Annotated in this window: 57 protein-coding genes and 1 tRNA gene (2 of these 58 only partly in view); 18 read left to right on the top strand and 40 right to left on the bottom strand. The window is 71.2% G+C overall.

Going from position 1 to position 56,364, the window contains the following annotated elements; all coding sequences use genetic code 11:
• From CRP55_RS28530 to CRP55_RS28550, 5 genes are all read left to right on the top strand, one after another.
• On the top strand, positions 1-100 hold the end of the coding sequence (locus CRP55_RS28530; protein ID WP_097323228.1) for a bifunctional DNA primase/polymerase. Its footprint begins 782 nt before the window's first position; only the last 100 of its 882 coding nucleotides appear in the window; its start codon lies beyond the left edge, outside the window; the stop codon is at positions 98-100.
• Positions 97-1,311 carry a DUF3631 domain-containing protein gene (locus CRP55_RS28535; RefSeq protein ID WP_097323229.1) on the top strand — a complete coding sequence of 405 codons (1,215 nt, stop codon included), beginning with the start codon at positions 97-99 and terminating at the stop codon, positions 1,309-1,311. Before CRP55_RS28530 ends, CRP55_RS28535 begins: the two co-directional genes overlap by 4 nt.
• A 344-nt stretch (positions 1,312-1,655) precedes the next feature.
• Positions 1,656-1,895 carry a helix-turn-helix transcriptional regulator gene (locus CRP55_RS28540; protein ID WP_097323230.1) on the top strand — a complete coding sequence of 80 codons (240 nt, stop codon included), beginning with the start codon at positions 1,656-1,658 and terminating at the stop codon, positions 1,893-1,895.
• The gene (locus CRP55_RS28545) at positions 1,856-3,085 is read left to right on the top strand and encodes a tyrosine-type recombinase/integrase (RefSeq protein WP_097323231.1); all 1,230 of its coding nucleotides are present in this window, start codon (positions 1,856-1,858) and stop codon (positions 3,083-3,085) included. The genes CRP55_RS28540 and CRP55_RS28545 overlap by 40 nt, the downstream gene beginning before the upstream one ends.
• 25 nt (positions 3,086-3,110) lie before the next feature.
• Positions 3,111-3,761 carry an AlbA family DNA-binding domain-containing protein gene (locus CRP55_RS28550; RefSeq protein WP_097323232.1) on the top strand — a complete coding sequence of 217 codons (651 nt, stop codon included), beginning with the start codon at positions 3,111-3,113 and terminating at the stop codon, positions 3,759-3,761.
• 123 nt (positions 3,762-3,884) lie between these two features.
• On the opposite strand, the gene CRP55_RS28555 is transcribed toward CRP55_RS28550, so the two are convergent.
• From CRP55_RS28555 to cmk, 3 genes are all read right to left on the bottom strand, one after another.
• A tRNA-Pro gene (locus tag CRP55_RS28555) sits at positions 3,885-3,958 on the bottom strand.
• 50 nt (positions 3,959-4,008) lie between these two features.
• The gene (der, locus tag CRP55_RS28560; protein WP_245923420.1) at positions 4,009-5,394 is read right to left on the bottom strand and encodes a ribosome biogenesis GTPase Der; all 1,386 of its coding nucleotides are present in this window, start codon (positions 5,392-5,394) and stop codon (positions 4,009-4,011) included.
• Complete coding sequence (gene cmk / locus CRP55_RS28565) at positions 5,391-6,074, bottom strand: (d)CMP kinase (RefSeq protein WP_097323234.1); 684 nt, start codon at positions 6,072-6,074, stop codon at positions 5,391-5,393. Before cmk ends, der begins: the two co-directional genes overlap by 4 nt.
• 249 nt (positions 6,075-6,323) lie before the next feature.
• Between cmk and CRP55_RS28570 the strand changes: the two genes are divergently transcribed.
• Positions 6,324-6,995, top strand: a complete 672-nt coding sequence (locus tag CRP55_RS28570; protein ID WP_097323235.1) for an enoyl-CoA hydratase-related protein — start codon at positions 6,324-6,326, stop codon at positions 6,993-6,995.
• On the opposite strand, the gene CRP55_RS53275 is transcribed toward CRP55_RS28570, so the two are convergent.
• Together CRP55_RS53275 and CRP55_RS28580 are read right to left on the bottom strand one after the other, a co-directional pair.
• Positions 6,992-7,498 (bottom strand): DUF6245 family protein, encoded by a 507-nt coding sequence (locus CRP55_RS53275; RefSeq protein ID WP_097323236.1) that lies wholly within the window; start codon positions 7,496-7,498, stop codon positions 6,992-6,994. The genes CRP55_RS28570 and CRP55_RS53275 overlap by 4 nt on opposite strands.
• Before the next feature lie 45 nt (positions 7,499-7,543).
• The gene (locus tag CRP55_RS28580) at positions 7,544-8,479 is read right to left on the bottom strand and encodes an NADP-dependent oxidoreductase (RefSeq protein ID WP_097323237.1); all 936 of its coding nucleotides are present in this window, start codon (positions 8,477-8,479) and stop codon (positions 7,544-7,546) included.
• Between the two features lie 85 nt (positions 8,480-8,564).
• On the opposite strand from CRP55_RS28580, the gene CRP55_RS28585 reads away from it, so the two are divergent.
• Together CRP55_RS28585 and CRP55_RS28595 are read left to right on the top strand one after the other, a co-directional pair.
• A complete protein-coding gene (locus CRP55_RS28585; protein WP_245923421.1) occupies positions 8,565-9,155 on the top strand; it encodes a TetR/AcrR family transcriptional regulator in 591 nt (196 codons plus the stop codon).
• A 388-nt stretch (positions 9,156-9,543) separates the two neighbouring features.
• The gene (locus CRP55_RS28595) at positions 9,544-9,783 is read left to right on the top strand and encodes a hypothetical protein (protein ID WP_097323239.1); all 240 of its coding nucleotides are present in this window, start codon (positions 9,544-9,546) and stop codon (positions 9,781-9,783) included.
• 51 nt (positions 9,784-9,834) lie between these two features.
• On the opposite strand, the gene CRP55_RS28600 is transcribed toward CRP55_RS28595, so the two are convergent.
• The 8 genes from CRP55_RS28600 to CRP55_RS28640 form a co-directional block, all read right to left on the bottom strand.
• Complete coding sequence (locus CRP55_RS28600; RefSeq protein WP_097323240.1) at positions 9,835-10,572, bottom strand: pseudouridine synthase; 738 nt, start codon at positions 10,570-10,572, stop codon at positions 9,835-9,837.
• On the bottom strand, positions 10,559-11,347 hold the full coding sequence (gene scpB / locus CRP55_RS56530; protein ID WP_438865824.1) for an SMC-Scp complex subunit ScpB: 789 nt from the start codon (positions 11,345-11,347) through the stop codon (positions 10,559-10,561). Before scpB ends, CRP55_RS28600 begins: the two co-directional genes overlap by 14 nt.
• A gap of 875 nt (positions 11,348-12,222) precedes the next feature.
• Positions 12,223-13,857, bottom strand: a complete 1,635-nt coding sequence (locus CRP55_RS56535) for a segregation and condensation protein A (protein WP_438865823.1) — start codon at positions 13,855-13,857, stop codon at positions 12,223-12,225.
• A gap of 113 nt (positions 13,858-13,970) precedes the next feature.
• Positions 13,971-14,639, bottom strand: a complete 669-nt coding sequence (locus tag CRP55_RS28615; protein WP_097323241.1) for a zinc metalloprotease — start codon at positions 14,637-14,639, stop codon at positions 13,971-13,973.
• A gap of 3 nt (positions 14,640-14,642) precedes the next feature.
• Positions 14,643-15,575 carry a ParA family protein gene (locus tag CRP55_RS28620; protein WP_097323242.1) on the bottom strand — a complete coding sequence of 311 codons (933 nt, stop codon included), beginning with the start codon at positions 15,573-15,575 and terminating at the stop codon, positions 14,643-14,645.
• A 122-nt stretch (positions 15,576-15,697) separates the two neighbouring features.
• On the bottom strand, positions 15,698-16,594 hold the full coding sequence (gene xerD, locus CRP55_RS28625; RefSeq protein ID WP_245923435.1) for a site-specific tyrosine recombinase XerD: 897 nt from the start codon (positions 16,592-16,594) through the stop codon (positions 15,698-15,700).
• A 14-nt stretch (positions 16,595-16,608) separates the two neighbouring features.
• Positions 16,609-17,724: an alanine dehydrogenase gene (ald, locus tag CRP55_RS28630; RefSeq protein WP_097323243.1), complete on the bottom strand. Its 1,116-nt coding sequence runs from the start codon at positions 17,722-17,724 to the stop codon at positions 16,609-16,611.
• A 458-nt stretch (positions 17,725-18,182) separates the two neighbouring features.
• The gene (locus tag CRP55_RS28640) at positions 18,183-18,563 is read right to left on the bottom strand and encodes a PPOX class F420-dependent oxidoreductase (protein ID WP_097323245.1); all 381 of its coding nucleotides are present in this window, start codon (positions 18,561-18,563) and stop codon (positions 18,183-18,185) included.
• 60 nt (positions 18,564-18,623) lie between these two features.
• Between CRP55_RS28640 and CRP55_RS28645 the strand changes: the two genes are divergently transcribed.
• Entirely contained in the window at positions 18,624-18,833 is a 210-nt protein-coding gene (locus CRP55_RS28645) for a hypothetical protein (protein WP_097323246.1), read from the top strand.
• On the opposite strand, the gene CRP55_RS55750 is transcribed toward CRP55_RS28645, so the two are convergent.
• From CRP55_RS55750 to CRP55_RS28660, 3 genes are read right to left on the bottom strand one after another with little or no spacing between them, the layout of a single operon-like run.
• Positions 18,803-23,263 carry an SbcC/MukB-like Walker B domain-containing protein gene (locus CRP55_RS55750; protein ID WP_097323247.1) on the bottom strand — a complete coding sequence of 1,487 codons (4,461 nt, stop codon included), beginning with the start codon at positions 23,261-23,263 and terminating at the stop codon, positions 18,803-18,805. The two genes, CRP55_RS28645 and CRP55_RS55750, sit on opposite strands and share 31 nt — an antisense overlap.
• Positions 23,260-24,387 (bottom strand): TIGR02678 family protein, encoded by a 1,128-nt coding sequence (locus tag CRP55_RS28655; protein ID WP_097323248.1) that lies wholly within the window; start codon positions 24,385-24,387, stop codon positions 23,260-23,262. The genes CRP55_RS55750 and CRP55_RS28655 overlap by 4 nt, the downstream gene beginning before the upstream one ends.
• A complete protein-coding gene (locus CRP55_RS28660; protein ID WP_245923423.1) occupies positions 24,384-25,898 on the bottom strand; it encodes a DUF2397 domain-containing protein in 1,515 nt (504 codons plus the stop codon). Before CRP55_RS28660 ends, CRP55_RS28655 begins: the two co-directional genes overlap by 4 nt.
• A gap of 114 nt (positions 25,899-26,012) precedes the next feature.
• Between CRP55_RS28660 and CRP55_RS28665 the strand changes: the two genes are divergently transcribed.
• Positions 26,013-26,294: a ribosomal protein L7/L12 gene (locus tag CRP55_RS28665; protein WP_097323250.1), complete on the top strand. Its 282-nt coding sequence runs from the start codon at positions 26,013-26,015 to the stop codon at positions 26,292-26,294.
• 179 nt (positions 26,295-26,473) lie between these two features.
• Positions 26,474-26,839 (top strand): YciI family protein, encoded by a 366-nt coding sequence (locus tag CRP55_RS28670; RefSeq protein WP_097323251.1) that lies wholly within the window; start codon positions 26,474-26,476, stop codon positions 26,837-26,839.
• Here the strand turns inward: CRP55_RS28670 and CRP55_RS28675 are convergent.
• From CRP55_RS28675 to CRP55_RS28685, 3 genes are read right to left on the bottom strand one after another with little or no spacing between them, the layout of a single operon-like run.
• Positions 26,824-27,252, bottom strand: a complete 429-nt coding sequence (locus CRP55_RS28675; RefSeq protein WP_097323252.1) for a hypothetical protein — start codon at positions 27,250-27,252, stop codon at positions 26,824-26,826. The two genes, CRP55_RS28670 and CRP55_RS28675, sit on opposite strands and share 16 nt — an antisense overlap.
• Before the next feature lie 50 nt (positions 27,253-27,302).
• Complete coding sequence (locus CRP55_RS54025; protein WP_218854723.1) at positions 27,303-27,548, bottom strand: VOC family protein; 246 nt, start codon at positions 27,546-27,548, stop codon at positions 27,303-27,305.
• Complete coding sequence (locus tag CRP55_RS28685) at positions 27,437-28,027, bottom strand: HAD-IA family hydrolase (protein WP_179855370.1); 591 nt, start codon at positions 28,025-28,027, stop codon at positions 27,437-27,439. Before CRP55_RS28685 ends, CRP55_RS54025 begins: the two co-directional genes overlap by 112 nt.
• Before the next feature lie 120 nt (positions 28,028-28,147).
• On the opposite strand from CRP55_RS28685, the gene CRP55_RS28690 reads away from it, so the two are divergent.
• On the top strand, positions 28,148-28,627 hold the full coding sequence (locus CRP55_RS28690) for a hypothetical protein (RefSeq protein WP_097323254.1): 480 nt from the start codon (positions 28,148-28,150) through the stop codon (positions 28,625-28,627).
• Here CRP55_RS28690 and CRP55_RS28695 read toward each other — a convergent pair.
• On the bottom strand, positions 28,611-29,354 hold the full coding sequence (locus CRP55_RS28695; protein WP_097323255.1) for a DeoR/GlpR family DNA-binding transcription regulator: 744 nt from the start codon (positions 29,352-29,354) through the stop codon (positions 28,611-28,613). The two genes, CRP55_RS28690 and CRP55_RS28695, sit on opposite strands and share 17 nt — an antisense overlap.
• 52 nt (positions 29,355-29,406) lie before the next feature.
• Here CRP55_RS28695 and CRP55_RS28700 point away from each other — a divergent pair, with 52 nt between their 5' ends.
• The gene (locus tag CRP55_RS28700; protein WP_097323256.1) at positions 29,407-30,060 is read left to right on the top strand and encodes an NUDIX domain-containing protein; all 654 of its coding nucleotides are present in this window, start codon (positions 29,407-29,409) and stop codon (positions 30,058-30,060) included.
• 43 nt (positions 30,061-30,103) lie between these two features.
• Positions 30,104-31,585 (top strand): M28 family peptidase, encoded by a 1,482-nt coding sequence (locus CRP55_RS28705; protein WP_097323257.1) that lies wholly within the window; start codon positions 30,104-30,106, stop codon positions 31,583-31,585.
• Here the strand turns inward: CRP55_RS28705 and CRP55_RS52330 are convergent.
• Positions 31,572-31,934, bottom strand: coding sequence for a hypothetical protein (locus CRP55_RS52330; RefSeq protein ID WP_143234958.1), 363 nt, complete (start codon positions 31,932-31,934; stop codon positions 31,572-31,574). The two genes, CRP55_RS28705 and CRP55_RS52330, sit on opposite strands and share 14 nt — an antisense overlap.
• 64 nt (positions 31,935-31,998) lie before the next feature.
• Here CRP55_RS52330 and CRP55_RS28710 point away from each other — a divergent pair, with 64 nt between their 5' ends.
• The gene (locus CRP55_RS28710) at positions 31,999-32,493 is read left to right on the top strand and encodes a DUF1990 domain-containing protein (protein ID WP_218854724.1); all 495 of its coding nucleotides are present in this window, start codon (positions 31,999-32,001) and stop codon (positions 32,491-32,493) included.
• On the opposite strand, the gene CRP55_RS28715 is transcribed toward CRP55_RS28710, so the two are convergent.
• Both CRP55_RS28715 and CRP55_RS28720 read right to left on the bottom strand, forming a co-directional pair.
• Entirely contained in the window at positions 32,468-33,019 is a 552-nt protein-coding gene (locus CRP55_RS28715; protein ID WP_097323258.1) for a hypothetical protein, read from the bottom strand. The two genes, CRP55_RS28710 and CRP55_RS28715, sit on opposite strands and share 26 nt — an antisense overlap.
• Before the next feature lie 4 nt (positions 33,020-33,023).
• Positions 33,024-34,223 carry an MFS transporter gene (locus CRP55_RS28720; protein ID WP_097323259.1) on the bottom strand — a complete coding sequence of 400 codons (1,200 nt, stop codon included), beginning with the start codon at positions 34,221-34,223 and terminating at the stop codon, positions 33,024-33,026.
• Positions 34,224-34,559: 336 nt separating this feature from the next.
• Between CRP55_RS28720 and CRP55_RS28725 the strand changes: the two genes are divergently transcribed.
• Entirely contained in the window at positions 34,560-36,218 is a 1,659-nt protein-coding gene (locus CRP55_RS28725; protein ID WP_342751585.1) for an aminotransferase class V-fold PLP-dependent enzyme, read from the top strand.
• Here the strand turns inward: CRP55_RS28725 and CRP55_RS28730 are convergent.
• Complete coding sequence (locus CRP55_RS28730; protein ID WP_097323260.1) at positions 36,192-36,899, bottom strand: TetR/AcrR family transcriptional regulator; 708 nt, start codon at positions 36,897-36,899, stop codon at positions 36,192-36,194. The genes CRP55_RS28725 and CRP55_RS28730 overlap by 27 nt on opposite strands.
• 39 nt (positions 36,900-36,938) lie before the next feature.
• Between CRP55_RS28730 and CRP55_RS28735 the strand changes: the two genes are divergently transcribed.
• The gene (locus CRP55_RS28735; protein ID WP_097323261.1) at positions 36,939-37,757 is read left to right on the top strand and encodes an alpha/beta fold hydrolase; all 819 of its coding nucleotides are present in this window, start codon (positions 36,939-36,941) and stop codon (positions 37,755-37,757) included.
• 178 nt (positions 37,758-37,935) lie between these two features.
• Positions 37,936-38,709: a hypothetical protein gene (locus CRP55_RS53280; protein ID WP_245923425.1), complete on the top strand. Its 774-nt coding sequence runs from the start codon at positions 37,936-37,938 to the stop codon at positions 38,707-38,709.
• A gap of 51 nt (positions 38,710-38,760) precedes the next feature.
• Here CRP55_RS53280 and CRP55_RS28745 read toward each other — a convergent pair whose 3' ends face one another.
• From CRP55_RS28745 to CRP55_RS54990, 16 genes are all read right to left on the bottom strand, one after another.
• Entirely contained in the window at positions 38,761-39,909 is a 1,149-nt protein-coding gene (locus CRP55_RS28745) for a PrsW family intramembrane metalloprotease (RefSeq protein WP_097323263.1), read from the bottom strand.
• A complete protein-coding gene (locus CRP55_RS28750; RefSeq protein ID WP_097323264.1) occupies positions 39,906-40,550 on the bottom strand; it encodes a hypothetical protein in 645 nt (214 codons plus the stop codon). The genes CRP55_RS28745 and CRP55_RS28750 overlap by 4 nt, the downstream gene beginning before the upstream one ends.
• A 260-nt stretch (positions 40,551-40,810) precedes the next feature.
• Positions 40,811-41,794 carry an LPXTG cell wall anchor domain-containing protein gene (locus tag CRP55_RS28755; protein ID WP_097323265.1) on the bottom strand — a complete coding sequence of 328 codons (984 nt, stop codon included), beginning with the start codon at positions 41,792-41,794 and terminating at the stop codon, positions 40,811-40,813.
• 117 nt (positions 41,795-41,911) lie between these two features.
• Positions 41,912-42,493, bottom strand: coding sequence for an NUDIX domain-containing protein (locus CRP55_RS28760; protein WP_245923426.1), 582 nt, complete (start codon positions 42,491-42,493; stop codon positions 41,912-41,914).
• A complete protein-coding gene (gene pyrG / locus CRP55_RS28765) occupies positions 42,490-44,166 on the bottom strand; it encodes a CTP synthase (protein WP_097323266.1) in 1,677 nt (558 codons plus the stop codon). Before pyrG ends, CRP55_RS28760 begins: the two co-directional genes overlap by 4 nt.
• 127 nt (positions 44,167-44,293) lie before the next feature.
• Complete coding sequence (locus CRP55_RS28770; protein WP_245923427.1) at positions 44,294-46,522, bottom strand: hypothetical protein; 2,229 nt, start codon at positions 46,520-46,522, stop codon at positions 44,294-44,296.
• On the bottom strand, positions 46,519-47,601 hold the full coding sequence (locus tag CRP55_RS28775) for a glycosyltransferase family 4 protein (RefSeq protein ID WP_245923428.1): 1,083 nt from the start codon (positions 47,599-47,601) through the stop codon (positions 46,519-46,521). The genes CRP55_RS28770 and CRP55_RS28775 overlap by 4 nt, the downstream gene beginning before the upstream one ends.
• Positions 47,602-47,696: 95 nt before the next feature.
• Positions 47,697-49,280 carry a murein biosynthesis integral membrane protein MurJ gene (gene murJ / locus CRP55_RS28780; RefSeq protein WP_097323268.1) on the bottom strand — a complete coding sequence of 528 codons (1,584 nt, stop codon included), beginning with the start codon at positions 49,278-49,280 and terminating at the stop codon, positions 47,697-47,699.
• A 7-nt stretch (positions 49,281-49,287) separates the two neighbouring features.
• A complete protein-coding gene (locus CRP55_RS28785) occupies positions 49,288-50,127 on the bottom strand; it encodes a hypothetical protein (RefSeq protein WP_097323269.1) in 840 nt (279 codons plus the stop codon).
• A gap of 25 nt (positions 50,128-50,152) precedes the next feature.
• Positions 50,153-51,094: a copper transporter gene (locus tag CRP55_RS28790; protein ID WP_097323270.1), complete on the bottom strand. Its 942-nt coding sequence runs from the start codon at positions 51,092-51,094 to the stop codon at positions 50,153-50,155.
• Between the two features lie 9 nt (positions 51,095-51,103).
• The gene (gene steA / locus CRP55_RS28795; RefSeq protein WP_097323299.1) at positions 51,104-52,282 is read right to left on the bottom strand and encodes a putative cytokinetic ring protein SteA; all 1,179 of its coding nucleotides are present in this window, start codon (positions 52,280-52,282) and stop codon (positions 51,104-51,106) included.
• Positions 52,283-52,370: 88 nt separating this feature from the next.
• Positions 52,371-54,119, bottom strand: coding sequence for a DNA repair protein RecN (recN, locus tag CRP55_RS28800; RefSeq protein WP_097323271.1), 1,749 nt, complete (start codon positions 54,117-54,119; stop codon positions 52,371-52,373).
• A gap of 43 nt (positions 54,120-54,162) precedes the next feature.
• Positions 54,163-55,050, bottom strand: coding sequence for an NAD kinase (locus tag CRP55_RS28805; protein ID WP_097323272.1), 888 nt, complete (start codon positions 55,048-55,050; stop codon positions 54,163-54,165).
• Complete coding sequence (locus CRP55_RS28810) at positions 55,047-55,922, bottom strand: TlyA family RNA methyltransferase (protein ID WP_097323273.1); 876 nt, start codon at positions 55,920-55,922, stop codon at positions 55,047-55,049. The genes CRP55_RS28805 and CRP55_RS28810 overlap by 4 nt, the downstream gene beginning before the upstream one ends.
• A 7-nt stretch (positions 55,923-55,929) precedes the next feature.
• Complete coding sequence (locus tag CRP55_RS54985) at positions 55,930-56,310, bottom strand: hypothetical protein (protein WP_245923429.1); 381 nt, start codon at positions 56,308-56,310, stop codon at positions 55,930-55,932.
• A gap of 4 nt (positions 56,311-56,314) precedes the next feature.
• Positions 56,315-56,364 carry the 3' end of a phasin family protein gene (locus CRP55_RS54990; RefSeq protein ID WP_179855371.1) on the bottom strand. 913 nt of this gene lie beyond the right edge of the window, so only the last 50 of its 963 coding nucleotides appear in the window; its start codon lies off the right edge, out of view; it ends in the stop codon at positions 56,315-56,317.

The raw sequence follows: 56,364 nt of genomic DNA on the forward strand, positions 1-56,364 counted from the left end.
AGCTGGCCGCGCCGCCGGCCAAACCGACCGGGACACCCGCGCCGCGATCGCGGACGGCTTCCGGCACGAATCCGTTGCCACCGAAGGGATTGCCGCATGACCGACCTGCCACCGCCGCCGGAGGGTGCGGCCATCCTCGACCGGCTCCACGCCACCCTCACCCGCTACGTCATCCTGCCCTCGGCCGAGGCGATCGACGCCGCCGTCCTGTGGATCGCCGCCACCCATGCCCAACCCGCATGGACCTACGCCGCTCGGCTGGTCATCAAGGCGCCGGAGAAGCGGTGCGGCAAGTCGCGGTTCCTCGACGTGATCGACGGCACCTGCTACCGGCCGCTGATGACCGTCAACGCCTCCACCCCGGCCATCTACCGCTCGATCGGCACCGACGACCCGCCCACCATCCTGCTCGACGAAGCCGACACCATCTTCGGCGGCAAGCAGGCCGAGGCCAACGAGGATCTTCGCGGCCTGCTCAACGCCGGCCACCAGCGCGGACGGCCCACGATCCGCTGGAACCAGCAGAAACAGCAGGTCGAACAGATCCAAACCTTCGCCATGGCCGCCCTGGCCGGCATCGGCTCGATGCCCGACACGATCGAGGACCGCGCCGTCGTGATCAAGATGCGGCGGCGGACCGCGTCGGAGAAGGTCGCCCCGTTCCGGCAGCGCCGCGACGGCCCGGCCCTGCGGCAGGTCGCCGCCGACCTCAACGCCTGGCTGCGCGGCAACATGGTCGAGCTGGAAGCCGCGGTGCCAGCCATGCCGCTCGAAGACCGGGCCGCCGACACCTGGGAGCCGCTGATCGCGGTCGCCGACCTCGCCGGCGCTAACTGGCCCGACCGCGCCCGCACCGCCGCCCTGGCCCTGAACGCGGCCCGCGAGGGCGACGGCGAATACTCCGACCGGCTCCGACTGCTGATCGACTGCCGCACCGTGTTCGGCGACCTGGAAGCCATCCCGTCCACCGTGCTGCTCGACCGGCTCAAGACCCTGCCCGAGGCGCCATGGGCGGAGTTCAACGGCACCGGCCTGACCGCGATGAAACTCGGCGTGCTGCTGCGCGAATACGAGATCGCCTCGGAGAACATTCGCTTCGCCGCCCCGGTCGGCCGGGTCAAAGGCTTCCACCGCGCCGCCTTCACCGACGCGTGGGAACGCTACTGCCCCGCCCCCGACCCGGTAGAGGTCACCAGCGGCGACAAGCCGTACCAGCCGTACCAAGCCGACGTTCCCGCAGCTCACCCCCGGTACGGCTTGCTGCACGCGGTACGGCTTGAGCCGTACCAGGACGAGGCCGGTACGGCTTAGCCGTACCGGGCCGAAAAAGCCGTACCGGGGTTGACCTGCGAAAACAGGCCCCCGGTACGGCTTGTACGGCTTGACCCCCTCCACCGCACCCCAAGAAGCCGTACCGGAGGAAGTAGATCAGCAACGACGCTCGCTGAAAGCCACGCTGCCGCATCGACATACCCAACCACCCGCGGGATGCCTAGATCTTGGCTCTACGACGCTCTCAGCGGGCCAACGAGAGGCCCGCCACAGGGCAACCCACGGCACCCTCGACGAACCACCCTCATGCGCAGAACGGGCGCGCAGGGCCGTTCTGCGCGGCTCCCCGCCCAGCTCAACGCAAAGTATTGGGAGGCAACAAGATGGGACTCCGGCTGTTGACCACTGCCGAGACGTCAAACGAGGCCGATGATGGCCTGATTACCACGGAGGAACTGGCCAAGATGCTCCGAGTCGATCCCTCCACGATTCGCCGGTGGCGCACTGTGGAGCCTGTCCAAGGGCCGCCGTTTATCCCGCTCTCTGAGCGCGTGATCATGTACTCGATCGAGGACGTGCGGACATGGCTGGCCAGCCGTCGAGTCACACCGGAGGCAGCGTGACCAGCGCAGCGCAGCATCCGCCACTCAGTGTTTCAGTCAAGTCTGACGTGGAGTACCGCGCCGGGCGGCCCAAGCCCTACAAGGCTCGCGTGCGCTGGACGGACCCGGCGACCGGCGACCGGCGGTCCAAGTCGCACTCGACGGCGACGCCCGAGGACGCTCAGGAGTGGATCGACGGCATGATCCGCGCGGCCAACGGCGGGCTCAACCCGGCCGCGGCCACGCAGCGACTCGCCGAGTACGGCACCGACGTAATGCCGCTGGCCACCCGTGGGTTGGAGCGCAAGACACTCGATCCGTACCTGGCCGGCTGGCGGCTGCGCGTCGTGCCGACCCTCGGCCACATCCCTATGCGGATGATCACCAACGGAGTCGTGGACCGGGCGGTCTACTCGTGGATCGAGGACGAGTGCAGCCGCTCGACGGTCAAGAACACGCTTGCCATCCTGGTCAGGGTGCTGGAACAGGCCGTGCGTGACGGCGTGGTGGACCGCAACGTCGCAAGAGTCACGGGCTGGCAGCGCGAGTACCAGCGCGCCGAGGACGAACTGGACGACCCTCGCTCGCTCGCCCTGCCGAGCTGGGAAGCGCTGACCACGCTCGCAGACAAGCTCGTCACCCGGTCACACGGCCAGTTCACCGGATGGGGGCACATCGTCACGTTCGCCGCATGCACCGCGGCCCGCATCGGCGAGGTGTCCGGTGCCCGAGTCGGGGACATCGACCGGGCAACGTGGACGTGGACTGTGCGGAGGCAAACCACGCCGGGACCGGGCGGGCTGATCGACAAGGGAACCAAGGGTAAGCGCGCCCGCAAGGTGCCGATCATCGAAGAGGTCCGCCCGATGGTGATCGAGCGACTCGACTCCGCGGCCGGGCCGGACGCCCGGCTGTTCACCGGGCCGCGGGGCGGCCGGATCAGTACCGCGGTGCTGCGGGACGCCACGCACTGGGACGAGGTGGTCACGGCGCTGGGCTACGAGCACTTGCGACGGCACGACCTGCGGCACACCGGCCTCACCTGGCTAGCCGATGCCGGCGTCAAGGTGCACGTACTGCGGAAGATCGCCGGGCACGGTTCGCTGAGCACCACACAGCGGTACCTCCACCCTGACCAGCGCTCGATCGAGGAGGCGGGGACAGCCCTCAGCGCACATCTCTCAGCCCCTCGCTCACTTCATGTCGCATAGGCGGTGATCCGTGCCAAGTGCGTTCATGAGGAATACTGACGCCGTGGATTGGGACGATGCGAGTGACGTGCTTGAGGTACTGGCAAAGACCGAGGATCACGAAACTGAGTTCAAGTCGAACGTTCCTCCACCTGATGTCATCGCCAGGCAGCTAGCTGCGTTCGCGAACTCTCCCGACGGCGGACACCTTTACCTTGGCGTAAAAGAAGAAGCCGACGGCCGCAACGTCATATCGAATGTAAGTATCAGCCGTGCGCAAGCGGCAGTTCGTAGGGCTGTAGACCTCCTAGACCCCAAGCCCCAAATTGACGTGCGTCTGCTGGAAGGGCCGGGCGGCTCGATCGTTGACGTGTCAGTAAAGCCGACTAGGGATGCTCCGGTGTTCGCGCCGGGAGGCGCGTATGTGCGCCGGGGGGCTACTACGTCACCAGCAACTGCTGCGGAGATCGTGAGCAGGGTCGAGTCGAGCGACTCTGCCGTAGAACCCCATGCCGGGACGGAGCGACTTGCTAAAGCCCTGGAGAGGCAGGCCGAGGAGTTCGAGCGTCAAACGAAGGCGATGAAGAAGCTTGAAGCCGCCAACAGTTGGTGGCGCAAGGGGCTGGTGGCAGGAGCCGGCGCCGTTGTCGGATATGTGGTCAAGGAGGTCCTTCCCCTGATCACGAATCTCTTCTGAACGATGCCGGTCCCCGGATGGTCCCCAACCTAGAGCGCTCTAGTAGGAATTAGACGATCAAGACGGAGAAGCAAGGGGCCGCGGAGCAGGGCAAATACCCTAGTCCGCGGCCCTTGGTGATTGTCGGGCTGACAGGATTTGAACCTGCGACCCCTTGACCCCCAGTCAAGTGCGCTACCAAGCTGCGCTACAGCCCGCCGCCACCCGGCACGAACACCGCGCGGCAACTCTGAAAGCTTACCAAGCCCTACCCATGAGCCTTACCCCGCCCCCCAGGCCCCGTCTTCTTCCGGGGTTTCACCGAGATCTCGATCGGCGAGCCCTCGAACCCGAACTCCTCGCGCAGCTTGCGCTCCACGAACCGGATGTACCCCGCGTCCAGCGGCCCCGTCGTGAACAGCACGAACCGCGGCGGCGCCACCCCAGCCTGGGTGGCGAACAAAATCCTGGGCGCACGCCCACCCCGTACAGGATGGGGTGTGGCCTGGGTCAGCGCCGTCAGCCACTGGTTCAAAGCCCCAGTAGGCACCCGCCTCTCCCACGAGTCGAGTGCCCGCCGCAGCGCCGGCGCCAGCTTGTCCACGGCCCGCCCGGTCTTGGCCGAGATGTTCACCCGAACAGCCCACGGGATCCGCTTGAGCTCCCGGTCGATCTCCTTGTCCAGGAAGATCCGGCGGTCGGCGTCGACGAGGTCCCACTTGTTGAAGGCGATCACCAAAGCTCGCCCCGCCTCGACAACCTGGGTCAGAACCCGCTGGTCCTGCTCACTGATGACCTCAGAAGAGTCCAGCAGCACCACCGCCACCTCGGCTGCTTCCACGGCGCCGGCCGTGCGCAGGGAGGCGTAGTACTCCGTACCCGAAGCCTGATTCACCCGCTTGCGCAGCCCAGCCGTGTCAACGAACTGCCAGACCTCGCCGTCCATCTCCACAAGGCTGTCGACCGGGTCGACGGTGGTGCCGGCGACCGAGTCGACGACCGCCCGCTCCTCCTTGGACACCTTGTTCAGCAGCGACGATTTGCCCACGTTCGGACGGCCGACCAAGGCCACCCGGCGCGGCCCCCGCGGCCCGTCCTCCACGATCGGCGGCGGGTCCGGCAGCGCCGACAGGATGTCGTCCAGCAGGTCGCCCGACCCGCGGCCGTGCAGGGCCGAGATCGGGTGCGGCTCCCCCAGGCCCAGCGACCAGAGCGACACCGCCTCCAGCTCCAGGTTCTGGTTGTCCGCCTTGTTGGCGACCAGGATGACCGGCTTGTGCGACCGGCGCAGCATCTTCACCGCGGCCTCGTCCACGTCCGTGGCGCCGACCGACACGTCGACGACGAACACGACGACGTCGGCGGTCTGCACCGCCATCTCGGCCTGCCGGGCGATGGCCGCAGCGCGGTCACGCGCGTCCGGCTCCCAGCCGCCCGTGTCGACGACTGTGAAGCGGCGGCCGTTCCACTGCGCGTCGTACGGAACGCGGTCGCGGGTCACCCCGGGAACGTCCTCGACGACGGCCTGGCGCCGGCCGATGATGCGGTTGACCAGCGTGGACTTGCCCACGTTGGGGCGGCCGACTACGGCGACCACCGGGACGGGACCTTCAACGACATCCACGGAGAGAAGCTCCGCGGGAGAGTCACTCACGACTTCACCTTGCTGTTCAAAAGATTCAAGAGGTACGCGACGACCTCGTCGATGCCGATGTCGGACGTGTCGACCTCGATGGCGTCGGACGCCTGCTTCAGCGGGTCCGCGGCGCGGGAGGAGTCAAGCTTGTCACGGCGCAGCAGCGAGGCTTCGGTGGCCGCGACGTCAGAACCCGCGTCCTCCGCGCTGCGCCGCTGAGCGCGGGCCGCCGACGAAGCCGTCAAATAGACCTTGAGGTCGGCGGACGGGGCAACGACGGACGCGATGTCGCGGCCCTCGACGATGATCCGGGGCTGGCCGGCGATGATCGCCTGCTGCAGGGCGACCAAGTGCTTCCGGACGGCCGGGACAGCGGCCACCGCGGACACGGCCTGGGTGACCTCGGTGCCGCGAATGGCGGCGTCGACATTAGTGCCATTTGCGGCGAAATGCGGTGCCGAGGGATCGGTGCCGATCGACAGCTCGGTCTCCAGCGCGATCTTCGCGATCGCGTCGGGGTCGCCGAGGTCGGCCCCGCCCTGCAGAACGGCCCAGGTCACCGCCCGGTACATGGCTCCGGTGTCCAGGTAGACCCCGTCGATCGCGGCCGCCAGCCGCCGGGAAACGGTGGACTTGCCGGATCCGGACGGGCCGTCGACAGCGACAACACACTTTTCCGGCCGTACTTCTTCCGACACCGTTCCTCCAGGGTTTGCCCGCCCGACCAACCCTCCCATTGTGCCCGCACCGGCCTGCCACCGACGAACCAGGGGTTTGCCAACCTCCAAAGCCAAGATCAATACCGCAGATGTACGGCGTCACGGCGAAGTCCCGGGGTCCACCAGCCCGGCTAGGTGCAACTCGAGCCCTCTGCCGCTGCTGCCGGGCTGTCCTGCAACGAGAGCCGGCGGTAAGTTACTCGACAGTAGCAACGAGGGGAGCCCACAATGCCCACGCTGGAGAAGCTCGACGACGTCTTCGTCCTCGACCTGGGGGACGGCGAGAATCGTTTCCACCCCGACTGGCTGACCGAGATCAACGCCCTGCTCGACGAGGTCGTCAAGGGCGACGAGCCGCGCGCCCTGGTCACCGCGGCCACCGGGAAGATCTGGTCGAACGGCCTCGACCTCGAGTGGCTGTTCGAACATCCGGAGGAGTACGCGGCGTACGGCACCCGGGTCCATGCCCTGCTCGCCCGCGTCCTGACCCTGCCGTTCGTCACGGTCGCCGCCTTGCAAGGTCACACCTTCGCCGCCGGCGCCATGCTGTCGCTGGCACACGACTCCCGGATCATGCGGGCCGACCGCGGTTTCTGGTGCCTGCCCGAGGCCGACATCAACATCCCGTTCACGCCCGGCATGTCCGCCCTGATCCAGGCCCGGCTCACCCCGCAGACCGCGCACGAGGCCATGGTCGGCGCCCGTCGCTTCGGCGGCGAGGAGGCGTACAACCGGCAAATCGTCGACAGCGCAGTGGCCGAAGCCGACGTCCGGAGCTCGGCGATCGCGCTCGCCCAGAGCCATATCGGCAAGGCCGGCCCGACCCTCGAGACCATCAAAACCCGGATGTACGCCGGCGTGCTGGAGGCCTTGCGCGACTTCGCCGATCCCCGCGACTAGATATCGACCGATCCCAGCATCTCCAGCAGGTCGTCGGTGTTGTCCACCGCCGCCTGCAGCACCTTGCGCGCCTCCCGCAGCCGCCCGGCCTGCGCCGTCAGCCGGGCCACATCCCCCGCCGCGACCGCACCGTACGTGGCCGCACTGACCGACAGCAGCAGCTCCAGCCCTTCGGCCGCCTGCCCCGCGGCCAGCGGAATCGGATCGGTGCGGCTCTCGTGCGCCATGGCCGGCAGGGGCAGACAGGCCCGCTGCACCTGCCACCGGATCCGGTCGGCCCGCTGCGAAGGCTCGTCCGCCCCGTCGAGTTGCCGCTGCCAGAGCGCGTACCGCGCGTCCCGGCTCATCATCAGCCGGTCGGCCGCCATCGCCTCGGCCTGCGCCGCCGCCAGCAGGGCACCCGCCAGCCAGGCCCGCCGCGCGTTCGTATCGCCGAGATCGTCGCCCTCCGGCGCGGCCCCCAGCGCCTCCAGAGCCGCGACCAGTCGCTCTTCCACCCCCATCGTCCCAACGTATCGATGGAAGCCCGCAAATACCGCGAGGCGCGCCTACGTGGTGACGACCAGCTTTCCGACCGTGTGGTTACGAGCGAAGTCGATCAGCGCCTGTACACCGTCATCGATCGAGTAGCGCCCGGTGATCAGCGGACTCAGCCCGGCCACGTCACGCATCCCACCGAGGTCGCCGTCCACGTCCAGGACCAGCTCGAAGCGGACGTCATCCCGCCCGATCATCTCGGGACGCGGCGGCGGAAACGTGATCGTGAAGAGCCGCCCGCCCGGCTTCAGGCTCTGCGCCGCTTCCCGCAGCTGATCGGTGGGACGCACCAGATTGAGCACGAGATCAACGCCCTCAGCGGGGTAGCCGTCGTATCCGATCACCTCGGTCGCTCCCCGCCCGAGGAGCGTGTCCCGATCCTCCGGCCGGCCGGTGGCGATGACCCGGCACCCCGCCAGCAGCGGCAGCACGGTAGTCCCCACGCCACCCGTCGCCCCGATCACCAGCACCGTCTCCCCCGGCTTGGGCTCGGCCCGGATCATCAGCGCCCGAGCCGTCAGCCCGACGGTCGGCAGCGCGGCCGCGGTGGCCACATCGAGCGAGTCCGGCCGATGCGCGATGAACGGCGTCCCCGCCTCGAAGACCGCGTACTCGGCCAAAGTCCCGGTGGTCACCGACGGCCGGTTCGCCCCGGCCAGCGCTCCGAGAGCCCGCGGCACCGAGTGCCCGAAGACTTCATCCCCGATTGAGTACGCCGTGACGCCCTCCCCAACCGCACTGACAGTCCCCGCGAAGTCGTTCCCCAGCACATGCGGAAATTCCAGCCGTACGGGATAAGCCCCGCTCGGAATGACGATGTCCCCCGGATTGAGCGAGGCGGCGGCAATCCGCACTTGAATCTGCCCGGCCCCCGCAGCGGGAATCGGAACGTCAGCGAGCTCAAAGCTCTCCGGCGGCCCATAGTCGCGGGCAACGATCGCTTTCATGGCTTCCTCCGTGACGCACTAAGCGGACCGAGCGGTCACGTTAAGCCTAAACGGACCGCCCGGTCAACTTGTTAAGCTGATGATCGTGACGATCGACCGCCCGTTGCGCGCCGACGCCGCCCGCAACCGCTCGTCGCTGCTGGCCGCCGCCGCCGAGGAGTTCGCCGCCCACGGCCTCGACGCCTCGGTGGCCGACATCGCCCGCCGGGCCGGCATCGGCAAGGGCACGGTCTTCCGCCACTTCCCGACCAAGGACGACCTGCTGGCCGCCGTGGTCCTCGACCGCATCGACAACCTGGCCGCCCTGGCCCAGCGCCTGACCACGGCCACCGACCCCGGCGCGGCCCTGCTCGAGTTCATGGACGCCGCCGCCGGCCGCCAACAGCAGCTCGACTTGTCCTTCCTGCGCGAGTCCGGCGAGATCAACGCCCGCCTGAGAAACGCCCGCGAGCGCCTGTTCACCGCCATCATCACGCTGGTGACGCGAGCACAGGAGGCCGGCGCCATACGCGCCGACATCAACGGCATGGACGTGATCCTGCTGATGTGCGCCCCGAACCACGTGGTCAGCTTCGTCCCCGATCCACCACCGGACCTGTGGCGCCGCTACCTGCACATCATCTTCGACGGCCTACGCCCCGACGGCGCCCAGCCTCTCCCCGACCCGGCCCCATAAGCACCCAGCCGCTCCGGCATTCGGCGCCCTCAACCCGGCGCGCGATCTTCACGGACGCGGCGACACCCGTACCCAATTCCGTTCGCCCCGCCGTGAGGTAGCCGCCAACGCACTTCATCCGCATCCGTAACCACGTCGGTGGCGCGAAATCGAACGGCACGTGCGGGAAGCGGCGCAGCCGGGTGCGGCTCAGCGCCAGCCCGCACACCGTCTGGTTCATGCCGGGCTGCCAGGCGTGCACTTCGCCGCCCGGCTGCCGGATGCCGGATGCCGTCGGAGCCGATCCACTCGCTGGAGGCCGCCACCGCGCGTTTCATGGCGGCCGCGTGCCCACGAACCCGCCAGATATGCCCGTTAATTGACCGGCCGGCGGGGAATCTTGTGGTTCATGACCGACCAACCGCACCGCATCGACATCCGGCAGGGCGACGAGCCGGACGGCACCACCGCGTACGGGGCCTCGCTGCGCCCGCCGGGCCACTCTGTCGACCCGGGGGTTCCCGGCGACGAGCGCGCGGACCGCGCCCCGGAGGACCGCACCGGCGAGAAGGGCGGCGGCATCGCCGACCGTTCCGGCTACGACTCGCGCAGCCTGGCCGGCGATTCCCCCAACTACCGGCCGGAATGACGAGAAGCCCGGGCTCACCAGCCCGGGCTTCTCGTACAAGAAGAGAAGAGATCAGTCGCCGGCGGCCTTGAACAGCGCGCTCACTTCGGCCATGGACAGGTGACGGAAGCCTCCGGGCCGGAGGTCGCCGAGCCGGACGGGCCCGACCGACGTGCGGATGAGCCGGGTCACGGGGTGGCCGACGGCGTCCATCATCCGGCGGACGATGTGCTTGCGACCCTCGTGCAGCGTGATCTCGACCTGGGCCGTCTTGCCGAGCGCCCCGACGAGCTTGAACGCGTCGGCTTTGGCCGGCCCGTCTTCGAGCTCGATGCCGGCGAGCAGCTGGCGCCCGACGTTGCGGGAGAGCGGCCCGTCGGTGACCTCGGCCAGGTACGTCTTCTGGATCTCGTACCGCGGGTGGGTCAGCTTGTTGGTCAGCTCACCGTCGTTGGTGATGAGCAGCAGGCCTTCGCTGTCGGCGTCGAGGCGCCCGACGTGGTAGAGCCGCTGCTGGAACTGGCCGAGGAAGTCGGCCAGTTCGGTGCGGCCTTTTTCGTCGTCGAGCGACGACACGACACCGCGCGGCTTGTTCATCGCGATGTAGACCAGTTTGGTGTCGGTGACGATCCGCTGGCCGTCCACGTGGATCTCGGCAGTGTTGGGGTCGACCTTGTCGCCGAGCTTGGCGACCTTGCCGTTGACCGTCACGCGCCGGCGGAAGATCAGGTCTTCGCAGGCACGGCGGGATCCAACACCGGCGGCCGCCAGCACTTTCTGGAGGCGTTCGGCGGTGTCAGCCTGAGGCATCGAGTACTTCTTCCACGTCGTCGGGCAGGAACGGAGCGAGCGGCGGCAGCTGGTCGACCGAGTTGAGACCCAGTTTTTCCAGGAAGAGCGCCGTCGTGCGATACAGGTGTGCCCCGGTTTCGCTCTCCGTGCCGCATTCCTCGATCAGGCCGCGCGTGACAAGCGTACGCATGACCCCGTCGCAGTTCACACCGCGGATGGCGGAGATACGCGACCTGGTCACAGGCTGCTTGTAGGCGACCACAGCCAGTGTCTCCAAGGCTGCCTGGGTCAGCCGCACAGACTGCCCGTCGAGAACGAACCGCTCCACATACGGCGCATATTCCGGCCGTGTGTAGAGACGCCAGCCACCCGCCACCCGCCGCAGGTCGAACCCGTGCCCCGCCGCCGTGTACCGAGCCGACAAATCCTCCAACATCACCCCGACGCGCTCGGTCGGCTGCTCCAGGATCTGCGCCAGCTGCATCTCCGCCACAGGCTCATCGACAACCAACATGATCGCCTCAAGCGCCGCCGCCAGCTCGGAGTCTTCAGTCAACCCCGGCAGTTCAACTTCTTCGGCCGTACGTGTCCCCGCGCCCCCAACCGCACTTTCCCCGCCCCGTCCCCGACGAGCAGCCTGCTCCGGCACCGCCACAGCCGCACCGCCCGCAGCCGCACCGGGGTCGGCCTCCTCGCGCTTGGCCTCCTCGCGCTCGGCCGCGTCCTCAGCCGGCTGATCGCCCCGGTCCTCGTCGAGCTCTTCATCGGCGGCCCGCCCATCGTCCGCCAGCACCTCGTCCGCGAACGGAAGGTCGATCTCCCCGTCGTCACTGACGTCATCGTCAGCGGCCGCGTCGAAGACGTCCCCCGCGTCATCCCCGTCCTCCGGCAGCGGAGCGTCAACCGGCGCCCCACCCTCGTCCTCGAGCTCAGCCGCCGCGGCATCCTCGATCGCCTCCGGCAACGGCAGCTCAGGCCCCGGCGCTACCTCGACGGGCTCCGCTCCGGCCTCGTCCGCGGGCGCATCCACCCCACCGGCCGGCGGCTCGTCCCCTTCGGCCGCCCCATCGCCACCCGCCGACGCGCCGAGCGAGCCCTCCCCAGAGACCGCACCCACACCCACGGGCGCGTCGAGCGAGCCCTCCCCGGAGACCGCACCCACACCCACCGGCGCATCGAGCGAGCCCTCCCCGGAGACCGCACCCACACCCACCGGCGCATCGAGCGAGCCCTCGCCAGACGCCACATCCTCGTCGACGGGCGAGTCAACCGCGACCTCGTCCTCCGCAGCGTCCCCGAGCGCGGGTTCCTCTTCCACCGCCGGGTTGGGCCGCTCGAACGCCGGATCGAAGTCGTCGTCCGAGTCGAGACCCGCCTCTTCGAGGTCGTCCCCGTCCCCGGGCCGCTCTTCGCCGTCCGAGGCCCGGGCAGCCGCCGCGCGGCCCTCAGAGCTTTTGAACTCCCCGTATTCCTCGTCCTCGTCCCCGCTGGACGCCGCCGGAACCGCGGCCCACTCCTGACGAGCCTCCCGACCGTCAGCAAGCTCAGCGCGAGCCTCGTCCTCGGCCTCCGCCTGGAACTTGCGATCCACCGCCCGCTGCGGCCGCTCCCACGGCGGCACCCAGGCCGCGGCCTGCGCCGCGAGTGAGTCGGACTGCTCGTCGCTGCTCACGATCGTTCCTCCGCGTCGTCGTCTTCCCCGCCAAGATCATCGCCCTCGGAGCCCACGTCAAGTCGGCCCGCATGGGACTTCCCCGATTCGCCTCGCCCCAAATCCGGCGACTCCGCCACACGACCGCCCTCATCGGGCACGTCTCGCGATCCCCCATCCGGCCGCCCTCGCGGATCATCCCCGCCCGTCCGACCTCGTGGATCGTCGCCTCCCACCCCGAGGGAGGGGACTAAATCTGACAAATCCGGAACCAGCGACATATCCGAATTCATCTGATCGGAAGCGCCGGTGAGCGAATCCAAGGCGGTGTCGGCGTGAGCCGGGGCGGCGTCGGCGGCGTCGGTGGCCGAGGCGGCGTCGGTGGCCGAGGCGGCGTCGGCCGAGGCGGCGTCGGCCGAGGCGGCGTCGGCCGAGGCGGCGTCGGCCGAGGCGGCGTCGGGATGCGCATCCGAGCTGGCGTCGGTAAGAGCCTGAGAGGCGGCGCCGGACGGAAGATCCTCGTTGCCCTCTGTACGCACATGGCCCTCGGCGCCGGAAGGCGAGTCCGCGCTGGCCTCGACAGGCGAATCTGTGGCGTTCTCAGCGTCGGGTTCGAAACCCCAGACGGCGCCGGCGCCGAAGCCCGAGACGGATTCGAGGTCGAAATCGGCGTTCGCGTCGGAGACGGTGTCGAGGTCGAAATCGGAGTCGAGATCGGCGCTGGCGGAGGGCGAGGCGACGTCAGCGCCGGTGCCGGAATCCGAGCCGCCGGCGTCCGCGTCGGTGCCGGCGGGTGGCTCTGGCTTCTCGTCGTCGGTGGGCTTGGTGCCCTCGTAGTCGTCGATGTCGAGCTCTACGTCAGCCGCGTCGCCGCCGATCCAGCGGACTGTCAGCTCGTCCAAGGAGACCGGCTGTTCGAAATCGATCAGGCCCTCTCGGTAGAGCTCCAACAAAGCCAGGAACCGCGCCACCACCTCGAGGGTGTTGTCGCAGTCGGCCACCAGCAGGGAGAACGTGGCCGAGCCGGCTCGGCGGAGGCGGTCGCGCAGCAGGGCCGCGTGCTCGCGGACGCTGACCCGCACCTGGTGGATGTGGGCGATCGACACCTGCGGCGGGCCCGGCTTCGGCACGAACTGTTTCAGCGCCAGCTTGAACAGCCGCTCCGGGCCGATGCCCAGCACCAGCTCGGGCAGCGCCTCGGTGTACCGCTGCTCCATCGACACCGCCCGCGGCCAGCGCTTGCCGCCGGTGAACTCGAGCTCGGCGATGTGGGCCGCCGCCTCCTTGTACGCCTTGTACTGCAGCAGCCGGGCGAACAGCAGGTCGCGCGCCTCGAGCAGCGCCAGGTCTTCCTCGTCCTCGACGTCGGCCGCCGGCAGCAGCCGGGCCGCCTTGAGGTCGAGCAGGGTGGCCGCCACCAGCAGGAACTCGCTCGTCTCGCCCAGGTCCCAGTCGTCGCCCATCGCGCGGATGTAGGCGATGAAGTCGTCGGTGACCTGGTGCAGCGCGATCTCGGTGACGTCGAGCTTGTGTTTGCCGATCAGCTGGAGGAGCAGATCGAACGGGCCCGTGAAGTTGTCGAGCCGCACAAGGAATTTGCCCGAGTCATCCTCGGCGGAGATGTCGGCGACTTCAGCGGGCTCGTCAGGCACCTGCTGACCGTAGTCCACCGGTACGACAACTTGCTCAGTGCTCACCGCGCCCCTTCCCGTCCGTACCGTTTAAACGGGACAAATCCGGAAGGGGTACGGCGGCGTGGCGAAGATCAACCCCAGAGGCGAACGAAGACCAGCCCGAGCGCGTTCAGGATCTGGAGCAGGAACGGCACGCCGAACGGGAAGATGCACAGGATCAGCAGGACCAGGACGCCGATGTTCTTGTCCTCGAACCACAGCCGCATCCACTGCATGCCCCGCCCGGGGGTGCGCAGCGCCGAGTGCAGCGCCCCGAAGCCGTCCAGCGGCGGAATCGGGATGAGGGCCAGGATGCCGAAGCAGAGCAGCCCGACCGCCAGCGACAGCAGCACCTGCTCGCCCACCGGCAGGTCGATGCCGAGCAGCACGTCGGCCGGGCCGATGAAGGCCAGGATGTTGTCGGGGAAGGCCAGCGCGTACGTCAGCATCAGCAGTTGCGAGACCACGATGCACAGCAGCGGACCGGCCAGGAACACCGCCGCCGCCCGGCCCCGGCCGCGCCAGCGGGGCACCTCGTCCACCGTGAGCATCTTGCCCCAGCCCATGCCGCCGAGGGCGGCCGCGACCGCGCCGAACGGGTCGACGTCCTCACGCAGGCGCGGGGTGATCGACTCGCGGCGGTCGGAGAGCTTCAGCATCCGCGACGTCGACCGGATGGCGATCGCGCGCAGCACGAGGCCGAGCAGGAAGGAGACGACCAGGGCGACGAACGCCACCGGCTCACCGAGCGCGTAGAGCACTTCTCAGCCGCGCTCCACCTTGGCGGCGATGACCTCGCGGGCGAGCTGGCGATAGTTGCGCGCGCCGGAGGATGCCGGGTCGAGCGTGGTGATCGGCGCGCCGGCCACCGTGGACTCGGGGAATTTCACCGTCTTGGTGATGACCGTCTGGTAGACCTTGTCGCCGAACGCCTCCACGACCCGCTGCAGCACCTGGCGGCAGTGGGTGGTGCGGCTGTCGTACATGGTCGCGAGGATGCCCTCGAGCTCGAGGTCGAAGTTGAGCCGCTCGCGGACCTTGTCGATCGTGTCGAGCAGCAGGGCCACGCCGCGCAGGGAGAAGAACTCGCACTCGAGCGGGATGAGCACGCCGTGCGCGATGGTCAGCGCGTTGATCGCCAGCAGGCCCAGCGAGGGCTGGCAGTCGATCAGGATGAAGTCGTACTCCTTGCGGACCGAGCGCAGGGCCCGGGCCAGCGCCATCTCGCGGGCGACCTCGTTGACCAGCTGGATCTCGGCCGCGGACAGGTCGATGTTGGCCGGCAGCAGGTGCAGACCGGCCACATCGGTCTTGATGATGACGTCCTCGGTGGCCACGTCGTCCTGCATGAGCAGGTTGTAGACGCTCAGGTCGAGGTTGTGCGGGTTGACGCCGAGACCCACCGAGCAGGCGCCCTGGGGGTCGAAGTCGACGAGCAGGACCTTGCGCCCGTACTCGGCCAGCGCCGCACCCAGGTTGATCGTGGTGGTCGTCTTGCCGACGCCGCCCTTCTGGTTGGCCAGGGCGATGATCCGCGCGGGGCCGTGCCGGTCGGTCGGCATCGGCTCGGGGATCGGGCGGCGCATCGTGTACGCCGTCGGGTCGGCCGGACCCAGGTCGGCGCCGAGGTCGAGGGAGCTCTGCTGCTCCCGGAGTGTGGAGGTCCAGGCCTCCGCCCGGTTGCCAATCCCCGTCATGACCTCGCCCCCTCCCGACTCGCCAGCCGGAGCCGATGCCCGACTCTACGCCACGCGCGCCGCACGATCGGGGTCAGCCATCGGCGTGTCGCCTCGAGAAAGCCGAGATGGATGCGCAGCGTCTAACGAGCACGGGGGTGAGCGGTCGCGTACACCTCGCGGAGTCTGTCCACGGTGACCAAGGTGTACACCTGCGTAGTCGTGACCGAAGCGTGTCCCAACAGCTCCTGGACGACCCGGACGTCGGCGCCACCGTCGATCAGATGGGTGGCGTACGAGTGGCGCAGCGTGTGCGGCGAGACCGCGTACGGGCCCTCGACCGGCAGATCGGCCGCGACCGCCGCCCGGCGCAGGATCATCCAGGCGCCCTGCCGTGACAGCCGCCCGCCGCGCGCGTTCAGGAAGACGGCCGGCGTGCCCTTGCCGTTCGCACTGAGCGCGGGCCGACCCCGTACCAAATAAGCCTCTAGAGAAGCCCGCGCATAGTCGCCCACCGGAACCAATCGGGTCTTTCCGCCTTTTCCGTGCAAGATCGCCGACGAATCCTCCAGCAGAGACAGGTCGTCGATATCGGCCCCCACGGCCTCGGAGATCCGCGCTCCCGTGCCGTACAGGAACTCCAGCAAGGCCCTGTCCCGAAGCCCGGCCGGAGTGTCGTCGGACGGCACCGCGAGCAGCCGTGTCACCTGGTCGACCTCGAGGGCCTTGGGCAGGCGCTTCGGCGGCGCGGGCGGCCGCACCTCGGCCGCGACGTCGCCGCCCGTGTAACCCTCGCGGGCGGCGAACTTGTGCAGACCCCGGACGGCGCTGATCGCCCGGGCCGCCGAGGAGGACGCGAGGCCCTCCTCACGCAGCAGCGCCAGGTGATCGGTGATCGCCGACGTTTTGACCTCGGACAGCGAGGTGACGCCGGACGCCGCGAGCGCCGCGGCGTAACGATCAAGGTCGCGCCGGTACGACTCGAGGGTGTTGCGCGACAGCCCACGCTCGACGGTGAGATGGTCGAGATAGGCGGTGATCACACGCTGGAGGCTCAGGTCAGCACCGCGTTGATGGGCAGGGTCTGCATGCCGTGTGCCTCCGCGACCGGTCCGTAGGTGACATGCCCGTCGTGGGTGTTCAGGCCCAGGGCGAGCGCGGCGTCGGCCTTGAGCGCCTGCCGCCAGCCGAGGTTCGCCAGCTCCAGAGCGTACGGCAGAGTGACGTTGGTCAGCGCGTAGGTGCTGGTGTGCGGCACCGAGCCCGGCATGTTGGCCACGCAGTAGAACAGCGAGTTGTGCACCTGGTAGACCGGGTCGGCGTGCGTGGTCGGCCGCGAGTCCTCGAAACAGCCGCCCTGGTCGATCGAGATGTCGACGAGCACGCTGCCCGGCTTCATCCGGGCGACCAGGTCGTTCGGCACCAGGTTCGGCGCTTTCGCGCCGGGGATCAGCACGGCGCCGATCACCAGGTCGGCGTCGAGGACGGCCTTCTCGATTTCGTACGCGTTGGAAGCCACCGTCTGCAGATGGCCCCGATAGTCGGCGTCGGCCGCGCGCAGCTTCGCGATGTTGCGGTCGAGCACGAGGATCTCGGCCTGCATGCCCAAGGCGATGGCCGCCGCGTTCATGCCCGACACGCCGGCGCCGATCACCACGACCTTGGCCGCGTAAACACCCGGAACACCTCCCATGAGTACGCCTCGTCCACCACCCGAGCGCATCAGGTGATAGGCGCCGACCTGCGGGGCGAGCCGCCCGGCGACCTCGGACATCGGCGCCAGCAGCGGCAGCGACCGGTCGGGCAGCTCGACCGTCTCGTACGCGATGCCGGTGACCTTGCGGTCGAGCAGCGCGTCCGTGCACTCCTTGGACGCGGCCAGATGCAGATAGGTGAACAGAACCTGGCCCGGCCGCATGCGCGGGTATTCCTCCGCGATGGGCTCCTTGACCTTGAGGATCAGCTCGGCGGCGCCCCACACGTCGTCGGCCGACGGCACGATCGTCGCCCCCGCCGCCTGGAAATCGCCGTCGGTGATGGACGAGCCGTTCCCGGCCCCGGCCTGCACCAGGACCTCGTGCCCGGCCCGGCGGAACTCGTACACGCCGGCCGGGGTGATGGCCACCCGGAACTCGTTGTTCTTGACCTCGCTCGGAATGCCGACCTTCACGGCACCGTCCTTCCACTCGATGCTGAGTTTTGGGATCTTTCGCCCGATTTGAGCGATCAACGCACCTCTTTGGACAGTACGGTAATTTGCCGATCATGGCGGTTGATCCGACCACGTCAGGCGGTGACATCACGCCGGCCGGGCGGGGGCGACCTCGGCATCCAGAGTGATCCGACCGCCCCGGACCAGCACGATGATCTCGGCGAGCGACTGAACCGCGCCGAGCCGCCGGTGTGGCGCGTCGACGGCACGGTTGAGAACCGCGTTCCGCGATCTCGGACGCGGCCGGGACGCGCGGTCAAGCGCCTCCGCGGTGAGCACGTGGACCGCCAGGTGGGGACTTCCCTCGGCGACGGCGAACCGAACCGGGCCGGCCGGCGATCGGCGGCCGGCCTCCTGCCGCCTGTCGAATCTCCGCCGCCGGCCTGAGAGCTGTCGAGGCCCGCGGAGGTGACCGCTCAGGCGCCGCGGCTGTTGACGACCAGGTCGTGAGCGTCGGCGTCGGGCTGATCCAGGCCGAAGCTGATGATCCGCCGGGGGTGGATCCGGATGATCTCGCCGATCGCCTCGGCGGTGCCGCGGATCTCCACGCAGCGGACCCGCCACGGGTCGACCGACGGCACGTCGTCCACGACGAAGGCGACCTGCCCGTTGGCCGCCACATTGCGGTACTTGCGGCTGCCCGACATCCCGTACCCCGGAATGTCGATCGTGCCGGCGGCGGCGTCGACGCGAAATCCGACCGGGCTGTTCTGCAGCGTCCCGTCCGGCCGGAGCGTGGCCAGCCGCCCGAGCGGCTGCGCCTGCAGGTACGCGAGTTCGATCTCGGTGAAAGGCATGCCCGGAGGTTGCAACCTCAACCCCCGTTCAAGTCAAGCCGTACGGGGTAATCGCCGATCATGAGTGACATCAGCCCCGAGACCGAATACGCCGAGTACGCCGAGGAGGCGCCCGGCTCCAGCAACTACACCGCCGGCTCGGCCTCGCCCTCCGCTTCTTCGCCGGAGGACGGCGACCGCGCCGACCAGGAGGCCCACGGCGGCAGCATGGCCCCGGGCCTCGTCGACGACGCCGGCAATCAGATCGAGGAGCCGCCCCCGGCGCCCTGAGTCAGGTCGGCGAACAGGTCGGGGCGGTCCGGGTCGTCGACCGGGCGACGCGGGGCGAGGACCGTGGCGGCGACGTCGGCGACCGGGACAGCCTCCAGGGTGCGCCCGGCCCACAGCATCAGCGACAGGTCGACGCCGGCCAGCGGCGCCGGCGCCCGGGACACGGTCCACACCGCGGCCGACGGCACCTGGGCCGCAGCAACCAGCGGGGCCGGCCCGGCCAGCAGGAAGTCGAGGTCGAAGTCGACCAGCAGCCGCAGCATGGTGGCCCGGTTGGCCGGGTCGACCCCTTCGAACGCCTCGTCCAGCCACAGCGGCCGCGGCGCGTCGGCCGAGCGCGAGTAGAGCGCGACCAGCGTGGCCAGCAACGGCTGCAACAGCGTGACGACCTTGCCGCCGCCGGAGTCGACGCCGTGCACCTGCTTGGTCAGCGGCTTCCAGTCGCCGCCCTCGACCCGGTAGTAGCAGACGCAGTCGAACCAGGCCCGGTAGTCGAGCAGCCCGGTCAGGTGCTTGACCCACTCGTCGGTGCCGATGACCCCCGAGTCCTGCGCCTCCCGGAGCCGGTCACCGAGGAAGAGCCGGATCTGCTCCTGCGCCGAGTCGGACTCGATCCGCCCCTCTTCGAGCGCCCGCAGCAGGTTGAACCCGTGCTGCTGCCCTTCCGCGGGCCTGCGCCGGATCTGCAGCACCGTCTTGTTGGCCCCGGTCGGGTGCCGCAGAAGCACCTCGTTGACCGTGGTGAGCAGCGTGACGACCCGGGTCATCCGGTCGGCCAGGTGGTCGATGAAGGTGGACGACAGCAGCTCGGCGTACATCTGATGCAGCTTCTCGTCGTGCGTGGCCGACAGCTCGGCCACCGCCTGGTCGAGCCGCTCCACCGCCCCCGGCGGATCGAGCGGGGTCCCCGCCGCGTCCACCACCAGCGTGATGGCCGGCAACGGATGCGCCTCGTCCGCCTCGCTGACGATCACCGACCGCCCACCGGACGCCTCGAGCAGCGTCTGCAGCTCGGTCATGGCCCCGCGCAGGGCCCGCTGCAGCGCCGTGTCGACCCGCCGGTCCCGGTCTCCCGCGTTGTCCGGCCACGACGGCGGCCGCACCGCGTCGACCGCCGCCCGAGCCTGGGCCAGCGCTTCTTCCAGCGTTCGCTCCCGATGATCGCCGTTGCCGATGCCGCGGGCGGCGGCGATCCCCGCGTCGACCGGAATCCACCACGCCCGCGCGGCCGCCTCGCGGTCGGCGATGGCGGTGGCCACCGCGTCCTGCCGCCGCTGGGCCTCGCCCTGCGCGGTGCTCGCCGCCGCCGCGAGCGACAGCCCGCGCTGACGGCTGGCCGCGATCGACGTGTCCAGTTCGCGGATCTGCTCCTCCAGCTCGGCCGACCGGGCGAACTGCTCCCGGTCGTCCAGGCTCACCGAGGCCTCCGCCTCGCCCGCTTCCGCTTCCAGCTTGGCCGCCGCGGTCGCCGCTTCGTCCACCGCCGTGGCCGCCGCGCTCTGTGCCGCTTCCGCCGCCTCGACCCCGGTGACCGCGGACGCCACGGCCCGCTCGGCCACGTCCTGATCCTTCAGGGCCAGCCGCAGCGAGCCCGCCGCCAGCGCCGCCGAGTCGAGCGCCGTGCCCACGGCGTCAAGCTGCTCGTCCGAGGTGGGCAGCCCGTGCTCATCGGCATACCCGGTCACCGCGGTGGTGGCGGCATCCGCCTCGCCCTTGGCCGCCGCGGCTTTGCCGGCCGCCACGGCATGGGCCGTCTCCGCCCGGTCCCGTTCCCCGTTGGCCGCGGCCAGACTGATCGCCGCCGCCACCACATCGGCGTCCCCCGGCGCCTCAGCGGCGGCCGCCCGCAACGCCGCGCTCCGCGCCGCCAGCTCCTCGGCCCGCCGAGTCAGCTCCTCACCGGCTTCCCGGTCGGTCGCCGCCTGCTCCCGCAGCGCCGCGATCTGCCGCCGCCGCGCCGCCGCCCGGGCCGCCGTCCCCAGAAGCTCAGCGCCCTCGGCCGCCCGCCCAGCACGCCCTTGCGCGATCGGCGTCCGCCACCGCCCATCCCCCGCAATCACCAAGTCCCCGCCGAGCGGCTCCCCCGCCGCGGCATACCCGATGCGCCCCAGAATCCGCGCCACCGTCCCGCCCAGCGCCCCCGCGTCCTCCGCCGGCTGCAACACAGCCGTCAGCACGCTTACAGCCCTGGCGCCAGCAGCCCCCGCGCCCCCGCCCGGACCCACAGCACCCGGATCCGCAACGCCCACGCCTGCAACGCCGGCGCCCGCAGAGCCCAAGCCCGCACCACCCGCACCCACAGCGCCCACGTCGGCAACGCCGACGCCTGGAGCACCCGCGCCCGCAGCGCCAAAGCCCAGAGTTCCCCCGGCCAGGCCCGCCGCTCCCGCGACAACCGACTCAGCGCCATCACGGTCATCCGACCAGACGCCGTCCACCGTCACCCACGAATCGAGCAGGCCGGCCGCGTCAAGGGCCGCCTCGACGTGATCGAGCACCTCGGCCGGCACCCCGTCCACCGGGTCGACGAGACGCCACAGCGGCGCACCGTCCGAGCCCGGGAACGGCGGCCGCGAACGGCGACTCCACCGAGACGGCGCCGCGGGCTGCGGATCCCCGGCCTCCCCCAACTTCTCCGCCGAGCGTTCTGCCTCGTCCGCCCGCAACCCCGCCGCCCGGGCCTCCGCCCGCACGGCCGCGATCTCCTCCGTGAGCGGACCCACCGACGGCTCCAGCCACTCGCGCGCGAGGAGCCCGCCGAGCACTTCCCGAGGGCGTACGGCGTGGGTCTGCGAAACCACCTCCCGCACCCAGTCGTCGCGCAGCGCGACCGGCGGCACCGCCGCCGGAAGCCCGGCCGCCCACCTCTCCAGATCGTCCGAGAGCTGCTGGACCGCGTCGGTCACCGCCGTCGCCGCGTCCTCCGCGACCGCCGCGCGGGCACGCGCCTCTTCGCGCAGCCGGTTCACCGTCCCCGATTCCGCCTGCCAGCGCCCCACCGCCGTCGCCGCGGCCCGGGTCAGCTTGCGCAGCGCCGACACCTGCGAGCGCCGGGCCGCCACGGCCGCGTCGATCCGGTCGACGTCGCCCTCGGCGGCCCATCCCTCGGCGTCCAGGCCGGAGCTTCGCAGGGCCGCCCCCGCGTGCGTGACCGCCGCCGACGACGCCGTGCGCGCCAGATCGAGCCGTCCGGTCGCCTCCGCGTGCGCCGCTCCCGCGGCTTGGAGCGCCTCGCCCGTGCTCGCCAGGTGCCGGCGGGCCGTGGTGGCGGCGACCGCGGCCGCCGCCGCGTCCCGGCGCATCCGTTCCGCGTTCTGCGCCCGCCCGGCGGCGTCGCGATAGGCCGCCGACCGCAGCAGCTGCGTCAGCGCCGCCCGGGCCCGCTGCACCCCCGCTTCGAGCTCGTCGCTGCGCCCGGTCTCCTCGGTCAGCTCCGCCCGGGCCGAGGCCAACGAGACGTCGGCGGATGAGGCGGAGTCGAGCGCCGAGCAAACCGCCGCATCGGAAGCCAGCAGATCATCGGCCCGGGCCCGCAGCAACGCGTCCGCCCACGGCCGCCACGCCCGCGCCAGGTAGACCCCCACCGCGTCCCGCGCCGCCACCGCGTGGTCGCGGTCGCGGCCGAGCTGCTCCAGCTGCTGCCAGCCGTCGGCCAGCTTGTCCACCTCGGACTCGGCGACCGCGGGCAGGCTCATCCGGATCTGCTCGGTGAACCAGTCCGGGTTGAGTTTCTGGCCCAGGTGCGGTGTGCGGAGCACCTTCAGCATCTCGAGCACGGTGGCGAAGCGGTCGTCGTCGGAGAAGCCGAACAGGTCGGTGGCGATGCGCGCCGCGTACCTCTTGCCGCTCCTCATCACCTCGAGGCCCTCGACGCCGCCGAGCTCCTTGGGCTCGACCGCCGACGAGCCGACCGCCAGGGTGAGCCCGTCGCGGACGCGGGCCGTGCCGCGGCAGATGATCCAGACCGGGTCGAGCTGGCTGACGCCGCGCTTGGCCTGCGCGTAGAGCAGGGTCGTGAAGAACTCGGGCCCGTCCTCGCCCAGCCGGCCGTACTCGACCCAGGCCCAGCCGCGGTGGGCGGAGCCGGTGGCCTCGCGGCGGTCGCGGGCGTCGTCGGTGGGCTCGACGTAGTAGCGGAACGACTTGTCGGACTGGCCGAACGTGTCGATGTACTGCCGGTCGAGGCTGCCCGACAGCATGATCAGGGTGGTCAGTGCCATCAGCGTCGACTTGCCGGACTGGTTGGCCCCGACGAACTGGGCGCGCCCGTCGGCGAACCAGTACTCGGCCGCGTCGAACTCCCACAGCCCGACGCAGCCCGCCCGCAGCACCTGCCAGCGCGACCGCTCCGGCGACGGGAGGCCGCCGTGCGCGGCGGCGTCGCGCCATGCGGTGAGCTGCGCGTCGGTGGCTTCGGGGGTCAGGGTCATCGGGCAGGCTCCGTGTTGTCGGTGATCGTCACGTCGGGGTCGCGGTAGCGACCGGCCGCGGCCAGCAGGGTCCACGACCCGTCCCACGAGACGCGCAGCAGGCCGAGCTCGGTGAGCAGCCGTTCCGCGTCGCGCCGCACGGTGCCGGGCACCGTCTTCTGCGGGACGGTCATGTAGTCGCCGCGCCAGCTGATGAGGTCGTCGACCACGGCGTCGACCTCGTCGGTGCTCAGGTGGACGGTGCCGTCGGCATGCTTCGTGCCGTCGCGCCCGGCCTGGTCGGCCATGAGCAGGGCCACCCAGTCGGTGGCCCGGGCGCGCGGCCAGTCGGCCACCGTCGGCGGCTTGTACTCGTCGTCGGCCAGCACCACGAGCAGGCCTTCGGTGCGCGCCTCGATGGTGCCGCCGGTCATCTGGGCCACGTCGGCCGCCCGCTGCCCGCGATGCGCGCGCAGCGCCTCCGCTTCTCCCGGCGCCAGATCCCCGTACGCCACGAAGGGTGTCTCCAGAAGCGAACGCAGTTGCCGGACCGTCTCGGAGGCCGTGACCACACCGGGGTTGAGGGCCAGATCGATCACGTCGGGGCTGGTCATCAGGAGCAGCGCGTCGCGGTCGACCTCGAAGCCGGCGCCCGGCCCGGTGCCGGACTCGGTCCACTCGTCGAGCAGCCGCTCGTCGCTGCTGCGCGGCCGCAGCACGCCCCACGAGGCCAGGTACGCCGCCGCGTCGCGCAGCTGCCGCCGCTGAGTCTGGTCGTCGGGGTCGTAGCGGGCGGCCGGCAGGTCGCGGACCATGTCGGACAGCCGCTGGAGCGTGACCCGCCCGGCCACGTCCTCGCAGCAGGCGGCCAGGCAGCAGACCAGGGCCAGCAGGCGCCGCTCGGGCGCGTCGGCCGGCCGCGGCGGCCGGGTCACCGCGCCCGCCAAGGGCACCCGGATCAGCCGGACCGCCTGCCCGACGCGCTGCACCCGGTAGCCGAGCCGCCGGGCGGCGTCGGTGACCGCCTGCTGATGCCGCAGGACCAGCCGATGGAGCCGCGGGTCGGCCGCCGCCGTGACCAGCGGCTTGGCCAGCAGCCCGGTGAACGCCTGTTGCGCCTCGCGCGCCGAGGCCGTCGTCTTCATCGCGGGGCTCCGGCGGGCGTGATGTGCAGGCGGATGTCGGGGTGCACGAGCCGGCCGTCCGGCGTGTGCACCACCGCGGCCGGCGCTCCCGGCGGCGGCGGGTCGGCTCGCAGCAGCCAGCGGGCGTCGCCGGAGGTCGCCGAGCGCACCCCCTCGCGGTCGGCCCGGGCCGACGCCACCACGCCGAGCAGGATCATCAGCATCTGCAGCTCCGGTGCGGTCAGGTCGTGCCACTGCGACAGGCGCAGCCCCGACCGGGCCAGCACCGCCGCTTCGGTCCGCGCCGCCGCGTCGCGCAGATGCTCGGTGTGCACCCGCGCCGCGAGCCGGCTGGCCGACCGGTCGGTGATGCGCGCCGGGCCGCCGGCCGTCGCTTTCGGGCCCTGCCGGCGCAGACGGGCCGCCACCGGCACCGGCTCGGCCTCCCAGAACGACGGGAGCCCCGAGGCCATCGGCGCCTCGCCCGGCAGGTGCCGCGCCGAGAACAACCCGGTCGTCGCGCACCACACGTCCCACGCGCTCTCGTCGTCGGCCGCCGCGTCGATCCGGGTGGCCAGCGCCAGCAGCTCGGCCCGGCGCGACACGTGGCCGCCGACCGCCGCGAGGGTGCGCTGCCCGCGCAGCAGCGGCCCGATCGTGTCGCGCATCTGGCGCCGCAACCGCCGCGCCTGACAGTCCGGCCCGTCGAACCACGACTGGAGAACGGCCAGCGTCTCCCCGTAGGACGCGGTGAGCTCGTCGATCGCCGCGTCGTCGGCGTTCGCACCGAGGTGATGCACCGCGATCCGCCGCCACGTCACGGCGTCGACCTCGTCCAGCTCCCCGATCAGCGCGGTGATCCGCTCGGAGTGGGTGTCGACGCCACCACCCCACATGTCGACATAGCGCCGCAGCGTCTCCTGCACGGTGTTGACCTTGGCCTGGTCGGGCGTGCCGGCCAGCGCTCCCGCCAACCGCGCCTGCCAGCTCGCGGCCGCCCGCGCCATCGCCTGATGCGTCGTCTGAATGACCGACCACGCCGACGCCGCCGCCGACGGATCGACCGAGGCCGTCTCGCGCAGCACGCCCAGGTTGGCCGTCAGCACGCTCGGCGCCAGCGTGGCCGCGGCGGCCGACGCCAGATCCTGCCCGAGCGACATGACGGCCCGGTGCAGCTCGGCCGCCACCTCGGTCAGCTGGTAGCGGTCCCAGTTGAGCACGAAGTCGGCATCACGGTCGGTCCGGTCCTGGAACACGATCACGACGCCCCATTTCTCCAGGGCCGCCATGCGCTGTTTCAGCGTGTCGTCGAGGATCGCCGGATCGGCGCCCGCCCGCACGAGCTGATCTCTCAACAGACCCGGCAGATCGGCCGCCGCCACGCCGGTCAGCGTGTGCTGCTGCTCCTCGAGCAGAACCTGCACGATCAACCTGTACTGAGCGGCGTATCGACTGGTCAGATAGCTCGCCTGGAGCAGACCACCGGGCAGCCCGGCCAGCTGCCACGGATCTGTGAACTCCTCGTCGCTCACCGCGAGCCACCCCCCTGGATCGTCTGCGCTGGCGAGCATAGGCAGGGGGTCGGACAGTTTCACGCACCCGGCCTTCGGAGCGCGAAAAGAATCACCCGTGTTTGAATCGGCACCATGGAGATCCTGCTCTCGGCAGCCCTGGTCATCCTCGCCGTCTTCCTCGTCAGCACCCGCTCGCGCTCCAGCAGCCGCGAGGCCGCCATCGAACGCAAGCTCGACCTGGTCATGCGTCATCTCGGCATCGAGGACCCGGCCGCCGATTCCCCCGACGTCCTCGGCCCGCTCATGCAGGGCCAGAAGATCCAGGCCATCAAGGTCTACCGCGAGCAGACCGGCGCCTCCCTCGCCGAGGCCAAGGCCGCCGTCGAGCAGATCGCGAGAAACAAGGGCCTTTAACTCATTTTGTACGCATCCGCCGGAAGCCCCGCTTCGACAAGCCCGGCTGGGTGCCACTCGGCCTCTCTGCCGCGGCTGCCGGGCTGTCCTGCAACGAAAATGTCGGATCCGGCCCACGCCGTTCGTAGCACCGGCAGGAGGCGGCCGCACCGGACCGCCGGCACAAGGGAGCGACAACGATGGCGCATTACCTGATCTCGTTCAACGAGGGCGCGATGGACCACATCCCGGCCGAGGAGATCCCCGAGGTGGGCAAGGCCGCCGCGGCCGCATGCCAGGAGGCCGAGGACGCCGGCGTGTTCGTCTTCGGCGCCGGCCTGCACCCCCAGAAGGCGACCGTCGTCGGCACCGACGGCCTGGTCACCGACGGCCCCTACCCCGAGACCAAGGAGGTCATCGGCGGCTTCGTGATCGTCGACGTGCCGGCCCGCGACGACGCGGTCACCTGGGCCGCCAAGATCGCCGCCGCCTGCCGCTGCCCCCAGGAGGTCCGCCTGCTCGACGGCGACCCCGAACCCGACGCGATGGTTCACAAAGCCCAGTAGCAGTACAGATGCCAGCCGTCCGCCCGCCCGGCCAGCCCGGCCAGCCGGCGGAGAAAATCGGTGACCCCTGCGGGATCCGCCCCGGCCAGCTCCTCGGTAGCCGCCAGCCGCGCCCCCGCGCCTTCCAGCGCGGCCGGCGTGGCGGCGGCGAGAGCATCCCGCAACGTGTCCGTCACCGCCACGATGATCTGCTCCCCGGACACATCACCGACCGGCCGCCCTTGCCGAGGCTGCGCGACCACCACGTCGTACGGCCGCCCGGTCAAAATGGCCTCCAGATGGCCGAGATTGACCACCGGATCAACTCCTTTGGCCTCCACCGTAGGCAGCTCGGTGGAGACCGGCCCACCATCGCCCAGAGCCGCACCCGCGATGACATCATCGGGAGCCAGAAAGTAGTCAGTGAACGGCATGCCCGGCATCGTAGGCCCGCCCCTCAGGACAGAGGCCGGCGATCGCGCGCTCAGCCGTCGTCGCGGCAGAGGCAGAAGGGGTGGCCGGCCGGGTCGAAAAGCACCCGGACGTTGTCCCGCGGCTGGTGACCGGCGACCGAGGCGCCGAGGGCGACCGCCCCGGTGCCGGATCGGCGCGCTCTGGTCATGCGGTCAAGTCGGCGACGAGCTGGGCGTTGTCGCGATACAGAATCGTTGCCAGCCCGGCCCGGGCGGCGCCGTCCAGATACTGCTGCTTGTCGTCCACGAACATGCACTCCGACGGGGTCCGCCCTATCCGGGCCAGGGCAGCGTCGAAGAACGCGCGGCCGGGCTTGCGGTGCCGCAGCTCGTGAGAGATCAGGAAGCCGGTTATCCCGGGGCGGCCGCTGTAGAGCTCGCGGACACGAGCACCCCGTACGGCCTCCTGGTTCGTCGCCAGGTAGATCTCGTCGAACGGAAGCCCCGGCAGCATCGTGAGCAGCTCTTCGTTGACCGCGATGTTCTCGGTGACCCAGCGCTCGAGGAAGACCGGCGCCGACAACCCGGCCACGTGCTGGGGCAGCAGCCGCTCGACCAGCGTGATCAGGGCCCCGTCCCCGGTCAGGGCACGCGCCTCGGCGGGGTCCGCCAGGAGGGCCCGCTGGAAGGCCAGGTAACCGGCGCGCCAGCTGTAGTCGCGTTCGATCGCCCGGACGAACTCGGGCCGCGGGAATTGAAGGACGCCGTCGACGTCCAGCAGCAGCGTGTGCCTCACGCCGTCCACTGTGCAGGACTGTGTGGCGAGGTGGATGGGTAAAGAGGTGGTCGTGACGCCGTACTAAATCGGCAGTAAGGTGCGAAACACGGGGTGGGTGCGGATTCGGAGGGATCGGGCATGGCCGGGCCGGTTTCGTCCATTGCGTACGTTCCGCTGCACGAGGTGCTGCCGCCGGGGTTCGCGCGGGCCGAGGGGCGGCTGCGGGAGATCGGGAGCAAGCTGGAGCGGCATCATTCGGCCGACCGCGTGTCCTGGCACTGGTATCCGGAGCCCCTGGACGCGTCGCAGCGGATTCTCGTGCGGGTCACGATCACGCTGTACAACACGCGGGACGACTGGCTCGAGCTGACCCTTTACTTGGCGGGCCGCGAGGACGGCCATCTCGTGGTGGAGTCGGCCGTCGAGGTGGCGTGCTGGTGCGAGGAGAACCACAACATGCATCCGGTGCGGGACTTCGGCCGGGACGTGGAGGACGACTTCGAGCTGGCCGACGCGTTCGCCGCCGGCGCGAAGATGCTGACCGCCGTGCTGAACGAGGGCCCCTTCGAGCCGCAGCCGTGGCGGGTGGCGGCCGGGCTTCCTATCCGGCCGGGATGATCGGCACCCCGGTAGCCTCCAACTCGTCCGATTTGACATCGGTTATGACGCCGGAAACCGACAAAAGCGGCACCACGGTGTACGGCGACACGGCCCCGATCTTCTCCGCACTCGCCAGCACGTAAGTGTCCGCCGCCCGCGAGGCCAGGATGCGCTTCATCGCGGCCTCGTCAGCGTCGCCGGTGGTCAGCCCCGCCGAGTGATGCACACCGGTCACCCCCAGGAAGAACAGGTCAGCGCTCACCAACTGCGCAGCCTCGGCCGCCGCGGCCCCCGACGTGACCGCCGAGTGTTTGAACAGCCGCCCGCCAAGCACAAAAACATCAATTCCACCATGTCCGACCAGCGCCGCCGCCACGGTCACGCTGTGCGTGATCACGGTCGCCTCCAAGGCCGGCGGCAACGCGGCGACCAGGGCGAGCGCCGTGGTCCCCCCATCGAGAAGCACAGTGGCACCGGGAGCGATCAACCCCGCGGCCGCCGCCGCCACGGAAGCCTTGCTGTCCGGGGAGACCGACGTCCGCGTCGCATAGTCGGCCGCCGCCTGCGCCGGGGGCAGCGCACCCCCGTACACACGCTGGCAAAGCCCAGCCGCCGCCAGCTCACGCAGGTCTCGCCGGATGTTGTCCTCGGCGATGCCGAGCTCGGCCGCCATGTCTTTGGCCACCACCTTGCCGTCGGCGCGAAGCCGGGCCAGCAGGAAGTCCTTGCGCTCGGCGGGAAGCATTGCGTGTTTCTCCTCATTGTTGTCGGCTCTTACGCACTGTACGGTACACCGTATGACCTTGGGAATCGACGAGCCTGACGCCCGCGGCCGCACCGGCCTCGATCAAATCGGCCGTGACCTGCGCGGCAATCCCGACGTGGTGGTCCGCGAGGTGGAGCTGGTGGCCACCGCCTGGCACGTGCTGCGGCGCACGACCTTCGACTACCGTCACCGCGATGGCCGCTGGACCCGCGAACAACGCGAAACGTACGACCGCGGCGACGGCGCGACGATCCTGCTTTACAACGCTTCTCAAAACACCGTTCTGCTGTCGAAGCAGTTCCGCTACCCGGCCTACGTCAACGGCCACCCCGACGGCTTGCTGATCGAGACCGCGGCCGGCCTGCTGGACGACGACGACCCGGCCAGCGCGATCCGCCGCGAGGCCGGCGAGGAGCTGGGCGTGACCGTCGGCGAGCTGGAGCCGGTCTTCGCGGTGTGGATGAGCCCCGGTTCGGTGACCGAGCGCCTGCACTTCTACGCCGCCCCGTACACCTCGGCCGACCGCACCGGCCCGGGCGGCGGCCTGGCCGACGAGGGCGAGGACATCGAGGTCGTCGAGCTCGACTTCGACGACGCCCTCAAGATGATCACCGACGGCCGGATCGCCGACGCCAAGACCATCATGCTGTTGCAGTGGGCCGCCCTGAACAACGTTATGAATTGACTGATATGAATGACAAGCATCGAAGTGCTGCGATGCTCGCGGCATGCATATCCCCCTGCTGGCCGTCGCCGCGATGGGCCTCACGATGGCCGTCGCGCCGATCGCCGAAGCCGCCCCGCCGGACATATCGGTCACGAACGTCAAGGCGCACCTGCAACAGCTCCAGAACATCGCCACCGCGAACGGCGGCAACCGCGCTCACGGCCGCCCCGGATACCTGGCCTCCGTCACGTACGTGAAGAACCTGCTCGACGCGGCCGGCTTCACCACCACGCAGCAGTCGTTCACCTACAACGGCGCCACCGGCTACAACCTGATCGCCGACTGGCCCGGTGGTGACACCTCGAACACGCTGATGGTCGGCGCGCACCTGGACAGCGTCACCGCCGGCCCCGGCATCAACGACAACGGCTCCGGCTCGGCCGCCAACCTGGAGGTCGCCCTGGCCGTGGCCCGCTCCGGCTTCCAGCCCTCCCGCCACCTGCGTTTCGGCTGGTGGGGCGCGGAGGAGCTGGGCCTGCGCGGCTCCACGGCGTACGTCAACTCGCTGTCCTCGGCGCAGAAGGCCGCGATCACCGGCTATCTGAACTTCGACATGGTCGGTTCCCCCAACCCCGGCTATTTCCTGTACGACGGTGACAACTCCGACGGCACCGGGTCGGGCCCCGGCCCGGCCGGCTCGGCGCAGATCGAGCAGACCCTGGCCGCCTACTTCACCTCGATCAACGTCCCGACGCGCGGCACCGACTTCGACGGCCGCAGCGACTACGGCCCGTTCATCGCGGCCGGCATCCCGGCCGGCGGCATCTTCACCGGCGCCGAGGGACGCAAGACGGCCGCGCAGGTGCAGCTCTGGGGCGGCACGGCCAGCACGTTCGACCCCTGCTACCACGCCTCCTGCGACACCATCTCGAACATCAACGACACCGCCCTGGACCGCAACAGCGACGCCATCGCGTACGCCGTCTGGACCCTCGCCGCCGGCTCGACGCCGCCGCCCACCGGCACCACCGTCTGGGCCGACGACTTCGAGACGGCGACCGCCTGGACCCGCGGCACCGCCGACACCGCGACCGCGGGCCTGTTCGAACGAGGCGACCCCGCCACCACGACCTCCCAGCTGGGCAACGCCGCCAGCGGCACCTACGACCTGGTCACCGGCGCCTCCGCGGGCAGCAGCGCCGGCGCCAACGACGTCGACGGCGGCGTGACGAGCCTGCGCTCCCCCGCCATCACCCTGCCGACCGGCACGCTGACCATGAGCTTCTCCTGGTACCTCTCCCACCTGACCAACTCGAGCAGCGCCGACTACTTCCGCGTCCGCCTGGTCTCCGGCACCACCACGACCACCTTGTTCACCCAGTCCGGCGCCGCCACCGACCGCGCCCCCGCCTGGCAGACCGCCTCGGTCGCCCTGACCCCGTACGCCGGCCAGACGGTCAACCTCGTGGTCGAGGCCGCCGACGCCTCAACCGCGTCCTTGGTCGAAGCCGCCATAGACAACATCAAAATCACCAAGGCTTGAGTGGTACGCCGGTGCGGGCCCCCGGCCCGCACCGGCGTTCCGGTAGTACGCGTCGGCCGAGGGCACCGTCTGGCACACCAACGCCCCGATGAGCCCGGTGTCGAGCCAGGACCACCAGGGCCACCCCGGCGAGTACGCCCACCGCCGCCATCGCCAGGTGAATGGTGACCCCTACGGCCGCGAACGCCGTGTCGTTCTTCACGAGACCGTCCCGGACGGCCTGCTCGTAGGAGCGCATGTCGGCGAAGTACTTGTCCGCGGAGAGCAGCACCTCCCCCGCGAACAGTGCTCCGCCGGCCGCCAGCATTCCGCAGGCCGCGACGATGTTTCCCGGCCGTTGTCTCTTCACGCGGCCGATCCTAGGAACGCGCCGTGGCCGAAGGGTGCCGCCGTCGTGGAGATATTGTGATCATGTGGAGCTGACGTATCCCGAGGTCGGCGCCACGCGCGACGAGACCCTGCCCGGCGGCTACGGCCACGTGTTCCGCGATGTGCGGATCGGTGGCGGGCGTCCCGCGTTCGAGGCGGCCGCCGAGGGCCTGTTCACCTGGCAGATGCACCGCGGGGCCGGCCTCACCGTCGTCGGCCATCCCGCTCCGGCCGCCACCGGCGTCGACGTGACTCTCCGCCTCGCCTGGCTCACGATCCCGTGCCGGGTGGTCTACACGATCGAGGAGCAAAACCGGCGGGGCTTCGCCTACGGAACGCTGCCCGGCCACCCCGAACGGGGCGAAGAGGCGTTCGTCGTCGAACTCACGGGCGCCGGTGACGTGGTCTTCCACATCCGGGCCTTCAGCCGCCCGGCCTCGCTCCTCGCCCGTGCCGGCGGCCCGCTGACCCGGGTGGTTCAGGAGTTCGCGACGGACCGCTACGTCCGCGCGCTCAGTCGGGTGTGCCGGGCGTCGTGATGACGGTGTCCCGCTTCACGAACGCACGCGGGCACAGGCGCTTCCATTCGGCGAGGAGGCGGTCCGGCACGTCGCTGCGAACCCCGTACATCGGGCTGCCCCGGTACCGGCGGCCCGAGGTCTCCAGGTGCAGCATCAGTTTCTTCATAAACTGATGCTTGCGTTCGGCGTCGCTCTCGTCGTCGTCGTAGCTGGCGCCCCAGAAGTGGCACGTCAGCTCGACCCGCCGGACGTCGTCCGTGCTGAGCCGGCGGGTTCGGCCGGCGACCGTGCGCAGCAGCAGGCCGTCACCGGTCACGTGGATCTCGCCGAGCCGGGTCAGGTCCCACAGTGACCACGCGGCGATGAGCACCACGACCACCGCCGCGATGCCGGCCACGGTGTAGCCGAGGACCAGCTCACCCGTACGCGTTGTCAGGATCCCGAGGGCGACGGCCCCCAGCAGGCCCAGCCCCCAGGCCAGGCGGCGCAAACCGTCCCGGCGCTTGTTCTCGACTGTCCACAGGGCACCCTCGGGCATCGGCATGCGTTCATGCTCGCCGATCCACCGCCGCCGCGGAAGGGACCTCGCCCTTCATCCGGCCGAGGATCGAGGCCGTCACTGCGGCCAGGGCGAGCAGAGTGAGTACGGGGATCATCGCGTTCCGCAGGCCGTAGTGGTCGCCGAGGAAGCCCAGCCCCGGCGGCCCGACCAGGAACGCCACGTACCCGACGGTGGCCACCAACGAGACGCGGGCGGCGGTGTTCTCGCCCGAGTCGCCGGCCGCGGACAACGCGACCGGAAAGCCCAGCGCCGCGCCGAGCCCCCAGAGCAGCACGGCCGCCCCGGCCACGATCTGGTTGTCGACGGCCACGACGAGCAGGATGCCGGCGCCACCGATGAGCGCGCTGGCGCCGAGCACGGGAAAACGGCCGAACCGGTCGAGGAAGCGGTCCCCGGTGAAACGGCCGATCGTCATGGCCGCCGAGAAGACCACGTAGACGGCCGAGCCGAGCGCGGCGCCGAACCCGTGCCCGTCGACCATGAGCAGCGGCAGCCAGTCGTTGGCCGACCCTTCGGCCAGGGCCATGGCGAGCACGATCACCCCGATGAGCAGCAGCCGCGGATCGCGCCAGACCGGCCGGCCACCCACGCTGCCGTGCTCGGCCGGGGAGGCCAGACCGAGACCGCGAGGCAGATGGCGGACGGACATCAGGGCGACCGGCACGCTGATCAGGCCGATCACGAGCAGGTGCCACGACGCCGGGAAGGCGACCGCGGTCAGGATCATGCCGATGACCGCCCCGACGACCGTGCCGAGGCTGAAGAAGCCGTGCATCGTGGGCAGCACCGGCCGCTGGATGACACGTTCGACGTCGGCCCCCTCGATGTTCATGGCGACCTCGCCCCCGCCCATGCCGAGCCCGAACAGCGCCAGCCCCGCCGCGACCAGCGCACTCTGCGAGGCAGCGGCCCCGAGCCCGACGATCGGCGTGCTGAGCGCCGTGGCCACGATCCCGATCGTGACGATCGGCCGGGTCCCGAAGCGCCGCACGAGCGCCCCCGAGCTGAGAATCCCGACCATCGACCCGGCCGACAGCCCGAACAGCACCAGCCCCATCTCCGCCGTCGACGCCCCGAGCAGATCCCGAATGTCCGGCGTCCGCGTCACCCAGGACGAGATCCCCAGCCCGGGCAGAAAGAACAGAGCAAACAGCGCAAGGCGCCGACGACCAGTGCCACGATCCATACGTACGAACGTACACAGCGCCGGTCGCAGAACGATCACCCCGGAGAGGCTGTCCCAAATACGCGGCCGGGGTGATGATCGGAGCATGGCTGAGGACTACGGCAAGGAGCGGGTGCGTCCGGTTCGGGAAACTGCCGGAGCGGGTGCGTCCCGATGACACCGTCGAGTCGGTGGACACCAACGTTCGTCGGGGGCGCCCGGAAGCGGCGATGAGCAAGGAGCAGGAGGGCGCTCTGCTGGGCGGGGGCTAGGCCGGGGGCGGAACCGAGGCGATCTCAGATATCGTCCGACGCGGTAAGGGGCGAAAGCCTGTCACAGCCGTACGCTTTCGGCACGGTGTTCTACCTCGATGGGGAGGCGGCCATGGGCATGCTCGAGCGGATCCGCGACGGACTGATCGGGTCCGGGCAGGTGCTCGAAGGGCCTTTCGGGCCGCGCCGGATCACGTACGCCGACTACACGGCGTCGGGGCAGGCGCTCGACTTCGTCGAGGACTTCATCCGCGAGCAGGTGCTGGCCCGCTACGCCAACACGCACACCGAGGCCTCGGCGACCGGCGCGCAGACCGGGGCGCTGCGCGAAGAGGCCCGCCAGATGATCCATCGCAGCGTCGGTGGTGGGCCCGACCATGTGGTGATCTTCTGCGGGTCCGGGGCCACGGCGGCCGTGGCCAAGCTGGCCGGGGTGTTCGGCCTCCGCGTGCCCGAGCGCCTCGACGATGCGTACCACCTGAGCGCCCAGATCCCCCCGAGTGACCGGCCGGTGATTTTCGTCGGGCCCTACGAGCACCACTCGAACGAGCTGCCGTGGCGGGAGTCGATCGCCGACGTGGTGGAGATCGACTCCGACCACACCGGCCATGTCGATCTCGACGCGCTGCGGGAGGCCCTGATCGCGTACGCGGGAAGGCCTTTGCGTATTGGAAGTTTCTCGGCCGCCTCGAACGTGACCGGCATCCTGACCGACACCGCCGCCGTCTCGCGGATCCTCAAGGAGCACGGGGCGCTGTCGGTGTGGGACTACGCCGCGGCCGGGCCGTACGTGCCGATCTCGATGCATGACAAGGACGCCGTCTTCCTGTCGCCGCACAAGTTCGCCGGCGGCCCGCAGACGCCCGGCGTGCTGGTGGTCGACAAACACCTGCTCACCAACCGGGTGCCCGTGGTGCCCGGCGGCGGCACCGTCGCCTACGTCGACCCGGGCGGCCACCGCTACCTGACCGACCCCGTCGCCCGTGAGGAGGGCGGCACCCCGGCCATCGTCGAGTCGATCCGGGCCGGGCTGGTCTTCGCGGTCAAGGACGCCGTCGGCGCCGAGGTGATCGAGGAGCGCGAGAAGGCGCTGTGGCAGCGGGCCCGCGAGCGCTGGGCGGCCGAGGAGAACATCGCGATCCTGGGCGACCTGGACGCCGACCGGCTGTCGATCGTGTCGTTCCAGGTGCGGGCGGGCGAGCACTACCTGCACCACAACTACGTGGCCGCGCTGCTCAACGACGTGTTCGGCATCCAGGCCCGCAGCGGCTGTTCCTGCGCCGGCCCGTACGGTCACCGGCTGCTCGGCATCGACGACGCGCACTCGCGCGAGTTCCGCAGCGAGATCGTGGAGGGCTGGGAGGGCATCAAGCCGGGCTGGACCCGGCTCAACCTCAACTACTTCATCTCCGACACGGTCGCCGACTATCTGATCGAGGCGGTCACGCTGATCGCCCGGCACGGCGCGACCCTGCTGCCCGACTATCGTTTCGACCCGCGGACCGGCCGCTGGACGCACGTCCGGCACGCCGAGCCGCCGGTGCGCCTGGCCGATCTGCTGGCCGGCACTGCCCTGCCGCAGCCGGTCACGGTGGGCGAGGACGCCCTGGCGGGCTACCTCGCCGAGGCCCGCGAGATTCTGACGGGCCGTCCTTCCCCGCTTGATGGTGTACGCCTGGAGCTCCCCCCGGCCTTCGAGAAGCTCCGCTGGTTCCTGCTACCCGACGAGTGCCTGCGCCACTAGTGCGACACCGCTGATCAGGGCCGCTCGGGGCGCGTCGCGCCAGTCGGCGGCGTGCTGGTCGAGGGTGGTCGAGAGCGGGTAGCGCTCGCGCATGTCCGGGATCTGCCGCGCGGTCTCCCGGGCCTGCGCGAGCCACGCCCCGGCATCGACGCGCCGATAGGCGGCGGCCGTGCCCGCGGTGGCGCGCACCGTGGCGTACAAAATGGTGACGGTCGTGGCCCTCTGCCGCCGATCGACCTGCCACGCGTCGAGGATCGCCAGGAGCCGCTCCATCCAGTCCTGCTCGTGGGGCCCCTGGCTCGCCTGCGACCAGGGCAGCTCGGTCAGCCACGGGTGGCTCGTGTAGACGTCGAACAGCCGCGTCGCCCACTCGCGCAGCGCGTCACTCAGGCTGCTCGTGGGCTCCGCCCACATCGGCATCGCCACGGCCTGGTCCTGCATGAGGGCGATGAGGTGCTCTTTGGTTCCCACGTACGAATAGAGCGCCATGGCCGTGCGATCGAGCCGGGCCGCGATCGCGCGGGTGGACACGGCGGCCAGGCCGTCGGCGTCGGCGATCGCGATGCCCACGCGCAGGATCTCGTCGAGGTCTAGCTGGCGCTGCGGACCGCGCCGGGGTGTGGGCAGGGCCGTGCCGCGATGACGCCAGAGCCGCTGGACGTGGGAACTGATTTCCGTCATAGTCTTTACACCGTATACCGTTTCGATCGAGGGGGAAACATGGCGCGACTGCACGACGGCACGGAATTGCCGGTCACCGTCCTCGGCGACGGGCCGGCGGTCCTGTTGCCGATCAGCATCGCGGTCACCGAGGAGCCGCGGGCCTCCGAGATGCGCGCCTGGGGCGCCGAGCCCGACACCGGTCATCAGCTGGCCACCGGTCTCGTCGCGGCGGGCTTTCGGGTGGTGGCGGCCGACTACGAGGCGCACCGGGCGAGCCACCCGGCCCCGCTGACCGCGGCGACGGTGGCCTCCGACCTGCTCGCGCTGGTGGAAGACTCGCGTTTCGCCTACTACGGCTACTCGTGGCTGGCCCTGGCCGGGTTGCAGCTGGCGATCCGCACCGACCGGCTGACGGCGCTGGTCATGGGTGGCTATCCGCCGCTGGGCGGGCCGTACGCCGAGATGCTGGCGGTGACCCGGGCGGCGCACCGGATGGCCGTGGAGAAGCCGGCCGCCCCGGCTTCGGTGACGCCGGGCGACTGGGACTCCGTCGAGGTGACGGTGCCGCCGTCGCAAACCGCACAATACGTTTCACTGTACGAATCGCTGGCCTCATTCGACGAGCGGGCGGTTTCTCTCTCCATTCCGCGGACGGCATTCGCGGGCGCGGAGGACAACATTCAGTACGGCCCGAAATGGGGAGACCTTCGCGTTCCCATCGCCGATCGGCTCGCCGAGAACAAGGCGGAGCTCGCATCGAGGGGGTGGGACGTGCGCCTGATCCCCGGAGTCGATCACATGGCCGGGATGCGGCCGGAACTCGTACTGCCGATTCTTCTGGATAATTTTTCTGCCCTTGCTGACCTGCGGAAATAGCTCCTCATCAGGGTGACGCGGCCGAAACGCGTTGAACCGCCGGGGCGCCGGTGCCCGTACTGGCCCGCAACCAGGTGACATCGACGTCCAACGACGAGGAGTGATCATGAGGTCGCGCGCTTACCGGCGTTTTCGGAATCAAGGAGACCAGGGTGGTCGTCGCAAGACGATAGGCGCGGTGGTGGTCACGGGTGTCGTGGTGGCGCTGGGCGCGGCGGGCATTCAGCTCGCGAACGCCGGCACCACCGCCGAGACCAAGGCCATCGACGTGGTGAACGTCGACGGCAAGCAGTTCGACGTCTCGAAGTGCGCCGACGTCCAGGTCAACGCGGGCGCCGTCGTCTGCGACGGCGAGGAGCTGGCCCCGATCGAGCAGCAGCCCCCCGCTGAGGAGGCGGCCGACGCGGCCGCCGCCCTGGAAGCGTCCTGCGACGCCTTCGCCGCCGACGCGGCCGCCGCCGGAGGCGAGGAGGCCGGCGCCGAGGCTCCCGGCTCCGCCGCCGCCAAGGCCCAGAACAAGGCGGCCGCCAAGAAGTGGGCCAAGACCTTGAAGAAGGCCGCCGCCAAGCAGAAGAAGGGCGCCAAGGCCGGCGCGGCCGAGGAAGGCGCCGCTGACCAGGGCGCAGCCGGCGAAGAGGGCGCAGCCGGCGAGGAAGGCGCAGCCGGCCAGGAGGGCGCGGCCGGCGAGGAAGGCGCGGCCGGTGACGGTGCCGCCAACGACGCCGCGGCCGCCGCCGTCGCTTCCGCCCAGCAGAGCCTGCTGCAGGCCTGCCTGGCCCTGGCCGACGCCAAGGCCGTCGTAGCGGGCGCGGCCGGTGACGCCGGCGCGGGCGATGACGCGGGCGCCGGCGAAGAGGCGGGCGCGGGCGACGAGGCGGGCGCGGGCGACGAGGCCGGCGCGGGTCAGGAAGCCGGCGCCGAGGAGGGCGCGGCTCCCGCCGCCAAGAAGTAGAACGCTGATTCGTGGTGCGGGCGCGGTCCCGGCGCCCGCACCACGCTGCGGTTACGAGGCCCGGATGCGTTCCAGTTCGGAGCGGGCGAAGTCGACCCGCGGGGTCTCCAGGCCGCCGGAAGCGGCCAGCTGGTCGGCCAGGTCGTGAGCCGCCTCCAAGCGGTGGTGGCGAGCCCGTCTGACCGCCCGGCCGTGTGCGGATCGGCGGTAGTGGCGGCGCTGGCGCCATCCGCCGGACAGGGCGTCCAGCTCCTCCTGGGTGATCACGCCGGCTTCCGCTTCGGGGGCCATCACCGCCCGCATCGCCTCGCGCTCGGGGCGGACCGTCAGGTGGAAGACCGCGATCACGACGGCGAAGCTGACCAGGATCTCCAGCACGATGAGCAGCAGGATCAGCGATCCGTTGCCGTTCGCGATGCCCACGTTGGCGTCCCACAGGCCGTGCAGCAGCATCGCCGTCAGCACCAGGCCGATGCCCAGGCCGAGGCGGCGGCGCTGGGCGACCGTTCCGACGATGTAGACGACGCCGGCGCCGGCTATCGCCGAGTAGAGAATGTGGGACGAGAAGCCGGTCAGCAGGCGCAGGCCCACCGTGTGCAGGCTCGTGCTCAGCTGGTCGGAGCCGAACTCGTCGGCGGCGGAGTTCAGGCCGTACGAGATGTCCTCGATGATTTCGAAGCCGAGGCCGGCGAACGCGCCGATGATGAAGCCGTCGTACGCCGTGCGGACCACCCGCGGGGCGATGAACATCAGCAGGAGCACCCCGGAGGCCTTGCCCAGCTCCTCGAAGAACGGGGCGGTCAGCCCGGCCCCGAACGCCTGCTGGAAACTCTCGCCGAACAGTTTGCCGTAGAGGTCGAGCAGCGCGCTGTTGCCGGAGAGCGCGATGGCCCACGTGGCGGCGAAGCCACCCCAGACGAACGCCGCCACGACCAGGGCCAGCGGCTGTTTCGAGTAGCGGTCGATGCGCTCGGTGAACCACCAGAACAGCACCGCGTAGATCGCGAAGATGATCGCGCTGGCCGTCAGGGCCGGGGCATACAACCGAATGCCTTGGTTGATCATGCCGAAGAGAACCCAGACGCCGTAGCCCACGCCGAGCACGTACACCCAGAAGCAGGCGTTGCGCGGCTGCCAGAAGTGGAACGGGTTGCCCCAGCCGGTCCGCGCGATCGCGGCTTCCCGCGTGTCCATCGTCATGACGTGCTCCCGACCGGCTCGACCGACTGAAGCATGGCGGCGACCTGCCGGGCCACGCCGTCCGGCACCTGCCGCGGGCCGACGATCTCGACCTCGACGCCGGTCTCACCGAAAACGAACGCCGCGACCAGGCCGGTCCCGTTGGTGCCCTCGAAGTCGGCCGCGACGCCCTGCTCGCCGCTGCCGTTGCTGATGGTCACCGGATCGCCGGTGACGTGGAAGCCGGCGTCGTCGGGCACCCGCAGCCCTTCGTTGGTCTTCTTGATCTGGGCGAGCAGCTGCGCCGGCGTGCCCCGATAGGTGTCCGCGATGACTTCGAAGGTCACTCCGCCGTACGACACCGCGGCCGTACCGGGATAGCCGGCCGCACCCGACTGCCCCTGTCGCAGGCCGGCCAGCAGGTTCGCGCCGACGACGGGCACGAACCGCACGTCCGTCCCGACCTGGATCACGTCACCGGCCTTGATCGGATCGTCGACCGACACCCGGTCGTTGATCGCCGGCACGATCCACACGGCGACCGCGAACAACAGCACGACCAGCGCCGCCGGCAGCAGCGTCCGTCTGTCCATTCCCAGCAGGCGCCGGTCGACCGGCACCCAGTTCGCGCGCCAGCGCTCATCCACGTGAGGCCCCGTCATGATCGGGACGCTAGCAGCGCCGGACGGCCCCCCGGAACTCCCATGAGTCAGCGATCACTGACGCTGAGCCCACACGACCCAGCACGCACTCGGCGCGGCACGCCAGCCGGGGCACGACGCGGGGCGGGCGGGGGCGTGGCGCGGTGCGATGGCGCGGGCGTGGTGCGGCGGCCACACAGCGAGGGCGGGGGCGCGGCCCGTCGGCGGCGCGGCACGTCGGGCCCGGCGCGGCGTGGCGGCCAGGGCCCGGCGTGGCGTGGCTATGCGATGAAGCGGCGGCGCCGGCGGTATACCGCCGCGACGGCAAGTCCTCCGGCCACGAGGACGGCCGCGCCGACGGCGAAGAGCGGCCCGCTGCTGCTTCCGGTGATCGGCAGGGCGGCCGCGTCGGTCGGCGAGGCGCTGGCCGCGGGAGACGCCGAGGCGATCGCGGACGCCGACACGGACGGCGACGGCGAGGCGGACGCTGAAGTTGAAGGCGATGCCGTGGCCGACGGGCCGGTGGTCGCCTCGCTGCCGGGCAGAATCGCGAGGACGGCGCTCGCGACCTGGTCGGCCTGCACCTGCACGCGGGTGCTGGCCGGATCGTCGCCCCGCAGCTTCCAGCCGGTCACGCCGACCTGGTAGTCCTGCGGCGCGAGGCCGGTGAACCGGACCAGGCCCTTGGCGTCGGTCTTTCCGGAGGTGACCTTCGCGCCGGTCGCGTCGTCGGACACGATGACCTCGGCGCCGGCCAGGCCGGGCTGCTCGCTGTCCCAGTCGTTCCTGACGTCGATGAAGGCCTTGATCTCCATGACGCCCCGGCCGCCGGGTACGGCGAAGCGGTAGCGGCCGATGTTGTCGGCCCGGTTGGCCTCGCCGGCGTCGTTGGTGAACTCGAACGCGCCGGACGCGTGGCCGAGCCGGTACGCGGCCTGGTTGACGACGCCCTTCCATTCGACGTCGCGGCTCTCCCCCGGTCCGAGGTCGAACGGCCCCGCGTTCAGGCCGCCGGCCCGGTCCACACCGGTCCCGTCGCCGCCGTAGTCGCGCACGTTCTTCGCGGTGGCGCCGCCCGCGTTGGTGATGGTGAAGGTCGTGGTGATCGCGTCGCCGACCGCGTACGACGCCTTGGCCGGGGTGACCGCGACGGTCACCTTCAGGTCGGGCAGGTCGGCGGCCACGGCGGGGCTCGCGGCGAAGAGTCCGGCGGAGGAGAGGCCGGCCGCGGCGATCACGGCCGCGACCTTCAGAGCAGTGTTCATCGAGGGCGCTCCAGATTCACGGGGGTGGTGCGGCGCGAATCATAATGACCTTCTGAATCTTGCGCTGCCCCGGAAATGGAGCGGCCCGGCGGTTTCCCGCCGGGCCGGTCGCAGAGGTCAAGCTCGCTGGAGTGTGGCCCAGCCTTCGTCGCGGGCGCGGGCGGCGGCGAGGAGGCCGCCGACGGCCGCGGCGTTGGTGATCTCGCCTCGGAAGATCATCGCTACCGCCTCGTCGAGGTCGACGCGTTTGATCTCCAGGTCGGCTTCCTCGTCCGTACGCGAATAGCGCTTGTCGTCCGGAACCTCGGTCAGATCGCGCGCCAGGAAGATGCGGATCGTCTCGTCGCTGAAGCCGGGCGAGTTGAACATGTCGATCAGCACGTCCCAGCGGGCCGCGTCGACGTCCGCCTCCTCGGCCAGCTCGCGGGCGGCGGTCGTCACCAGGTCTTCGCCCTCGACGTCGCGCAGGCCGGCCGGCAGCTCCCAGAGGCGCCGGCCGACCGCGTGCCGGTACTGGCGGATCAGCACGACCCGGTCGACCTCGTCGAGGGCCACGATGCCGACCGCGCCCTTGTTGCGCACCACGTCCCGCTTGGCCGTGCCGCCGCTGGACATGGTCACCTCTTCGCTGAAGACCTCGAAGATCGGTCCCTTGTAGCGGGAGGTGCTCGCCACCGTCTCGTGGGCGAACGCCGTCACGACGGGTCCACCGGGAGCTCGTCGGCCGCGGCGTACTCGATGGCGGCCTTGACCAGGCCGTCGAAGAGCGGGTGGGGACGGGTCGGGCGGCTCTTGAGCTCCGGGTGGGCCTGGGTCGCCACGAAGTACGGGTGGGTCTCGCGGTCGAGCTCGATGAACTCGACGAGACGCCCGTCCGGGGAGGTGCCCGAGAAGACCAGGCCGGCCGCCGACAGCTTGGCCCGGTAGTCGTTGTTGACCTCGTAGCGGTGGCGGTGACGCTCGGAGATGTCGGTCGAGCCGTACACCTCGGCCACGACCGAGCCCTCGCGCAGCGTGGCCGGATATGCGCCCAGGCGCATGGTGCCGCCCAGGTCGCCCTTGCCGGCGACGATGTCCTCCTGGTCGGCCATGGTGGAGATGACCGGGTACGGCGCCTGCTCGTCGAACTCGAGCGAGTTGGCGCCGGTGAGCCCGGCCATGTGCCGCGCGGCGTCGATGGTCATGCACTGCAGGCCGAGGCAGAGGCCGAGGATCGGGATCTGGTTCTCACGGGCGTACCGCGAAGTGTTGACCTTGCCCTCGATGCCGCGGACGCCGAAGCCGCCGGGGATGACGATGCCGTCGACGCCCTTGAGGGCGGTCGCCGCGCCGGCCATGGTCTCGCAGTCGTCGCTCGGCACCCAGCGGAGCTGGATCTTGACGGTGTTGCCGAAACCGGCGGCGCGGATGGCCTCGCTGACCGAGAGGTACGCGTCGGGCAGGTCGACGTATTTGCCGACCAGCGCGATGGTGATGGTGCGCTTGGGGTGGTGCACCCGCTCGAGCAGGTCGTGCCACGTCGACCAGTTCACATCACGGAAGGACAGACCGAGGCGGCGTACGACGTACGCGTCGAGGCCCTCCTCGTGCAGAACCTTGGGGATGTCGTAGATGCTCGGCGCGTCCGGGCAGGCGATGACGGCCTCACGGTCGACGTCGCAGTAGAGCGCCAGCTTGTGCTTGAGCTTCTCGGGGATCTCCCGGTCGCTGCGGCAGATCAGCGCGTCGGGCTGGATGCCGATGTTGCGCAGCGCGGCCACCGAGTGCTGGGTCGGCTTGGTCTTGAGCTCGCCCGACGGCGCCAGGTACGGCACCAGCGACACGTGCAGGTAGAAGACGTGGTCGCGGCCGACCTCGTGGCGCACCTGGCGGATCGCCTCGAGGAACGGCAGCGACTCCATGTCGCCGACGGTGCCGCCGACCTCGGTGATGACGACGTCGGGCTTGCGGCCGTTCTCGTCCTCGTCGGCCATCGCGAAGATCCGCGACTTGATCTCGTTGGTGATGTGCGGAATCACCTGGACGGTGTCGCCGAGGTATTCGCCGCGGCGCTCGCGGGCGATGACCGCCGAGTAGACCTGACCGGTGGTCACGTTCGCCTTGCCGGAGAGCGACCGGTCGAGGAAGCGCTCGTAGTGGCCGACGTCCAGGTCGGTCTCGGCCCCGTCCTCGGTCACGAAGACCTCGCCGTGCTGGAACGGGTTCATCGTTCCAGGGTCGACGTTGAGGTAGGGGTCGAGCTTCTGCATGACGACCCGCAGTCCGCGCGCGGTCAGAAGGTTGCCGAGGCTGGAGGCGGTGAGGCCCTTGCCCAGCGAGGAGGCGACGCCCCCGGTGACGAAGATGTGCCGCGTGTGCACTGTTGAGGCCAAGGCCTTGCTCCCGTGGTCGTCTGTTGAACCGACGTGCAGACCGGGGTGCTAGAAGCGGCCCCATCCACGGGAGTCCACCGTAACACCTGAGAACGACAACGCACGTTCGGGCTGGTCGTGACGCGTGTCAACCTGACAGAGCGCGATCTTCGCGCAACAGAGGGCCGCCGGGCCCGTCGGTTTCCCCCTCCGGGCGTGTACGGTCCGCCGCGTGCAGCAACACGCGCAGTGCGGTCAGCACCGCCGTGGGCACGACCGCGGCCGCCGCCGCGCCGGCGACGGTCAGCGCCGAGCCGCTGAGCACCCCGGCGGCCAATGTCGCCACCGTCACTCCGGCCCCGGCCGCGCGCAGCGCCGGGTGGAGCCCGAAGAGCCGGTTGAGCCCGCCCCACGGCGAGAACTGGCAGAAGGCCAGCATCAGCACCCCGGCCACGGCCAGGATCGTCAGTGGGCTGTTCAGCAGCGTCTGGCCGTTGGCGGCGGCCGCCCGCTGCATGGCCGGCCCGCCGGTGCCGCTGGCCAGCTCGGACAGCAGCCGGCCCAGGCTGCCCTGGTCGGCCGCCGGCCGGTGCACGTCGACCAGGGCGAACCCGATGGTGACGGCCAGACCGGCCACGGCGGCCCAGGCGAACCGCGCGAACGTCAGCCACCCGCCGGTGCTGATCGCCGCGGTCACGCACACGCCGGCGGTGACCGCCACCGCGCCGACCGGGTCGGCCCCGAGGTAGGGACTGCCGACCATGACCACGCCGATGCCGCCCAGCAGCACCACCACGACCGGCCGCCACGGTTTGCTGAGCCACTGCGCGAGGCAGCCCGCGGCCACCAGCAGCCCGGCCACGAAGACGCCGAGACCGACCACGCCGACGCCCGCGTAACGCCCGCCCTGCGTCGCCGAATAGCCGGCGACCCCGTTGAGCTGAAGCCGGGCGCCGGTCAGCAGGTCGAGGCCGACGACGACGGCGCCGATGGCAGCCGAGGCGCCCAGCGGCCACAGCGTGCGCGGATAGCGCGGCGATGCCCGGAGCACGGCGGTGCCGATGAGCGTGAAGACGCCGGTGACGAGCCCGAAGACCCACGCCGGGTGGGAGTTGCGCCACCAGGGTGTCGCGTCGGCCAGCAGAGCGGCCGGGATGGCCAGCGCGGCCGCGATCAGGGCCAGCTCGGCCACCGCGACCAGCTTTTTCGGCGGCAGGGCCGGTCCCCGCGGACCAGCATGCCGCCGGGCCCGCACGAGGATCGGCACCATCAGCACGAACAGCAGAACCTGGAGGATGGCCAGCACGGTGAAGAAGATGCCGGCCACCGCGTTCTGCGCCTTGGCCCGCAGGTCGGCGTTGTGCACGCCGAGCATGGCGTCGGTGATGTCGGACGGCCGCCCCTCGACGACGGTGGCGGTGCGACCGGCGAACAGTTTCTCCGGCGCCGGCCGCCCCAGCGCGGACAGGATCGTCGGGGCCAGGTCGATCAGCTGGAGGTAGCCGTCGCGGCCGGTGCCGGCCGAGGTGAGCCAGCCGCCGTTCCAGCCCTCCCCCTCGGCGATCGCCACGTGCAACCGGTTCGAGCGCTCGGTGTCGGAGACGCCGGCGACGAGCAGCAACGACCGCTCGGGCCGGGCCGCGACCACCCGGGACAGCAGCGTGTCGGCCGCTTTCACCTGCGCCTGCCGGGCCGCGCCGGAGCCCTTGACCGTGCCCAGGTCGACGAAGGAGAGCACGCAGTCGGACAGCAGCTTCTTGGGGTCGGCGGGCAGTTCGGACTCGTATTTGTCGACGCGCCCGAACGGCCGCGCGGCCGCGATCGCCGCCCCCGGGCCGACGGCGACGGTGCAGCGCACCGACTCGGCGAGGGCGCCGGGCGTGGCCCCGTACGGCAGCCGGTCCTGGTTGTTCTGCACGACCGTGCGCTGGTCGGTGACGTTGGCCCCGATGCCGTCGGGCTGGGTCAGGGCCGGCGCGGCGGGCTCGCACTGGCTGCCGCTGGTGCGCCGGGGCCAGGCCGCGTAGTTGCCGGCCCCCAGGGTCAGCCACCCGTCGGACGGGCAGGTCACCTTCATCGCCGACCGCACCGACAGCCAGCCCACGGACCCCCGGGTGGCCTCCTGCCAGAGCGCGGGCGTCCGCTGCGGATCGAGATCGTCCCACCGCAGCCCGGCGGCCCCGGCCACGATCACGTAGTCGGCACTGCCGGGCGTCGCGGTGGTCGACGGCCGGATCGCCAGCCCGACGAGACTCGCCACGGCGATCAGGAACACGAGGAGGTACGGAACCCACGCCCGCCGGCCGGACCGCCGCGGCGCCGCCGAAGCGGGCGCGACCCGCCGCAGCCGATCGAGAAGCCCCTTGGGAGAGCTCACTCGCGGGCCGTCACTTCGGCGTAGGCGGCGAGGACGTCGGCGACCGTGTCGCTCTCGCCGGGCCAGGTGGCGGCGCGGGCGGGGCCGCGGGCGGCGTAGTCGGCGCGTTTCGACGGGTCGGCCAGCATCTCGCGGACGGCGGTGTCGAGGGCGTCGACGTCGTTCGGCGGGATGAGCACGGCCGCGTCGCCGACCAGGCCCGGCAGGCCGCCGACGGCGGTGGTGATGAGCGGGACGCCGGCCTCGAGGGCCTCCTGCGCGAACAGCTGCCGCGCCTCCCAGTCGCTGGTGACCACCGCCAGGTCGGCCCCGAGCAACAGGTCGGGCACGTCGGTGCGGCGGCCGAGCAGATGGAACGGGGCGTGCACCTGCGAGGCGAGCTGGGCCAGCGACATGTAGCTGGGCCCGGACCCGGCCACCACGACCACCGGGGCCGGGTCGAGGCTCCTCCACCGGGCCGACGCCTCGACGAGCAGGTCGTAGCGCTTCTGCGGGTGCAGCCGGCCCACCGAGACGATCAGCGGCGTCTCGGGGCGCAGCCGGAACTCGGCGCGCACGGCGGCCCGGGTGCGGCGCGGCGGGGCGAGCGTGGGCGCGGCCACGGCGCCGAGCCGGGCGTTGCGGGCGCCCAGCTGGGTGGCCCGCTCGACCAGGTCTTCGGAGGCGCCCAGGGTGAGCGTGGCGCTGCGGGCGACGACCCGCTCGACCAGGGCCGCGGCCTGCCCGCGCAGGCCTTTGCGGACCATGACGGTGTTGTGCAGCGTGACGATCAAAGGCTTGCCGGTACGGGCGACGGCGGCCACGAAGGCGGCGCGCAAACCGTGCGCGTGCACGACGTCGATCGGGCGGCTGCTGAGCACCCCGCGCAGCTTGCGCACGGTGCCGGCGTCCTGCGCGCCCGGGTTGGCCGGGATCTCCACCGGCACGAAGGTCGCACCGGCGGCGGCGAAGCCGAACAGCTCATCGGTCGCGGCCGGCCCGCACACCATCACCTCGCACCCGGCGGCGACCAGCCCCCGGGCCAGCGACCCGACATGCTGCCCGACCCCGCCGGTGCTCGACGCGAGCACCAGTGCCACCGATCCGCGCCACCCCACGGCCTGTTCCTCCCTCACTCAGCTGCTCTTGCCTTCCACGACAAATCGGCCCGCCCTCGCCGTCGCACCGGGCCGCCTCATGTCCGGCGGCGGCGCACGCGGCGGGTGAGCGGGGCCGCCAGAGACGCCATGTCGTGCCGGGCCGCCGGATAGGCGGCCGCGAGGAAGACCCCGAGCACGACGAGCCCACCCAGCATGCCTTGGACGACGCTGCCGGCGACGGTCGGGGTCGTGCCGAAAAGGTGCCCGATTCCGACCACCACGCCCCACCCGGCGAGCGCTGCCAGTCCCCCGGCGCCGACCGCCACCGTCACCGAGCGCGGCAGACCCGTCAATGCGTCCGGGCCCGCGTGACGGCGTACGGCAAGAATCAGAAGAAGCCCGATCACCGTCATGCCGGCGGCGTTCGCCAGACCCAGGCCCAGCACCTGGCGAGAGTCATCGAGGCCGCTCAGGGCGAGCGCGCCGGCCGCCGCGATCAGCCACCCGGCGGCGGTCGACCAGGCGGCGGCCACCGTCGCCCCCCGCGCGTAGAGCGCCCGGGACAGCAGGGCGAAGAGCGCGTAGCCCAGCAGTCCCGGCGCGAATCCGACGATTCCGGAGGAGGCGGGGGCGGCCCCGGTCAGATAGGCGATCGGCCCGGCCAGAGCGATCAGTGCGGCCGCGCCCAGCCCGGCCAGCAGCGTCACCGAGCGGGCGGCACCGGACAGCGAGCGCCGATAGGTGTCCTCGTCGCCGGCCGAAGCCGCCGCCGCCAGCGACGGATAGACCGCGGTCGCGACCGGCACCGCCAGCACCGCCCACGGCAGCAGGAACACCGTCTGCGCCGCGTTGTAGAGCGTCAGTCCCCCACCGGCCACGAGCGCGATCACCACGATCGTCATGACCTGCTGGGAGCCGACCGTGACCGCCCCGGCCCAGCCCAGCCGGACGGCCTGGCGGCCCTCGTGGCCGGGGAAGCGCAGCGTGGGCCGCAGTCGCAGGCGCAGGTGGCGCAGCGGGACGAGCAGGCAGAAGGCGAGCACGACCACGCCGGCGGTGGTGCCGATCGACAGCGTCAGCTCGCCGGTGCGGGTAAGGCCCGCGAAGTCGGTGCGAGCGCCGTCGACCAGCGCGTACGTCAGATAGGCCCCCATCACGGTCACGCTCGACAGCAGCGGGGCGATGGCCGGCCAGGCGAACCGGTGGTGCGCCTGGAGCACGCCGGTGAGCACGATGCCGATCCCGTACAGCGGAAGCTGCGGCGCGAAGACCCGCAGCATGCTGGCCGCGGTCTGCTGATGGTCGGCCGGCACGTCCGGGAAGAGACCGGCGATCGGGCCGGCCAGCAGCGCGACCAGCACGGCCAGCGGCACCAGCAGCACGAGCACCCAGGTCAGCAGGGCCGAGGCGACGGCGCCGACGCGCTGCCGGTCGCCGGACGCGACGTGCCCGGCCAGCAGCGGGACGACCAGGCTGGCCAGGGCGCCGCCGGCGACCAGCTCGAAGACGATGTTCGGGATGGTGTTGGCGGCGTTGTAGATGTCGCCCAGGCTGCCGTGGCCGACCGTGTGCAGAAAGACGAAGGTGCGGCCGAACCCGGCGATCCGCGCCACCACCGTGAGGACGGTGATGAGCGCCGCGGCCCCGGCGATCTTCGCCGCGGCCGGCGCGGTCTTCACGCGTCGCTCACGCGGAAGGTGAGCGGCGGCCCAGCTCGTCCAGGTAGCGCAGCCACGGGGTGTCCTGGATGACCTGGGTGAAGCTGACCTTCTCGCTGGCCGCGGTCAGCGAGGCCAGCGCGGTCAGCGCGGCCAGGCGACCGGCCGGCCCGGTGCGCGCGATCAGCGCCACGCCGAGCAGCGCGCCCAGGGCGTTGGCCCCGGAGTCGCCCAGCATGATCTCCTCGGCCAGGTCGTCGGCGACCAGGCCGGAGGCCGCGCCCAGCGTGCCCGCCGCGATGCCGCCGCCCTTGCCCAGCGCGAGCGGCGCTCCGATGACGGCCGACGCCTTGATGGCCCGGCCCGGGCGCAGGTCGAGCAGGTTGATCAGGTTGGCCGTGCCGGCGATGACGCCGGCGCCGAGCAGCACGTCGGTCGCGCGGCCGATCGCCGTGCGGCGCTTGCTGCCGATCAGCGCGCTGGCCACGAAGGCGCCGGCGCCGACGCCCACGATCTTCACCAGCCCGCTGGTCACCTGGCCCTCGCGCAGCGCGCCGAGGTGACCGGCGAAGCCCTTGAACACCTTTTGCTCGGGGCGGTTGCCGACCACGTCGTCGTAGAGGCCGACGGCCCCCGACACCGCGCCCGCCGTCACCGCCGCCGCGGCGGCCCGGCCGTCGCGGGCGCCGAGCGCCGACGCCGCGGTCGCGCCGAGGGCCAGCGCCGGGCCACCGGCCAGGGTGACCATGCGCCCGTGGAAGTTGGTGCGTTCCAGGGCGGCGGCGTTCGGGTCGCGGCGGATCCAGGCGAGGGCGGCGCGGGCGACGGACGCGCCGACGCCGAACGACCGGAGAACTCCAGAGGCCATGGGTGAGAAGTCTAGAGACCGGGCGCTACGACGCGGCCTTCGGCACCAGCGACGAGGCGCCGGCGGCCAGACCGTACTGGCCGATCTTGCCCTGCACGAGGCGCTCGACGGTGGCCATGCCGGTCGCGACCTGGCCGTCGGTGGTGCTCGCGTTGTCCACCGTGGAGATCTCCTTGACGAGCGTCGGGTCGCCCCGCACCTCGGAGACCAGGTTGCCGTCGCCGACGCCGCCGCCGGCCACGACCAGCGGCCGGTAGTTGCTGAACTGGTCGGCCATGGTCAGCGCGGCCTTGTTGCGCTTGGCCGCGTCCTTGTCCGCCGGCGGCTCGCCGGAGACCATCACGACGCCCTCGGCGCCGCCGGCCGCCTTGTCCTCGACCTTGATGTACCCCTGCTCGGAGTACGCGGTCAGGACGGCCGTCACATCGCCGGCCGAGGCCTGGACGGCACCGGTGTGCTGAAGCAGCGTGAGCGCCAGCTGGGCGCTCGCGGTCTCGACGCCGTCGCTGTTCAGCGGCAGCGGCAGCTCGTCGTTCTGGATGGTCGGCTGTGAGGACTGGCTGGCCAGGTCGAGCAGCTCCACCTGGACCGCCGGGTCGAAGAACTTGTCCTGCACGGTGACGGTCGCGGTGATGGTGGCGCCGGCGACCTTGAGCATCGCGGCCACGTCGTCGGCGTAGTCGGTCGTGCCGGGCAGCGCCACCACGGCCAGCTTGCGGCCGGTGAGCTTGCCGTTGAGCAGGGTCGGCGCGATCTCGGTGGCGAACTCCTGGCTGCGGTTGAGCTCGTCGCGGTACTGGTTGATCTGGTCGCGCTTGTTGCTGTTGTCCTTGTTCAGCGCGGTGATCTGGCTCTTCAGGTTCTCCGCGACCGGCCCGTTGAGCGCGGCGGTGCCCACGACCAGGCCGATGGCCAGCGCCAGGAAGACCGCGGTGAGCGACACCACGTGGTACCGGAAGTTGATCACGGGAAGCCCTTAGAAGAGGTGGCCGAGCTGGAAGACCAGATTGTCCCACCACTCGGAAACCACGGTGAGGTACGCCTTGCCGACCGTCGACACGGCGACCGCCGAGGCCATCGCCGCCATGGCCGAGAGCACCAACAGCAGCAGCGCCGACCCGGAAATGCCCTGCCGGTAGAGCCGGCTCACGCCCTTGGCGTCGACCAGCTTGCCGCCGACCTTGAGCCGGGTCAGGAACGTCGAGGCCATGCCGCCGCGGCCCTTGTCGAGGAACTCGACCAGGTTGGCGTGGGTGCCGACGGCGACGATGAGCGTGGCGCCCTTGTCGTCGGCCAGCAGCATCGCCAGGTCTTCACTCGTGGCGGCGGCCGGGAAGGTCAGCGCGGGCACGTCGAGCTTGTGCACCCGCTCGAGACCCGGTGCGCGCCCGTCCGGATATGCGTGCACGACCACCTCGGCGCCGCAGCGCAGCACGTCGTCGGTCACCGAGTCCATGTCGCCGATGATCATGTCGGGGGTGTAGCCCGACTCGACCAGCGCGTCGGCGCCGCCGTCCACCCCGATGAGCACCGGCTTGTACTCGTGGATGTACGGGCGCAGGACGTCGAGGTCGTCCTTGTAGTCGTAACCGCGCACGACGATCAGCACGTGCCGCCCGGCGATGCGGGTCTGCACGTCGGGCACGCCGACGCCGTCGAGCAGCAGGTCGCGCTCCTGCTTGAGATAGTCCATGGTGTTCGCGGCGAACGCCTCGAGCTGCACGGACAGGCCCTCGCGGGCGTCGGCCATCGAGCGGGCGACGGTCTCGGTGTCCTGCCGGACGCCGGTGGCCACGGCCTCGCCGTCGAGCAGCACGGTGTCACCCTCGATGACGATCTGGTCGCCCTCGTGGAGCCGCTCGAAGACCTCTTCACCGAGGTCGTCGACGAGCAGCACGCCGTTCTTGATGAGGACCTCGGGGCCGAGGTTGGGATAGCGGCCGGAGATCGACGGCTTCGCGTTGAGCACCACTTTGACGCCGACGGCGACGAGCGCGTCGGCGGCCACCCGGTCGATGTCGACGTGGTCGATCACGGCGATCTCGCCCGGGCGGAGCCGGCCGGTCAGCCGCTTGGTCCGCCGGTCGAGCCGGGCGGTGCCGGTGATCGCCTCGGGATCGGTGCTCCGGGTGCGGCGCAGGGTGGGAAGTCGCATCACGGCCATCCTGACACGCCGGATCACGCGCCTCGCACGCGACATGCGCGATCTCACCCACAAAAGGGGCATAACGCCCCGGTGATCGTCACCTTCCCGACTTCTCGCGGCCGGCGACCGCCAGCAGCTCCTCGGCATGCGCGATGCCCAGGTCGGAGTCGGGCAGACCGGCCAGCATGCGGGCCAGCTCACGGGCCCGCTCGGTCTCCTCGACGATCCGCACGCCGCTGGTCGTGATCGCCCCGCCGGTGTCCTTGGCGACCACCAGATGACGGTCGGCGAACGCCGCCACCTGCGGCAGGTGGGTCACCACGAGCACCTGGTGGGTGCGGGCCAGGCGGGCCAGCCGCCGGCCGATCTCGACCGCGGCCGTGCCGCCGACACCGGAGTCGACCTCGTCGAAGACCAGCGTCTCGGGGCCACCGGCGCCGGCGAAGACGACCTCTATCGCCAGCATCACCCGGGACAGCTCACCGCCGGACGCGCCCTTCTGCAACGGCAGCGACGGCGCACCCGGGTGGGCCAGCAGCCGCAGCTCGATCTCGTCGGCGCCGTCGGGGCCGACCGCGAGGTCACCGACGCTCGGCTCGTCCTTGCCCGCGCCGCGCGGCAGCACGGCGATCTCGACCCGCGCGTGCGGCATGGCCAGACCGGCCAGCTCGACGCTGACCGCCTCGGAGAAGCGCCCGGCCGCCTCGACCCGGGCCGCGGTCAGCCGCTCGGCCAGCTCCCCGACCTGGGTCGCGAGCCGCTGGCGCTCCTTGTCCAGCTCCTCGAGCAGCTCGTCGGAGTTGTCGAGCTGCGACAGCCGGGTGCGGGCGTTGTCGGCCCAGGCGATGACGCCCTCGACGTCGTCGGCGTATTTGCGGGTCAGGCTGCGCAGGGCGGCCCGCCGCTCGTAGATCTGCTCCAGGCGCGCGGGGTCGGCGTCGAGCGTGCCCAGATAGGTCGACAGCTCCGAGGCGACGTCGCCGACCAGGGTCGCGGCCTCCTCGATGCGGCCGGCCAGCTCGCCCAGCGAGGCGTCGAGCTCGGCCTGCGCCTCGAGGGTGCGCCGCGCCGTGCCCAGAAGCTGTGTGGCGTCGGGGGTCTCGTCGCTCACCTCGACGCCGCCGGCCAGCGCCTGAGCGGCGATCGTGGCCGCCACCCGCAGGCCCTCGGCATGCTCGAGGCGCTGCACCTCGGCCCGCAGCTCCTCGTCCTCACCCGGCTGCGGGTCGACCCGGCTGATCTCGTCGAGGCCGAGCTTGAGCAGGTCGGCCTCCTGGGCCCGGTCGCGCGCGTTGCGCCGCCGGTCGGCCAGGTCGTCGACGACGGCGCGCCACCGCCCGTACGACTCCCGATAGGTCTCCAGAAGTTTCTCGTGCTCCGGGCCGGCGAACCGGTCGAGCGCGCCCCGCTGCTCGGCCGGGCGCAGCAGGCGCAGCTGGTCGGACTGGCCGTGCACGGCCAGGACCCGCTCGCCGATGTCGGTCAGCATCGCCACCGGCATGCTGCGGCCGCCGACGTGGGCCCGGGAACGGCCCTCGATGGTCACCGTGCGGCTCAGCAGCACCGAGCCGTCCTCGTCGACCTCGGCCCCGGCGTCGGCGATGCGGGTGCGGACCTCGTCGCCGAGCTTGCCGCCCAGGCGCAGCCGGCCCTCCACGACCGCCCGGCCCGGGTCGGAACGCACCCGGCCCGCGTCGGCCCGGCCGCCGAACAGCAGGCCGAGGCCGGTCACCACCATCGTCTTACCGGCACCGGTCTCACCGGTGATGACGTTCATGCCCGCCGTCAGCCGCAGGGTCGTGTCATCGATGACACCGAGCCCGGTGATCCGCAGTTCCTCCAGCACAGGGCAGACAGTATCGGTCCCCACCGACAATCGCCCACTGCGGCTACCTTCGATTGCCCCGCCAGCCCTCCACCGGGAGGGCGAACTTGGCGACCAGAGTGTCGGTGAAAGGCCTGGGAGCAAGGCGGACCAGCCGTACGGGGAGCTGGCCGCGCTCGACCGTGACTTTCGCACCCGGCGGCAGGTCCCACGTGCGCCGGCCGTCGCAGCAGAGCACGGCGAACGACGTGTACGGGTCGACGGTCAGCGCGAACGTCGACGTCGGCGCCGTGACCAGCGGCTTGCTGAACAGGGCGTGCGCGCTGATCGGCACCAGCAGCAGCGCCTCGACCTCGGGCCAGACCACCGGGCCGCCGCCGGAGAACGCGTACGCCGTCGAACCGGTCGGAGTGGCGCACACCACACCATCGCAGCCGTAGCGGGCCAGCGGCCGCCCGTCCACGTCGACGAGCAGCTCGAGCATCTGCGCCCGCTGCCCCTTTTCGACGCTCACCTCGTTCAGCGCCCACGACTCGGCGATCAGCCGTCCGTCGTACTCGGCCCGGACGTCGAGGGTCAACCGCTCGTCCACCTTGTACGAGCCGTCGACGACATCCTTGACCGCCTGGTCGATGTGCTCGATCTCGGCCTCGGCCAGGAAGCCGACCTTGCCCAGGTTGATGCCGAGCAGCGGCGCCTTGAGCGGGCGGGCCAGCTCGGCCGCGCGCAGGAAGGTGCCGTCACCGCCGAGCGCCAGCACGATCTCCACACCGTCGGCCGCCTGCGGTCCGCTCACCGCCGTCACCTCGGGCGGCAGATCGAGATCGGCCACCTCCTCGGCGATCACGCGCACCTCGAAGCCGGCCGCGAGCAGGTCGCGGGCCACGGACCGGGCGTGCTGCGTGCTCTGCCGCCGGCCGGTGTGGGTGACCAGCAAAGCCGAGCGCGTCATGAGTCCTCCAAAAGGGCGGCCGCCGGGTGCTCCGGCGGGTGCTCCGGCGCGTGCGAAGCTACCCCGATCTTCGGCCCGGCGGCGACCACTCTTTCGATCTCCGCACGATCGGCTGGCGGCGCGTCCCGGCGGAACCACACGAAGAACTCGACGTTCCCACTCGGACCCGGCAACGGGCTCGCGGTCACACCCCGGGTTCCCAGACCCAGCTCCGCCGCGGCGGCCGCGACATCGAGGACGGCTTCGGCCCGCAGAGGCCATTCCCGTACGACGCCACCGGCGCCCACCCGGTCCTTGCCCACCTCGAACTGCGGCTTGACCATCAGCGCGAGATCACCGTCGTCCTTCGTGCACGCGGCGAGCGCGGGCAGGACGAGACGCAGCGAGATGAAGGACAGATCGGCGACGGTGAGATCGACCGGCCCGCCGATGACTTCAGGCGTGAGGGTACGGACGTTGGTGCGCTCGTGGACGTCCACACGCTCGTCGTTGCGGATGGGCCAGGCGAGCTGCCCGTAACCCACGTCGACGGCGACGACCCGCGCGGCGCCGGCCCGCAGCAGCACATCGGTGAAGCCGCCGGTGGACGCGCCGGCGTCGAGACACCGCCGCCCGGTCACGGTCAGGCCGTCACGACCGAACGCCTCGAGCGCGCCGGCCAGCTTGTGCCCGCCGCGCGACACGTACTCGGTGGCCGGATCCTCCCCGGTCACCAGCACGGGGTCGGCCGGATCGACCATGGCCGCCACTTTCCGGGCCACGGTCCCCCGCACCTGCACCCGGCCGGCCTCGACCAGCTGCGCCGCCTGCTCGCGCGAGCGCGCCAGCTTGCGGCGGACCAGCTCGGCGTCGAGTCGAGCTCTCTTGGCCATCAGACTCTCATCGGTCGATGCTCGCCAGTGTCTCCTGGAAGACCTGGTGCGCCGCCTCGTACTCGGCGATCTGCTCGGCCGGCGCGAGCCGGCTCGCGTTCTCCAGCGCCTTCAGCACGGCGTCGACGGCCGGATGCCCGGTCTCCTCCACGATCTGCCCACTCGCCTCGGCGAACGCCTCGGTGTGGCCCATCGGAGCCTGCGGGTGCGAGCCCGGGACCGGCTGACCGGAGGCGGGCGGGCCGGGACGGTGGTCCGGCTGACCACTCGGCGGCGGACCCGGACGGTACGCCGGCTGGCCACCGGGCGGCGGTGCCGGCCGGTGCGGCGGCGGCCCGGGGCGGAACCCACCACCCTGCGGCGGCCCCGGCTTGAACGGGAACGTCATCGCGTCATGCCTCCGGGTCGGCCTTGTTCTCGACCGGCGCGGCCGTCTCCGGCG

This window comes from Paractinoplanes atraurantiacus (genome assembly GCF_900215205.1).
GTDB classification, from domain to species: Bacteria; Actinomycetota; Actinomycetes; order Mycobacteriales; family Micromonosporaceae; genus Actinoplanes; species Actinoplanes atraurantiacus.

Bases quoted from the DNA above. Each gene is read 5' to 3' on its own strand.
- CRP55_RS28570 (WP_097323235.1), top strand. From the start codon at position 6,324: ATGCCCACGCTGGAGAAGCTCGACGACGTCTTCGTCCTCGACCTGGGG.
- CRP55_RS28550 (WP_097323232.1), top strand. From the start codon at position 3,111: ATGAGGAATACTGACGCCGTGGATTGGGACGATGCGAGTGACGTGCTT.
- CRP55_RS28810 (WP_097323273.1), bottom strand. From the start codon at position 55,922: ATGGCCAAGAGAGCTCGACTCGACGCCGAGCTGGTCCGCCGCAAGCTG.
- CRP55_RS28600 (WP_097323240.1), bottom strand. From the start codon at position 10,572: ATGCCTCAGGCTGACACCGCCGAACGCCTCCAGAAAGTGCTGGCGGCC.
- CRP55_RS28730 (WP_097323260.1), bottom strand. From the start codon at position 36,899: ATGACGGAAATCAGTTCCCACGTCCAGCGGCTCTGGCGTCATCGCGGC.
- CRP55_RS28745 (WP_097323263.1), bottom strand. From the start codon at position 39,909: ATGACGATGGACACGCGGGAAGCCGCGATCGCGCGGACCGGCTGGGGC.
- CRP55_RS28640 (WP_097323245.1), bottom strand. From the start codon at position 18,563: ATGCCTTTCACCGAGATCGAACTCGCGTACCTGCAGGCGCAGCCGCTC.
- CRP55_RS28670 (WP_097323251.1), top strand. From the start codon at position 26,474: ATGGCGCATTACCTGATCTCGTTCAACGAGGGCGCGATGGACCACATC.
- steA (WP_097323299.1), bottom strand. From the start codon at position 52,282: ATGCGACTTCCCACCCTGCGCCGCACCCGGAGCACCGATCCCGAGGCG.
- CRP55_RS28805 (WP_097323272.1), bottom strand. From the start codon at position 55,050: ATGACGCGCTCGGCTTTGCTGGTCACCCACACCGGCCGGCGGCAGAGC.
- CRP55_RS28535 (WP_097323229.1), top strand. From the start codon at position 97: ATGACCGACCTGCCACCGCCGCCGGAGGGTGCGGCCATCCTCGACCGG.
- CRP55_RS54985 (WP_245923429.1), bottom strand. From the start codon at position 56,310: ATGACGTTCCCGTTCAAGCCGGGGCCGCCGCAGGGTGGTGGGTTCCGC.
- CRP55_RS28695 (WP_097323255.1), bottom strand. From the start codon at position 29,354: ATGCTTCCCGCCGAGCGCAAGGACTTCCTGCTGGCCCGGCTTCGCGCC.
- CRP55_RS55750 (WP_097323247.1), bottom strand. From the start codon at position 23,263: ATGACCCTGACCCCCGAAGCCACCGACGCGCAGCTCACCGCATGGCGC.
- CRP55_RS28595 (WP_097323239.1), top strand. From the start codon at position 9,544: ATGACCGACCAACCGCACCGCATCGACATCCGGCAGGGCGACGAGCCG.
- CRP55_RS28645 (WP_097323246.1), top strand. From the start codon at position 18,624: ATGAGTGACATCAGCCCCGAGACCGAATACGCCGAGTACGCCGAGGAG.
- CRP55_RS28620 (WP_097323242.1), bottom strand. From the start codon at position 15,575: ATGACGGGGATTGGCAACCGGGCGGAGGCCTGGACCTCCACACTCCGG.
- CRP55_RS28735 (WP_097323261.1), top strand. From the start codon at position 36,939: ATGGCGCGACTGCACGACGGCACGGAATTGCCGGTCACCGTCCTCGGC.
- CRP55_RS28715 (WP_097323258.1), bottom strand. From the start codon at position 33,019: ATGCCGATGCCCGAGGGTGCCCTGTGGACAGTCGAGAACAAGCGCCGG.
- CRP55_RS28785 (WP_097323269.1), bottom strand. From the start codon at position 50,127: ATGGCCTCTGGAGTTCTCCGGTCGTTCGGCGTCGGCGCGTCCGTCGCC.
- CRP55_RS28755 (WP_097323265.1), bottom strand. From the start codon at position 41,794: ATGAACACTGCTCTGAAGGTCGCGGCCGTGATCGCCGCGGCCGGCCTC.
- CRP55_RS28750 (WP_097323264.1), bottom strand. From the start codon at position 40,550: ATGACGGGGCCTCACGTGGATGAGCGCTGGCGCGCGAACTGGGTGCCG.
- CRP55_RS28690 (WP_097323254.1), top strand. From the start codon at position 28,148: ATGGCCGGGCCGGTTTCGTCCATTGCGTACGTTCCGCTGCACGAGGTG.
- CRP55_RS53275 (WP_097323236.1), bottom strand. From the start codon at position 7,498: ATGGGGGTGGAAGAGCGACTGGTCGCGGCTCTGGAGGCGCTGGGGGCC.
- CRP55_RS28675 (WP_097323252.1), bottom strand. From the start codon at position 27,252: ATGCCGTTCACTGACTACTTTCTGGCTCCCGATGATGTCATCGCGGGT.
- CRP55_RS28705 (WP_097323257.1), top strand. From the start codon at position 30,104: ATGCATATCCCCCTGCTGGCCGTCGCCGCGATGGGCCTCACGATGGCC.
- CRP55_RS28720 (WP_097323259.1), bottom strand. From the start codon at position 34,223: ATGGATCGTGGCACTGGTCGTCGGCGCCTTGCGCTGTTTGCTCTGTTC.
- CRP55_RS28700 (WP_097323256.1), top strand. From the start codon at position 29,407: ATGACCTTGGGAATCGACGAGCCTGACGCCCGCGGCCGCACCGGCCTC.
- CRP55_RS28655 (WP_097323248.1), bottom strand. From the start codon at position 24,387: ATGAAGACGACGGCCTCGGCGCGCGAGGCGCAACAGGCGTTCACCGGG.
- CRP55_RS28540 (WP_097323230.1), top strand. From the start codon at position 1,656: ATGGGACTCCGGCTGTTGACCACTGCCGAGACGTCAAACGAGGCCGAT.
- CRP55_RS28545 (WP_097323231.1), top strand. From the start codon at position 1,856: ATGGCTGGCCAGCCGTCGAGTCACACCGGAGGCAGCGTGACCAGCGCA.
- CRP55_RS28665 (WP_097323250.1), top strand. From the start codon at position 26,013: ATGGAGATCCTGCTCTCGGCAGCCCTGGTCATCCTCGCCGTCTTCCTC.
- CRP55_RS28580 (WP_097323237.1), bottom strand. From the start codon at position 8,479: ATGAAAGCGATCGTTGCCCGCGACTATGGGCCGCCGGAGAGCTTTGAG.